The sequence below is a fragment of the Agromyces chromiiresistens genome (assembly GCF_029167465.1).
Taxonomy (GTDB): domain Bacteria; phylum Actinomycetota; class Actinomycetes; order Actinomycetales; family Microbacteriaceae; genus Agromyces; species Agromyces chromiiresistens.
In genome coordinates this window covers 458992-515797 of record NZ_JARFNL010000004.1, presented here as the reverse complement: position 1 = coordinate 515797, position 56806 = coordinate 458992, and the positions used below count along the sequence as shown (strand labels likewise).

The window sequence follows — 56806 nt, the reverse complement described above, 5'->3', positions numbered from 1 at the left end:
ACGGACGGTCCGCTGCCCCCGTCGCACACACCGCAGCCGGTGAATCGACCTTCATCCCCGTCGGCTTGTCCGGCGGCCGGTTGTACTCCACCGAGATCTCCGCATCGAACCCGAACCGCTTCCACGACGTCATCGTCGAGTCATCCCTCGGTTTCAACCCCATCGTCACGTTCGGCGAGTCCCGCTCCGCATACCGACGCAGCGCCTCCGTCGCATCCCACGTCCGATACCCACGGTTCAAACACGTCGCATTGTGCGCCTCAGTGCGGGACGAGATATACGCAGACCAGTCACCGATCGTGGACCAGGTGGTCGCGGTCGTCAGCGAGTTCGTCATCACCAGATCTGTTGTCGTCGCTGTGCAACTCGCCGAATGGATGCCGTTGACCGTGAAACCCGCCTGCACGACGTTGTCCCGATCAAGGTTCCGGATCGTGTCCCACCCGGTGAATTCCCAGGACAACCGCTGCCGGAACACCGTGTTGCACGTGTCCACATCCGTGCAGTACCCGGTACCTTCGCCACCAGACGTGTTCCACTTGTACAACGTGCCCGTGTACCCTCCCGTGCGGACAGCGACCCACTCCGCCGGCCCATGCCCGCTGAACGCCGGGTCCACGTACACCGGCCACACCGTGTCCGGGCTCGACAACATGCCCGCATCCGGCGACACCACCAGATTCGACCCGTCAACCCGGGTCGGCATCGCCGCGATCACGTCACCCATCTGCGGCGACACCGAACGGTCCCCCGCACTGACCTCCGTCACCGTGTCCGGAAGGTCGAGGTCACCACCCGCGGAATCCCACATGATCGGCGGCGCCGACACGAACTGCGGATCCCCCGCCGCATCCACCACCGACACCGCACCCTCGACGTCGCCCGCCGTCAACTCGAGCCCCTCTGACAGACCGGTCCGGAACACCAGATCACCAGCCGCACCCGGTGCATCCACGCCACGCTGCGCGTCGACCAGGTTACGGAACCGGGCCGCGGCCGCCGGATCCGCAAGCTCAACCACCGGTGCGAACCCCGTCCCGTCCGGGGCGACCGACACGACCAGACGGACCCCGTCAGCCAACTCATACACCGCCTGGGAACCGTCAACCGTCGCTTCCGGCAGCTCCGTCGGGAACCACACCTCCAACCGGTTGCCCTCACGGGTGATCGACCCCAACGGCTCCCCCGCGCCCGCCGCGCCGCCCGCATTTAACTCAATCGGGAACACCGGTGCCGCAACCTCAAGCAACCGGTCGCCGCTCGGCTCATCCGACGGACTTGCCGCCGGCGAATCAGCACCATTCGTCGAGCCGGACATCGCCGACACCGGAGCCACCAACGGCGCCAAGCCCGCCACATCTGTACCGAGCTCAGCATCCTGCTCAGCTGCAACGCCTCCGGACACGATCGTCGTGTCCAGCCCCGTCCACTCACCATCGACGAGCACCCGCGACGGCACCGCCGAAATCACCGACCGCAAATGCCCATTCGGCAGTGCAAAGGTCGACTCCCACGGCGACCGCGCCGAAAGCACCTCAACCTCAACGTCACACTCGACCGCCGCTGCGCTAGCGACCTCAGGCGTCTCAGTAACCGGCTTCGAACAATCAAAACCCGACGCCTCAGGCTCGCCGCCACGCACCCCGAGCACCACCGCGACCGTCCCGGCCGCAAGTACACCGACCGCAGCCACCCCTGCGATCAGCACCTTGCTACGACCAGCAGAAAGACGACGCAATACACCCACGAGGAGACCTTCCGAGAAACATCAACGACGGCCGCATGTAGGGACGCCGGCCGGGCATGCAACTCAGAGACCCCGTTGTTCGAGCACGAGCGCGAGCGCTATCGTAAGCATCCCTTCAACACTCGCCTGACCAAAACATCGATACCGAGATGGAAATGAGATAAGACTCTCCGGAACGGCCCGGGCGCCGGGCGCCTTCGATCCAAGCCGGCGCTCATCACCCGCACCGACACCGTCACGACGAGAAGATGCGCGCCCTCGAACTGCAAGAGGCGTGGCGGCCTTAGAGCGTTGGTCGCCCCGACCGTATCTGGGTGCTCAATCTCAAGAACCGACGGGCGGATCAAGCGACCGTCGAGAGACGGAGGACCTTGTAGCAGTCGTGCACGAGCGCATGCAGCGTCGCTCGCCAGCGAGGCCGAACAACAGATGTACATATTCGTGTTCATGGGAGCACCTGCACACCTGGTGCTTATGAAGCGCTTCCAGTCGTCATGCTTGCAGACTTCCAGTCGTCATGCTTGAAGAATGGGACGACAACGCGCGGCGTGGCAGTGGTTCACGATGTACAAATCACTCGATGTCGCCGGTGCCGCACCCGGGTGCGGCACCGTTCATCCACATGGTGCCGCGTCCGACGCGGCACCGTGAGTCCCCATGCAGCCCAGCACGCCCCAGCCAGCCATCATCGGTGCTCACGCTCGGGCGCGAGTCGTTGCAACACCTCGGCCGCCTGCGGCTTCACTGAGCTGTCGGGCTCCGCATAGTGCTTCTTCGTCGTCGACCTCGAGGCATGCCCGAGCATGTCGGCTGCTGCCTGCAGGTCGAGCTCGTTGGCCAGCAGGGTCGCTCCGGTGCGCCGGAAGGCGTGCGGCGAGATATTCATGCCTTCAAGGCCGGCATCCTTGAGGATTTCGCGGAAGGTGCGCCGGACGTTGTGCGGCGCGAGCGGATTTCCGTGTTTCGTGAAGAAGAGCGGGTTCTCGGCGCCCTCACCTGCGATGAGCGCGAGCCTCCGCCTGATCACCTCGGCGGCGAACGCGGGCACAGCAACCGTGCGCACTGATTAGTGCGTCTTGGGGTGCTCCTGCCGGAACGCGCCGACGCCTGTTCGGACGACGATGGTGCCGGTGATGCTCACCCGCGGCGGATCAGCGGTCATGTCGACGTCGCACATACGCAACGCCAGCGTCTCACCGATTCGTGTGGCCGTGCCGAGCATGACCTCGATCAGGTCACGCACCTGGCCGTCGGGCTTGGGCCCCTTGACGTCGTCACCCGTGCGCCAGTCACGTGCGGCGATGCGGATCGCCGCGATCTGCTCGGGCGCGAGGGCCTTCGGCACGTGCTTCGGCGCCTTCATCCGCGAAGCCTCCTTGAGAAATCGATCGACCCGGCCGACCGTGACCTCTCGCACGGTGAAGTCCTTGACCGGGTTCCGCTGGATGATCTCCTGGCGCACGGCGAACGCCAGAGTGCGGGAGTGCTTCGCTCGTGCGAACGACTTGCTCGAAGTACGGAACGATGAGCGTTCGGAGTTCGCGAGCGTCAGTCTCCTTCGTGCCGTCGGAACGATCGACGTCGCGGCGGACGTCTTCGATCCACGCGTCGGCGAGCTTTGTGAACGGCGAATCGGCGGTCAGCGTGTCACCGTCGCCGAGCCGCATCCGCGACGCGAGTCGCTCCTTGAGCGCGGACTTCGCAGCTCCCCGACTCGCCGCCGTCGCCGAGACCTACCGGGTCTCTCCGTCCCAGTCGCGGAAGCGGGCGTACGCGCGGAACCGTCCAGGCCCGACCTGGTTCGTCTTGACGTCGCCGAAGGTTCCGATCGGCAGCCTGGCCGGCCGGCCATCAGCGCTCACCTCCCGCGATCGGATGGCACGGGGTCGTGCAACGCGTCCATCCAGCTGAGCGCCTCTGCCGGCGGCGCGCAGGTCGTAGATCGCCTGCACGTGCACGCCGAGATACTCGGCGAGCTCGCTCGACGTGAGGACCGGCTCGAGGCCGAGTCTGGAGAGTCGTTCGGTGTCCATACCCGTAAGTGCACCAAGTCGTCCCAAGCGACCCGGGACGCTCGAACACCTTCCCCATTGAGACCCGCTGAACGCGGTCGCCGACGGAAAAGCGTTGAATACACGTTGAACTCATCGAGTCCTTGCCCCTCGATGGGACAAGAAACCCCAGATCAACCCCAGATTTCTGGTAGCGAGGGCGGGACTCGAACCCGCGACACCACGATTATGAGCCGTGTGCTCTAACCACCTGAGCTACCCCGCCGCGAGGCTTCCGGCCGAAACGCGAACGCTCGAACCGAGAACCAGAGCCCCGAGTCAGGATTGAACTGACGACCCCTTCCTTACCATGGAAGTGCTCTACCACTGAGCTATCGGGGCGTGTGCCGAGAATCGGCAACCAGACGAGGATATCACCTCTCGAGGGGTGCTTCGTACCACCTGGCGACATGACGCCGGGCATCGTCGCCGAGGCTCGGGCGCGGTGCCCGACCGCCGTCGCGCCGCGGCTCACGAGCCCGGCGCCACCACTCCCGGCAGCGCCCACACGGCGAACGACGGACCGTCGGCCGAGAGCACGACCCCGCCCTCGGATGCCTCGAGCCCCGCCATTCCGTACAGGCGAGCCGCGGCATCCGCACCGGGCACCGCGCCGGCCGCGAACGACAGCGTCGCCGCCGCGCGCGAGGCGAAGACGAGCACGGATGCCTCGGCCGATTCGCGCACGAACGCCACCGCGTCGTCGCCGACCGCGAGCCAGCGGATGCCGCCCGTCGCGAGCACCGGATGCTCGCGGCGCAGTGCGATGAGCTCGCGATAGGCCGCGAGCACCGGCGCGACCTCGGGGTCGCCTTCGCTCCCCCACGGCATCGGCGTGCGCGAGGCCTCGCCGTCGACGCCGGTGAGGCCGAACTCGTCGCCCGCCCAGACCACGGGCACGCCCGGCATCGTCACCGCGAGCCCGAACGCCACCGGCGCGGTGGCGGGCCGCGCGTGCGTCGCGAAGCGCGGGGTGTCGTGCGTGTCGAGGGCGTTCATGGTGCCGAGGCGGGTGCGCCACGGATAGCCGGCGGCGAAGCGCAGGTGCGCCTCGACGAATTGGCCCCCGGTGAACGTCGGCACTCGACCGAGCGCGAAGCCGATGCCGCCGCCGGCCGGGCTGCCCGGCTCCTGCAGCCAGCTCCAGAGGGGGCGGGTGAACGGCGCGTACGTCATCGCCCCGTGCCATGCGTCGCCCTGGAAGTCGTCGGCGCCGTCGTTCGTCGACTCGCCGATGAGCATCGTGTCGGGATCGACCTCGAGCATCGTGCGCCGGATCGCCGCGCGCACCTCGGCATTGAGGTCGACGTCGCCGAGGCGCCCGGTCATGTTCGCGACGTCGATGCGCCAGCCGTCGAGCGAGTACGGCGCCTTCAGGTACTTCGCGACGACGGAGTCGGGGCCCTCGACGAAGCGGCGACGCAGCTCGCCCGACGACCAGTCGAACTTCGGCAGGCTCGGCACCCCGAGCCACGATTCGTAGCCGTGACCGCCCTTGGCCCGGTCGTCGCGGAAGTAGTAGAACTCGCGCTCGGCCGACCCGTGGTCGGCCTGCGCCTCGCGGAACCACTCGTGCGCATCGCCGGAGTGGTTCGACGTGAGGTCGCCGATGACGCGGATGCCTCGGGCATGCGCCGCCTCGACGAGCCGCACGAGCGCGTCGTCGCCGCCGAGCAGGTCGTCGACGCGGTCGAACGTCGACGCGTCGTAGCGGTGGTTCGACCGAGCCGGGAAGACCGGCGTCAGGTACAGGAGGTTCACGCCGAGCCCGGCGAGGTGGTCGAGCTTCTCTCGCACCCCGTCGAGGTCGCCGCCGAACACCTGCTTCGACCGCCCCGGCGGAACCGGGTCGAGCGCGTCGCCCCATTCGGCGGCGATCGCCCACTCGGGCAGCTCGCCCCGCTCGCTGAGCTCGTCGAAGGGCGCCCGCTGCGACTTCGCGAACCGGTCGGGGAACACCTGGTACAGCACGCTCTCGGCGACCCAGTCGGGCGCGGCGGCATGCGCGACGAGCTTGAAGTCGTCGCGGTCGCGCGTCTCGACGCCCGACAGCCCGACCTGGTTCAGCCAGTGCTGCCGCCCGTCGTCGCCGACGAGGAGCCACCGGTAGCCGTGCACCGGGTTCTCGACCTCGACCTCGGCCTCCCACCACGACCAGCCGTCGACGGCGGATGCCTCGGACACGAGCCGCGCCTCGTCGAACCGCGGCTCGCGGTTCGGGTTGGAGCGCGTGCCGACCCACGCGAGCCCGCCGATCGGCGTGCCGTCGGCGGCGACCGCGCCCTCGGGCACGCGCAGCCTGACGCGCACGGTCTCGCCGAGCGCGGGGTTCTGCGTCGAGACGTGCAGCGGCGATCCGTCGTGGTGGGGCGTCAGCATGGAGGCATCCTCTCGTAGGCCACTGTCAGAGCCGCGGAGCGCGACCCCGGCGGGGGTCGGCCGGCGCCGAGGCATCCACGATGATTCGACAGGATGAGCCGGCCGACACCGCCGTATGCGCGGGTACCGACCGGCTCATCCTGTACGTCGTCCTCACTCCCTACTTCACCGCGCCCGCGGTCAGCCCGCCGACGATGTACTTCTGCAGGAAGAGGAAGAGTGCCACGACCGGCAGCGCCGCCATCACGGCGCCGGCCGAGAACGCGCTCCAGTCGGCGTAGCGCGGGTTCGACACGAGCTTCGTGAGGCCCACGGCGAGCGTCTGCTTCTCGGTGTCGACGAGCAGCACGGATGCCACGACGAACTCGTTCACCGAGGCGATGAACGACAGCAGCGCGACGACCGCGAGGATGGGCGCGACGAGCCGCAGGATGATCGTGAAGAAGATGCGCGCATGGCCCGCGCCGTCGAGCTTCGCGGCCTCGTCGATCGACGCCGGCACCGTGTTGAAGAAGCCGTACATGAGGTAGGTGTTCACGCCGAGCGCGCCGCCGAGGTAGACCATGATGAGGCCCACGTGCGTGTTCAGGCCGATCGCCGGGAACAGGTCGCCGATCGACGACATCAGCAGGAAGATCGCGACGACCGCGAGCAGCTGCGGGAACATCTGCACCACGACGATCGAGATGAGCCCGAACCGGCGTCCGGTGAATCGCATGCGCGAGAACGAGTACGCGGCGAGCGCCCCGAGGAACACGGTGCACACGGCCGTGATGCCCGCGATGATGAGCGTGTTGCCGAACCAGGTCGTGAACGGCACCTGCGGGTCGGTGAGGATCCGCACGTAGCTGTCGAGCCCGATCTGCGAGAACAGCGCGTTCGAGCCGGTCAGCGTGCCGTGCGGGTTGAGCGACGACGACACCACGAACATGATCGGGAACAGCGCGAACACGACCATGATGACGCCGACGACGTGCCGCCAGCCGGTCGCCCAGAACCAGCGGCTGAAGTTGAACGGCCGCTTGGGCAGCTCGACGGGCGAACCGCCGCCGGGGCCGCCGACCGACGCGTGGGCGCGGGTCGAGGCATCCATCTCCTCCATCTCGGCGACGGCGAGCCCGACGCCGGTGGGTGCGACGACGCCGGGGCCGGGAACCGACCCGGGCTTGACCTTGCGAGCGGCCATCAGTTCAGCTCCTCGAGGCTCTTGGTGCGGCGGAAGGCGATGATCGAGATCACCGCGACGACGATGAAGATGATGATCGAGTAGGCGCTCGCGAGACCGTAGTCGCGGTTCTCGCCCGTGAACGCGACCTTGTAGACCATCGTGATCAGGATGTCGGTGAAGCCGACGGGTATCGGCGCGTTCGCGTCGCGCGGCCCGCCGTCGGTCAACATGTAGATGGTGTTGAAGTTGTTGAAGTTGAACGCGAACGACGCGATCAGCAGCGGCGCGACCGACACGAGCAGCAGCGGCAGCTTGATGAGCCGGAAGATCGCCCACGGCTTCGCACCGTCGACCGTCGCGGCCTCCTGCAGCTCCTCGGGGATCGACTGCAGCGCGCCCGTGCAGACGAGGAACATGTACGGGAACCCGAGCCACAGGTTCACGATGATGATCGACACCTTCGCGAGCGTCGGGTCGGTCAGCCACGGCACCTCTGCGCCGCCGAGCAGCACCTGGTTGATGAAGCCGAAGCTCTTGTTCATCATGCCCGCCCAGACGAGCGCCGAGAGGAACGACGGGATCGCGTACGGCAGGATCATGAGCACGCGGTAGCCCTTGCGCCCCCGCATGCGCATGTCGTTGAACGTGATCGCGAGGAACAGCCCGAGGAAGAACGTCGACGCGACCGAGATGAGCGCGAACGCGAAGGTCCACAGGGTGACGTAGACGAGCGGACCCGCGAGGCGGGTGTCGGTGACGGCTCGCACGAAGTTGTCGAAGCCGATCGTGATCTGCCAGCCGGGCAGCAGCTCGTCGCCGTTCTCGGCGGTGAACGCGCCGACCCCGGTGTCGCTGTAGACGGTGCCGGTCTCGAGGTCGGTCATGGTGCCGGCCTCGGCGTCGTACTCGAGGGTCGACGTGTAGAGGTATCCCTTCGAGCCGTCGGGCGTGCGGATCGCCCCGTTGTTCGGGTCATCCGAGTACGGCACCGCGAGGGCCGTCACCTCGTCGGTGCGGGCCAGCACGTCGGCGAACTTCAACGAGGTCCAGCCCTCGGCCGAGACGGCGAGGTCGCCGTCGAATTCGGCGCCGGATGCCTCGTGCAGCGGCTCCTCGTTGGTGCCCACCAGGGCTTCGCCCTCGGGGTCGGTGACGAGCAGGCCGAGCTCGCCGGCCCGTTCGACGACCGTGACGCCGTACGTGGGCGAGTCGGGCACCCGCTCGAGCGACGAGGCCATGAGCGACGAGACCGCCTGCTCCTTCGAGCCGTTGTGGCCGGTGCCGTAGTTGGTGAAGGCGATGTACGCCGTGTAGCCGAGCACGAAGACCTGGAACACGACGAGGAAGATGACCCCGGGCGTCAGGTACTTCGCCGGCAGCTTCTTGCGCGAGAAGTAGATCCAGTTGACGATCACGGTGACCGCGGCGACGAGGCCGAGCACGAGCCACTGCTCGTGCATGGCGAGCACGAACACGGCGTAGAGCGCGAGCGCGTCGACGATGCCGAGCCCGACGAGCTTCACGAGCAGCACCTTGATGCCGCCGGATGCCTCGTCGGCGATGTTCGCCGCACGACGCTGCTGCTTCGTTGGCTTCGGTGGGGCGTCTTCGCGGACGTCGTCGGTCGCGGTGCTCATGATTGCCTGGTCTTTCGTGTCGCGTCTGGGATGAACGGAACCGCCGGTCGAGTAGCACCCGACGAAGGAGGACGCGCATCGAGACCACGTGAGGTGGTCTCGATGCGCTCCTTCGTCGCTACTCGACCGACGGAGTCACCGATCAGCCGGCGTCGATCGCCGCCTGCACGTCGGAGGCGAGCTTCTGCCACGTCGCGACCGGGTCGGCCCCGTTGATGATGGCGGCCTCGGCGATGCCCCAGTACTGCCACACCTGGCCCATGGCCGGGATGGCCGGCATCGGCACGGCGTCGGCGCCGACGGTCGCGAAGCCCGCGACGATCGGGTCGCTCGAGGCGGTCTCGGCGGCGGCGGTGAGCGCGGGCAGGACGTTGCCGGCCTTGAACAGCTCGAGCTGCACGTCCTCGGTGCCGATGTAGTTCACGAGGAAGTCGTTCGCGGCGACCTTGTTCTTCGACTCGGCCGAGACGAAGAAGCCCTTGACGCCGGCGAACGGCTGGGCGACCTCGCTGGTCGGGCTGGGGATCGGGTCGATCGCGACGTTGATGCCGGCGTCGACGGCCGCCCCGACGTTCCACGGGCCGGTCAGCCAGAAGGCGGCCTTGCCGGTCGTGAACGCGTCCTTCGCGATGTCACCGTCGATGTCGGTGTTGAACGCGCCGGTGCCGTTCTTGCCCTGCGAGCCGAGCCAGGTGGCGAACTGCTCGCCGCCCGAGTTGCCGAGCTGCAGGTCGTCGGGGTTGTAGCCCTCGGCGTCGCTGCCGAACACGGGGGCGCCGAACGCGGTCTGGAAGGGGTAGAGGTGGTACGGGTTGCCCTCGGCGCCCTGCTCGACGACGAACGGCTGGGTGAGGCCGGCGGCCTTGCCCTTCGCGAGCATGTCGTCGAAGCTCGAGGCGGGCTCGGGCACGAGGTCGGCGTTGCGCAGCATCGCGAGGTTCTCGACGGCGTAGGGCAGCATGTAGACGGTGCCCTCGTAGGTCGAGGCGTCGATCGCCACCTGGAGGTAGTCGGCTGCCGAGTCGCCGAGCTCGAGCGGCGCCACGACGCCGTTCGTCGAGAGCTCGCCGAGCCAGTCGTGTGCGCCCATGACGACGTCGGGGCCCTTGCCGGTCGGAACCTGCTGGATGAAGTCGCTCTTGATGTCGGCGTTGTCCTTGCCGACGAGCTTGACCTCGATGCCGGTCTTGTCCTGGTACGCCTCGGCCGCGCCCTTCAGCGCGTCCACGCGCTCGGCGTCGACCCAGACCGTCAGCGAACCGCTCGCGCTCGACTTGTCGTCCGAACCGCTGCCGCTGCCCGCGCAACCGGCGAGTCCGAGAGCGGCGACGGCTGCGATCGCACCGGCCGCAAGCAGGCTCTTCCTGTTCACCCTCATTGGTGTGTCCTTCTCAGTGTGCGTGAGATCGGCGCCTTCGCCGGTGGCTCTGATGCCGACCGCGCCCGAAAGGCCGTTCTGCAATTGACGCTCGCGATTGCAAGCGATTACAGATATACCTTGCGTTGCGCGCATTACAAAACCGGGATGCCGCGATCGATACCAGTTCGTGATGGTTGTGCGACTCGTGTGAACTGCAAGCGTTTCCATCCGGTATGGAGATGTCGTACAGTTTCGGACATGACTTCCGAATGGTGGCGCACTGCCGCGATCTACCAGATCTACCCCCGCTCCTTCGCCGACGCGAACGGCGACGGCATGGGCGACCTGGCCGGCATCACCTCGCGCCTGGGCGCGCTCGAAGAGCTCGGCATCGACGCCATCTGGCTCTCGCCCTTCTACACCTCGCCCCAGAAGGACGCCGGCTACGACGTCGCCGACTACTGCGACGTCGACCCGCGCTTCGGCACCCTCGCCGACTTCGACGCCATGGTCGAAGCGGCGCACGCGCGAGGCATCCGCGTCATCGTCGACCTCGTGCCGAACCACTCGAGCGACCGCCACGAGTGGTTCCAGGCCGCCCTCGCCGCACCGGCCGGCAGCGCCGAGCGTGCGCGCTACCTGTTCCGCGACGGCCGCGGCCCCGGTGGCGACGAGCCGCCGAACAACTGGGAGTCGGTCTTCGGCGGCCCCGCGTGGACCCGCGTCAGCGAGGCCGACGGCACCCCCGGCCAGTGGTACCTGCACATCTTCGACTCGTCGCAGCCCGACTTCGACTGGACCAACGAAGAGGTGCGCGAGGAGTTCCGGCGCATCCTGCGGTTCTGGCTCGACCGGGGCGTCGACGGCTTCCGGGTCGACGTCGCCCACGGCATGGTCAAGGCCGACGGCCTGCCCGACTACACCCCGCCCGCCGACGGCGGCAGCATGGGCGGCGCGGGTGGCGTCGCGGCCGACGCGCCTGCGGGCGCGGTCGCCATGGCGGCGGCCGGTGCGGGCGCGGCGGGGCTGCACGACGTCGGCACGGCGCACGGCGCCGGCGCCGAGGCATCCGTCGGCGTGCCCCTCGAGCCCGAGATCTCGACCGAAGCCGACGACCTCGCCCCGTACTGGGCGCAGGAGGGCGTGCACGAGATCTTCCGCGACTGGCGCACGCTGCTCGACGAGTACCCGGGCGAGCGCATCCTCGCGGCCGAGGCGTGGGTCGACCCGCTCGCGAAGCTCGCGAACTGGGTGCGGCCCGACGAGATGCACCAGTCGTTCAACTTCGCCTACCTCGAGACGCCGTGGCAGGCCGATGCGCTGCGCCGCGTGATCGACGACTCGCTCGCCGCGTTCGGCAGCGTCGGCGCCCCCTCGACGTGGGTGCTCTCGAACCACGACGTCGTGCGCCACGCGACGCGCCTCTCGGTCACCGAGCCGAACCCGCAGGGCCACGGCCTCGGGCCGCGCTCGCGCGGCATCCCCGCCTACGCCGACGGCCTGCGCCGCGCCCGCGCCGCGACCGCGCTCATGCTCGCGCTGCCCGGCTCGGCCTACCTCTACCAGGGCGAGGAGCTCGGCCTGCCCGAGGTCATCGACCTGCCCGACGACGCCCGGCAGGACCCGACGTGGTTCCGCACCGACCACGAGCGGTACGGCCGCGACGGATGCCGCGTTCCCCTGCCGTGGTCGTCCTCGGCACCGTCGTACGGCTTCGGGCCGACGGATGCCTCGTGGCTGCCGCAGCCCGCCCAATGGGCCGCGCTCGCGCGCGACGTGCAGCAGGGCGACCCCGACTCGACGCTCTCGCTCTACCGTTCGCTGCTCGCGCTGCGTCGGGAGCACGGGCTCGCGGCCGGGTCGCTCGAGTGGGTCTCGGCCGAGGGCGGCGCTGGTGCTGGTGCCGGTGCCGGTGCCGGTGCCGGTGTGCTCTCGTTCCGCAACGGCGACGTCGTCGTGGTCGCGAACACGGGCACGTCGCCCGTGACGCTGCCCGCGGGCGACGTGCTCGTCGCGAGCGGACCCGTCGACGAGGCATCCCGCCTGTTGCCGCCCGACACGACGGTCTGGCTGCGCGCGTAGCGGGCCGCGCCGGGCGGGCGTTCGCGGCACAGTTGCAGGATCAGCCGACCGGCACACCCGAATACGGGCCTCCTGGCCGGCTCATCCTGTAACCGGTAACCGGCCCAAGACTCGCCTTCGAGTGAGGGCACTGGGCGAGGCATCCTGGCCGAGTTGCAGGATCAGCCGACCGGCACACCCGCATGCCGGGCTGCCGACGGGAGAGTCCTGCAACTTCGAACTTCAGCGACCTGCGAACTGCGCGGCGGGCGGGGCGTCGTCGCACCGGTCCAGCCGGCGCAGCGCAACGTCGAGACCGACGGACGGCGCGCTCCGCACGCCCCAGCGGTGCTCGCCGCGTGCGATGAGGGCGAGGATGCCGCGGCTCGTGACCTCCCATTCGTCGACGACCATGCTGTAGCTCAACCGAAGCACGACGTACCCGCGCATCGCCAGCTCGAAGTCACGTCGCCGATCGTTCTCGAACTCCTCGCGGCCGGAGTGATGCCGCGACCCGTCGACCTCGATGACGAGCCGATCGCCGACGAGGAGGTCGACTCGCCCGACGCGCGCAATCGACACCTGCGTGCGATGCGCGATGTTGCGCGCCCGCAGCAACAGTCGCACCTTCGTCTCGGTGCCCGACTCCGACCCGTCGGAACAGCGATCGAGGATGCGACGACGAGACGGGCCCGCCACCGCACGGATCTCTGCGAGCGCCACCTCGCCTCGCGCGAGCGCCGAGTCGACCGTGGCGATCACCGATGCCGTCGGTGTGCAATGCAGCATCTCGGCCAGCGCCACTGCCAGCGGATCACGCCCGCTTCGGATGGGTGGATCGGAGCGGTAGTGCACACAGACGTCGTCACGAGCCGCGTCGAGCGGAGCGGGAGGATTCGCTCGTGCCGTGGCGTTCGCCGCAGGGTCGTGCGACGCGCCGGTGGCCGACGTCGGCGACTTCAGCCGTGAGGCCGAACGATGCACGCGCACGTGCAGCACCTCGTCGGTGCCGACCTCCCAGAGCCCATGGATCTTCGCGACGGACGCGGCGGTCGCCGCGCCGCCGACGCGAACCGCCCGGACGACATCGGTCGGGGCATCCGGCACTGCATACCATCGCTGCCTGACGCGGAACACTGCCCCGTCGGCGACCGCGTCGCTCAGCTGGTCACGCCGGATGCCGGCTGCATCGAGCTCTCGCACCGGGACTGCGCCACCGCTCCGCCGTATCCAGCCGGCCACCGTTCGAGAATCGTTCCGCATCCGTCGAGTCTGCGGGCACGATGACGGGCTCGAGCGGGTGCATCCGAGACTGTGGACAACCCGGGCCGGTCCACGTTGCAGGACGATGCGGCCGACCTCGCCTGCAGAGTCGCTGCCGACCGGCTCATCCTGCAACGGCTACCGGCTGGCAGAGCCCTGTCCACCAGGTTGCAGGACATCGCGGCCGGCACCGCGTGCACAGCCTCAACCGACCGGCTCGTCCTGCAACTGCGCTCACGCAGCCGGCCCCAAGCCGGCCGAGCCTCGCCGCGACTCAGTTCGTGTTCGCGTACAGCCACTCGAGCGGGTCGACCCACTCGCCGTCCATGCCGCCGATGCGGATCTCGAAGTGCAGGTGCGGACCGGTCGACATGCCGGTGTTGCCGGTCTGCCCGATGACCTGGCCGACCTCGACGGTGTCACCCTCTTCGACGAGGCGCGAGCCCGAGATCATGTGCGCGTAGACGCTCGTGACGGTCTGCCCGTCGATCTGGTGGTCGATCATGACGACCGTGCCGAGCGATCCGCCCTCGTCGGTCGAGTTGACGACGACGCCGTCGGCGATCGACTGGATCTCGGCGCCGTAGCCGGGGTTGAAGTCCTGCCCGTGGTGGTCGCTCGAGCAGCCGGCGCAGTCGCGGTAGCCGAAGCGGTCGCCGATGTGCACGCCGATCGCGAAGGGCCACTGGATCGTGCCCGCCGGGTTGTTCGTGAAGGTCGCCTCGGGGCGGATGCCCGCGGCCTCGGCGTACTCCTCGATCGTCTGCGTCTTGTAGCCCTCGCTGTCGACGCCCTCGGCGACCACGCCGTCGGCTATCTCGACGCGCTGCCCGTCGATCGTCGTCGAGTTGGTGCTCTCGAGCGCCATCGCCTGCACCTCGGCGGGCGTCATGAGCGACATCGCCGGAACCGAGGTGGTCACCGCGAGCGCCGCCGCGAAGCCCATCGCGACGACCGGTGCGAGACGACGGCCGACACGGCGCGGTGCGCGCGTCGCGGCGGGTCGCGTCGGCGCGGTGCGTTCACCGGGCGTGGATGCCGCGGGGCCGGCGCCGCTCGCGGCACCGCGCTGCGGCGCACGCTTCGAACGACGGGCGGATGCCGCGGGGTGGACGCCCTCGGGAACCGCGCCCGAGCGATCCCGGCGACGGGAGGCCGTGGCGCCCGACGTCGACGCCGCGAGCTCGGTCGCGGCGTGCGAGTCGGCGGGCAGAAGGTCTGCCCCGGCGATGAGCGCGGCGAGGTCGTCGACGGCCGAGTCGCCGCGAGCGGAAGCCGGAGCGGGCACCGCGGTGGCCGGGATGGGTGCGGCGACCGGGGTCGACACGGCCGGCACGGCGGCGGGCGTCGACGCGGCAGGCGCTGCCGCGGGAGTCGGCGCGGCGGGCGCTGCTACGGGAGCGGACGTGGCAGACACTGCCACGGAAGTCGCCGCAGGCGCCGCTGGTCGCATCGGGGCTTCGGCGGAGACGACGGGGCGAGCGGGGATGACTCGAGTCGGCTGCGCTGCGGGCGCGGCTGGTGCCGGAGCGACAGCCGGAGCGGCGCTCCCGGCCGAACGCGAGGGGGCTTGGGGCTCGGGGCTCGACAAATCGGCGAAGAGGTCGTCGAAGGCCGGACGACGCGGTGCCGCGGCGGGAACGGACAGCGAGGCATCCGCCTTCGGCACGACCGGGGCCGACGCCGGCGCAACAGGGGCCGGTGCAACAGCGGCCGAGGCGGCCGTCGCAACAGGCGCAGCCGGGAACGCAGGCGCAGGCGCAGGCGGGAACGCAGGCGCAGCAGCAGCCGCGGGGAACGCGGCCGGAGCAGGAGCCGCATACGCCCCGCCCTGCGGCGCCATCGAAGCCCGGCCGGCGGGAGCCCCGGCACCGTGCTGCGAAACCGACTCGCCGGCCGGGGCCTCGTACCGATGCGCCGCAGCCGCCTCGCGCTCGCGCAGCTCACGACGGGTCAGGGGTCGCTCGGGCCGCACAGCAGCCTGGGTGCCTGGCGAAGATCCGTCGGGCACGAGGGGGGACTCGAGCACGTTGTGGGGGCTTTCGGCGTCGGGGACGAGCGGTTTGCAGGGGAGGTACTCATCGCGACGCGAGCGCCGAGATAACAACTCGATAAAGGGTACCCGTTATCGATCGTGAACACCATGCGAACGTTCGGTATTCGTTGTAGGCGCCTCCGCTGAACGGTCGTTTCAGCCGACCGGCGCCGGCGACGAAACCGGGAGCCCGCAAGGCCGGGCGCACCCTCACCCGCGCTCGCCCGCTGCCGCGATCGCGGCCGACAGCTCCTCGAACAGCCCGGGCGCGGCGGCGACGACGAGTTCGTCGCTCTCGCTTCCGCCCCGCGGACCTCCGACGAGCGCCCCCGCCTCGCGCGCGATGAGGGCGCCGGCCGCATGGTCCCAGGGGTTGAGCCCGCGCTCGTAGAACGCGTCGAGGCGGCCCGCGGCGAGTGCGCAGAGGTCGACCGCGGCCGACCCCGCCCGCCGGATGTCGCGCACCTGCGGCAGCACGCCGAGCAGCACCTCGGCCTGCTCGCGACGCCGCTCGGCCGAGTACCCGAACCCGGTGCCCACGAGGGCCCGCCCGAGCGGTACCCCTTCGTTGACGTGCAGCGCGCGGTCGCCGAGCCGCGCTCCCCCGCCGGCGAACGCCTCGAACACCTCGCCGGTCGACGGGTTGACGACGACGCCGGCGAGCGCGCGCCAGCTCGACGGCTCGGGCGGGCCGGCCACGACGGCGACGCTCACCGCCCACCCGGGCAGGCCGTAGAGGAAATTGACGGTGCCGTCGATCGGGTCGACGACCCAGGTGAGCCCGCTCGTGCCGATGAGCATGCTGTCTTCTTCGCCGAGGACGCCGTCGTCGGGCCGCGCCGCCGCGATACGAGACCGGATGAGCGCCTCGGTCTCGCGGTCGGTCGCCGTCACCACGTCGGTCGGCGTCGACTTCGTCGCGGCGACCTCGACGCCGGTGCGCCGGGCGGCGGCCGCGAACTCCGCGGCCTGTACGGCGATTTCGCGCACGAGCGCGAGCAGCGCCGGCAGTTCGGTCGGGTCGACGGATGCCTCGCGCTCGGTCATGCCTCCCACGCTAGCCCCGCCCGCCACCGAGCACAGCGGCCGCGGCCGCGCGGCGGCCGACGGAGCAGCCGGGTGGGTGCGACCGAGTTCAGCCCGCCGCCCCCGGCTTCCGCAGGTGGACGAGCTCCACCCCGGGACGCAGTGCTTCGCGCCGGAACTCGCGGTACCCCTCGCGCTCGTACAGCCGGATGTTCGCCGCGCTCAGGTGCCCCGTGAACAGTTCGAACGACTCGGCGCCGCTCGCCGCCTCGGCCGCGCGCAGCAGCGTCGTGCCGAGACCGCGCCCCTGCTGGTCTGGCGCGACCACCAGCCGCCCGATGTGGGCGGTCGGCCCCTCGACCGTCCAGCGCACGGCCGCGACGAGCCGTCGGTCGAGGGTGACCCCCAGCGCGGGATGCCGCAGCTCGCGCCGCACCTCGTCGAGCGTCTGCGTCAGCGCGGGCAGGAACGCGTCGAGGTACAGCTGCGCCTCCGACACGTAGGCTGCGCGCTGCAGCGTGAGGAGCTCACCGGCATGGGCTTCGGTGAGGGGATGCGGTTCGACGGGATCCAGCGTGCGCACGTTCGCGATCCTATTGCCGCGCGTAGGCTCGGGTCATGGCGGTGCAGCGAATGGACCACGTCAGTGTCATCGTCGACGACCTCGAGGCCGCGACGGCGTTCTTCGGCGAGCTCGGCCTCGAACGCGAGGGCGGCGCAGCCGTCGAGGGCGACTGGGTCGACCGGGTCAACGGCATCGACGACGTGCGCGTCGACATCGTGATGATGGTCGCGCCCGACGGCGGCCGGCTCGAACTCACCCGGTTCCGCTCCCCCGAGGTGCTCACGCCCGAGCCGTCGAACGCGACGCCGAACCTGCTCGGACTGCGCAGCGTCATGTTCGAGGTCGACGACATCGATGACACCGTCGAGCGCCTGCGCGCGCACGGCGGCGAGCTCGTCGGCGAGATCGCCGAGTACGAGCGGTACTACCGCCTCTGCTACCTGCGCGGCCCGGCAGGCGTCATCGTCGCGCTCGCCGAATCGCTCGGCTGACGCGGCCCCGGCCCGCCCCCTTCGCGTGCCCGGATACGCGAAAACCCCGGTGGAAACCGGGGTTCTTGCTGGTGGCGAGTGAGGGATTCGAACCCCCGAATGCAATGCAGTCTGATTTACAGTCAGATCCCTTTGGCCGCTTGGGTAACTCGCCATCGCACCCGACCACGTTCTGCACACAACCGGGGGCCTGACAAGGATACCCGTCAGGGCCCGCTCGCGGAAATCGAAGCCCGACCGGCCCGAAGAGCGGCGGAAGCCGGCCGGCGCACGACCGTGCAGCACGGCTCGGCTGGGCCTACTTCGTGTCGGCCTCACCGTTCGCCGGGGCGTCGCCGGAGGGCTTCGCCGGCGCCGTGCGGCGACGGCGGGAGATGAGCAGCGCGATGGCGCCCGCGGCGATCACGGCCGCGGCGATCGCGATGAACGGTGCGACGTTCGCCCCCGACTCGGCGAGCTCGCCCGCGACCGCGGCGGGCGAGGCGGGCGGCGACGCCGGCGGCGAGGCGGGCGGCGAGGCCGGCGGGGTCGACGGCGGGGTGACGACGACCGGCTCGACGACGATCGGCGGCGCGACCACCTCGGCCTCGGTGCCGTCGACGGTCACCGGCGCGGGCGGGGTGAACCCCGCCGGCGGCACGACGATGATGGTGTAGCTGTCGTCCTGCGGCAGGTCGACCGTGTACGTGCCGTCGTCCTCGACGGGCACCTGCAGCTCTTCACCGGTGACGTCGAGCACGGGTTCGCCGGAGGCATCCTCGATCTCGACGACGGTGCCGGCGGGCGGCGGTGCGCCGTCCTCGAGCTCGACGGTGCCGGTGATGGTCGTCTTCGCCGCGGCGGCGGCGATCCAGAGCTGGTACAAGGGCGAGCCGTTGACCGCGCCGTAGAGCAGCTCGACGCGACGCACCGACGAGTCTGGACGGAAGCCGAGGTACGCGCCCGACGTGTCGTCGAAGTTGCCGACGACCGTCCCGGGCACGAAGGCGATGCCGTAGTCGTCGATGTTCGCCGACTCGTCCCAACGGGGAATGTCGGTGAACGGGCCGGGCCCGGCGCAGGTGCTCGGCTTCGGCGACCCGGCGGCGCAGTAGTTGCCGGGCGTCATCGCGCCGAGCGCCGAGACCGGCAGCGGCGCTCCGGTGTCGTCGAACGCGGTCACGAACACCCAGTCGGCGTCGACGTCGCCGAGCACGAAGCCCCAGTCGTCGCCGCGCTCGGCGCCGAGGTCGACGACGGTGCGCGACGGCGGCGGGTTGCCGACCGACGGCGGGGTGGGCGCGAGCGCCCCCGACTTCGGACGGATCGTGAGGTAGGGCTGCAGCCGGCTCGACCCGTACTCGGTGCCGAAGTCGGTCGACGCGTTGAGGAACGCGCTCGCCCCCGACGCCTCGGCCAGCGAGATGCTGTCGCTCGTGAGCGTGATCGGCCCGCCGAACCCCGTCGATGCGGGCAGCGTGCTCGTCGCCGTGAAGGCGTTGGCCGAGCCGCCGACGGTCCAGTCGGCGTAGGCACCGATCTCGGTCGCCGGGTCGACCGCCGCAGCCGGCGCAGTCGCGCTCGCCGCAACGCCTGCCAATGTCAGTGCGATGACCCCGACCGCCCCTGCGAGCGATGTCCCCCGATTCGCCATGCCCGCCATGCTCGCACACGCGCGCGGGCGACGCCAGCGCATCGCGGCCTGCGCCGGCATCGTTCAGACGGTGGATGCCTCGTGGCCGACGCCCCGCCGCGCGCCGATGCCGCTCAGTTCGAGGGCCGCCACCACGGCGCCTCTGCCGTGTCGCCCTGGTCGCGGCGGGTGCCGTCGGCGCGGATGGGCGCCGTGCCGCTCGCGTCGCCGCCACCGCTCGGCGCGGTCGACAACCAGCCCCGGTGCTCGCCGTTCACGACGGGCACGGGCTGTGTGCGCGCCTCGCCGTCGTCGAACGGGCGCGGTTCGCGTTCGTCGACGCGGCCCTGCTCGCCGGAATCGCCCTGCTGCGGCATCCCGGTCATGAGCGCCGACGCCGCGCCGCCGCGCCCGCCGCCCCGGAGGCCGGCCCGCTGGATGACGCGCTGGATCGTGAGCCCGCGCTGGTCCGGCGATCCGACGAAGCGGATCTCGCGCAGCCCCTGGTCCTGCGCGGCCGACTCGAAGATGAAGTGGCCGTAGTTGAGCACGCGACCGATGATCGGCTTGTGCACCGAGATGTCGAGGATTCGGGTGAGCGGCATCGTCGCGATGCGCTGCGAGAGGATGCCGTGCACCCGGAACACGCGCATGTTCGTCACCACGAAGCGGTCCATGCGGCGGCCGAGGATGCGCCGGCCGCCGTCGAGCACGAGGAAGAGCGCTCCGAAGATCGGGATGAAGTACGCCGGCGAGGGCAGCACCGTGAGCAGCAGCAGCACGGGGATCGCCGCCGCCACCTCGAGCGCGGCCGCGACGTTCGCCGCCCAGTGCTTGGTGACCTCGTCGACGATCACCTCGCCCTCATCGGCGATGAGGTGCCGCTCGACGTGCGGATCGAAGAAGCCCATGCGCGCTCCGTGCTAGGAGACGAGCGACATGAAGAACGTGCCGATCGAGCCGACGGCGTTGAACACGGCGTCGACGGCGCCCTGCACCGCGGTGGCCGCGTCCTCGGGGCGCGTGATCAGGTAGAACGCGGCGAAGACCACGACGAGGCCGAGGAGTATGCGCTTGACCAACTTCATGGTTTCTGCGTTTCCCTTCATGTTCGTGCGATGGCATGCCGCCACCCCACGAGCCAGCCCTGACCCGGCATTCTTACCGCATGGATGCCTCGGGCCGGGGGCGGCGCGCCGCACGGCGCCCGGGTCGGGGCCGGTCGCCGACCTCCCTCGCCCGATAGGATTTCTCATGACGACGGGCTCGGCGGGGCCGGAGAATGAGGGGCCATGGCCGGCATCGAAGAGGTCGCGAAGCTCGCGGGAGTGTCGACCGCGACCGTGTCGCGCGCGCTCAGCGGCCGCGGCCACGTGTCGGCCGCGTCGAAGGCGAAGGTGCTCGACGCCGCCGCGCGGCTCGGCTACGTCGTGTCGTCGAACGCCTCGTCGCTCGCGTCGGGCCGGACGCGCAACATCGGCGTCGTCATCCCGTTCTTGAACCGCTGGTTCTTCTCGTCGGTGCTCGAGGGCGCGCAGCAGGCGCTGCTGCGGCACGGCTACGACCTCACGCTCTACAACCTCTCGGGCGACGGGCAGGAGCGCGCGAGCGTGTTCGAGCACTTCCTGCTGCGACAGCGGGTCGACGCGGTCATCGCGGTGTCGCTCGAGCTCACCGAGCCCGAAGTGGCCCGGCTGCACGAGCTCGGCAAGCCGCTCGTCGGCGTCGGCGGGCCGATCCCCGGCGTGCGCACGCTCACGATCGACGACGTCGCGGTCGCCCGCCTCGCGACCGAGCACCTCATCGGCCTCGGCCACCGGCGCATCGCGCACATCGGCGGCGACCTCGAGTTCGACGTCGACTTCCACCTGCCGACGAACCGGCGCCTCGGCTACGAGGGGGCGCTGCGCGACGCGGGCGTCGAGCCCGACGGGCGCCTGTTCGCGCCGGCCGACTTCACCATTCGCGGCGGGTACCACGCGACGAAGCAGTTGCTCGGCGCCCCGCACGACCGGCCGACCGCGATCTTCGCGGCCTCCGACGAGATGGCGATCGGCTCGATTCTCGCCGCGCGCGACCTCGGCCTCGTCGTGCCGCGCGACGTGTCGGTCGTCGGCATCGACGACCACGACCTCGCCGACTTCTTCGGGCTGACGACGGTCGCGCAGTTCCCCCGGCTGCAGGGCGAGCACGCCGCCGAGATCCTCATGGACGAGCTCGAGCCCGCGACCGGCGACGCCCCCGCACCGGCGGCGACGCCGCTGCCGTACGAGCTGCGCGTGCGCTCGTCGACGGCGCGGCCGCCCGAGTAGCGTTCCGCCGGGCCTCGGTCACTCGACCGCGTCGCCCCCGCTCATGACGGCACGTGCGCACGGAGGTAGGCGGCCTGGTCGTCGGGGATCGTGGGAACCGGGACCGTCACGTCGGAGCCGCGCCACGCCGACGGGTTGACGCTGAGCGCCGAGTCGATGAGCGAGCGCGAGACGACCTCGTGGCGCGTGAAGCGGATACCGCCGAATGCGTTGAGCTCGAAGTCGCCGACGAACTCCCAGTCGCCGTTGCCGACCGGGTCGAACGCCCCCTCGTAGTGGTAGCTCAGCGGCCACGATCGAGGGTCGGTGCCGGTCGGGATCCGGTTCACGGCCGTGATGACCATGCTCGCCGAGGAGTGCGACCAGTCGCTCGTCTCCGACAGGTCGCGCGAGACGATCGGCGTCGACATCTCGCCGTAGTCGTTGCCCTCCCACGAGACGGTGAGCGTGGCGTGGGCGGTGCCGACCCTGATCTGCGGGAACCGGAACAGCTCGCGCGTGAACGCGTGCTTCGGTCGCATCGCGCCCGGCATCTGCAGCCGCGCCTCGGGGGTCAGCAGCCGCTGCTGCTTGTCGTAGCTCACCGAGAGCGTGCCGCCGGGGAACGCGTTGACCTGGGTCTGCACGATCGACGCCGCGGCGAGGCCCACCTGGATCGCCTCGGCGGCGGTCAGCAGCGCGGCCGGGTTCTGCTGGTAGGCGTACTCGCGCACCTCGCGCGAGGCCGGCACCGCGAGGGCGACCGCCCCCGTGAACAGCTCGGACTCGGCGCGCCGGCGCTCGGCGAGCGCCGCGCTGTCGACGACGCCCTGGGGGCTGCGCACCCGCACCCACTTGGCGATCTCGACGGGCACCTCGTCGAGACGCCCGTCCTCCAGCAGGCGCAGCACCGCCGAACGGCTGAAGGCGTGCGAGCCGATGCCGCACGCGAAGCTCACGATGGCGTCGACCTGGTGCTGTGCGAGAGGGTGCGCGATCTTCAGCGAGATGAAGTCCTCGGCCGAGGCGATCCGCCGGGCCAGTTCCGCATCGCCTGCGTCGCCGGGCGGCAGCAACGGGCGCTCCCAGCGGGTGACGAACGCCCGGCCGGCCGGCGACACCGCGCGGGCGACCGACAGCGACCCCGACCATCGGCTCCCGGCTCGGGCGGCGGGCCGGCGGCGGTCGCCGGTCGGCGCCGACAGCACCGTGGTCATGAGCATCGACTGAGCCGAAGCCGTCGGCGCGGGAAGCGTGTCGGTCGAGACGGTCAGCGCGCCGGCGCCGACGACCTCGGGTCGGCTGTCGCGAACGAAGTCCCACTCGGCGAAGTCGACCTGGCCGGCCAGCAGCGACGCCGGGAACGGCAGGGCGGCGATCAGGCCGCGCACGATGCCGTTCATGCTGGCGATCGCGCTGCGATAGGCGCCGGTCGCGGCGGCCTCGAAGGTGGCGCCGCCCTTCCACGCCGTCCAGAAGAAGTGCGTCGTCGGCTCGGGCAGGTAGTTGTTCGCGTGCGTGCCGACGCTCGTGCGGGCGCCGACGTGCAGCCAGGCGCCGTTGAGGCTCGAGCCGACGCAGTTCATCATGTAGACGCTGCGCAGGTTGAGCGGTCCGCCGAACTCGGTGCGCAACGAGCGGACCCGATCGGCGTCGACGCGGCCCTCCGCATCGATGTAGCGGCCCTCGTTGCCGTGCGTCAGGATCAGCAGGTCGACGACGCGGCCCGCTCGCGTGGCGTCGAAGAGCGTCGATCGGAGCTCGGCGAACGTCGCCGTGGAGTCGCGCAGCACCGTGACCTCGCCGTAGACGTCGGGCTTGGCCGCGCCGAACTGCTGCACGGCGAGTTCGGCCGACTCGATCAGGGTGTCGGTGGCGCGGCGCAGGCCGTCTTCGACGGCGGCGACGAGCCGGGCCCGCATCGCATCGGAGAGCACGGTGTCGGCGCCGGGCACGGCGCGGATCACGCGGTCGACCAGGTCGGGGATGCCGAGGTCGATGCCGCCGTTCTCGATGAGCACGACGAGCTGGCGGTCGGCGGCGCTCTGGGCGCGCGCCCAGCCGACACCGGGACGCCGTCCCGGTGCGGCGGCGAATGCGGTTGGCATGATCGTTCCTTCCGGCTGCGTCAGGCTCGGCGCAGGTGGCCGCCGCCGACGAGTTCGGCGATGAGCTGGTCGAGTTGCGCGGTGATGAGGTCGGCGGCCGCGTTGCTGAGCACGGTCGAGCCCGGCGTCGTGTACGTCTGCAACGCCGTGCGCAGGACGGTGAGCCCGGCCGAGGTCGGTTCGGGCGTGAAGCGCCAGACCCGGTCGACGAGCGCGCCGAGGTCGGCTCCGGAGGCGAGGATCGCGGGATCGCGCAGGTCGGCGACCGACTGCGCGACGGCCTGCTTCATCACCGCGAGCGTCGACGACTCGAGCGCCTCGTCGCCGTGCAGGCGCCACGGGACCGCCCCGGCGTTGTTGCCGACCATCACACCGGTGCTGTTGAGATGGTCGTGCAGTGCCTTGACCGCGACGTTGGCGATCTTCTCCGGTTCCTGCTCGGCGGCGCGCTGCAGCAGCGTCGCGAACCGCGACGCGCTGTTGATGTTGGCGTGCCAGCCGACACCGCCGATGCCGATGGTCGGGTCGGCCTGCTCGAGCTCGCTGAACCGGCGGGCGACCTCGCCGGTGAATGCGCGGTTCGCGACGCGGGTGAAGAACGCCTGCCCGGCGGCGTTGAGGCTGCTGCCGTGGTAGAACTCGCGCCGGAACGCGTCGATCACGACCTCCTTGTTGACGAGGTGACCCGATGCGAACGCGTCGGTCAGGAAGTGGTCGGCGAACGCATTGACGATGAGGGCGCTCTCGAGGGTCGGCGTACCGCTCGGGTTCGCGAGATGCAGCCGCTGCGACTCACGCAGGGCCTGCTGGTGCAGTTCGGCGTAGCGCGCCCGGTTGTCGCCGTGCGCCTGCGGGAAGCTCACCTCGATGACCGAGGGCGGCGCGAAGTGCGTGTAGTTCGTCGCCGCGAGGCGCAGGTAGCGCCCGCCCGTCGCCGTCGACCAGTCGGTCTCGGTCACTGGGTCGTTCCCGGTGCTCGTGCGGTAGTGCGCCGCGCTGCGTCGGATGTGGCCGCGCAGCGCGGTGAGCTCGCGCTCGGAGGCGCCGAGCAGGTCGGCGGGGTTCTCGAAGAAGTCGGGCATCGCGACGAGGTCGCCGTACGTGAAGTCGACGTTCGCGATGCGCAGCGGCACCGTGCCGACGTCGTCGCCGGAGCGCACGTGCTCCCCCGTGTCGAAGAACGGCCGGCTGAGGTCGGGGCCGGCGAGGCGGCCGACGTCGCCGAGCCGCACCGACGCGCCGCGATCGGTGGCCGCGCCGAGCGCGCCCCACACCGGGGTCGCCTGCGCCGGCGCTGCGGGAGCGGCCGCGCGCGTGTCGTCGATCGCGGAGAGGTCCTCGATGAACTCGCGCTGTCCGGCATGCACGGGCCCGGCCGCGGCCTGCGCGCGTCGTGCGGCGGCGGTGCCGGGCGCGGGCGCACCACGTCGCGACGCCTCCTCGTCGAAGCGGTCGAACCGGCGCTGCAGCTCGACGCTGCCGAGGTCGAAGCTGTTCGCGTAGGCCATGCTCTCGGCGATGCGGTCGAAGATCGCCTGCTCGTTCTTGGCCGGGTCGACGGGTGGCGGGGGCGGGGGCGGCGAGCCGTCGCGGTCGCGCATGCCGCCCATCGACGGGTCGAACACCTTGCGGCCGGTGAGGATGGCCTGCATGTCGGCCGCGAGGTCGTCTTCGGCGACGCTCGGCTTCGAGGGCGCGAACGCGGGTTCGGGTGAGGATGTCTCCGGCAGCGCCGGCGGTGCCGGGAGCGGCTCGGCGGCCGTCGGCGCGGGAGCGGACGCCGACGGGGCGGCGGCGGGCGACGGCGCGACCGACGGCGACGCCCCGCCCGGCGCCGGCGTCTCCACCGACGGCGGAGCGGCGGGCGCAGAGGGCGACGTCGGCGTCGCCGAAGACGGAGTCGGCACGGTCGCCGCGGCGTACGGGTCGGGTGCGACCGGCGCCTCGGGGGTGCGGACGGTGTCGGCGGGTGCGGGCGGCGTCGACGCCGAGGCATCCGGGGTCGCTGGTGCCGCAGCCGGGGCGCCCGGCGCCGCGGGTGGCGTGGCGAGCGGTGCCGGCACGGGCTCTCCGCGCTCGACGACGTACTCCTCGAAGGGCTGCCCGCCCTGTTCCATCACCTCGGTGCCGGGGTCGACGGAGAGCGTCACGGCCCGGCTCCGCCGCGCCGGTGCCGGCGGTCGCCCGCTCGCGTAGCTCGAACGCAACAGCCGCGCGAAGTCGGCGTCCCTGCTCTGCGGTCTCGAATACATGACCCTCACGCCCTCACGTTGACTCGGACGACGGCGAACTGGTCGAACGTCACGACCACCTCGTTGTCGGCGGTGAGCGGATGCTCCTCGTCGAGGAGCAGGCTCAGGTGCGCCGGCCCCCGCGACAGCACCTCGACGAGCTCGCCGTTCAGCACGGCGACCGGCTCGAACGAGGCGTCGACGGCCAAGTTGCGCCCCTCGAGCAGGAGCACCGTTCCGCCCTCGGACTGCGACAGGCTGACCCCGTCGATCGACGGCGCCGACTTGCTGCGCCGAGACTGCTGGATCTTGCGCGCGATCTGGCTGTAGTCGATCTCGGAGTCGGTGACCGCGCCCAGGTCGACCTTGCGCGCCTCGAGCTCCTTGAGGTCGTCGAGCGAGTTGACGCCGATGCGGCGCAGCTTGGTGCGCGTCTGCTCGTCGACCTCGAGCGGGTCGATCGCGTCGACCGGCGCGGTGCCGCGCGCCTTCGTGCTGGCCCGCACCTGCTGGTCGGTGATCGAGTTCAGCTGGATCGTGAGCTTCGACGCGCCCTCCTCGCCGGGCTGCGCGGTGACGAACCGTACGGAGCCGTCGGCGTAGCTCGGGAAGGCGTTCACGTCGAGCGCAACCTCCTTCACCGAGTAGCTCAGGGGCTTGTTGATCGCCTTCACGGCGAGCGTCTCGCGGGTCTTGTCGAGCTCGACGACGAGCGAGTCCACGAAGTCCTCGAGGCGCCACGGCGAGTTCTCAGCCATCGTCCGGCTCCTGCTCGACGACGATGCGGATGGCGTGGAACACCGGGAGGTCGGCGGTCGCGACGTGGTAAAGCGGGGGCACCATGCCGATCTCGATCGAGGAGCCGCGCACCGTGAGGTCGAGCTCGATCGGCGTCTCGACCTCGCAGCCGACGATGGTCGTGCGCACTCCCGCCTCGCGGTCGTCGATCGGCGGCGCGAGCGGCAGCAGCCCGGGCAGCATCTCGTGCAGCGGCACGAACGCCTCGTCCATCATGCGCTCCCGTCGATCACGGCCGACGCGGGCTCGAGCCCGGCCTTCGTCTCGAACACGACCTCGTACCCGTCGAAGGCGTAGCCCGACGCGGTGGGCTCGGCCGATTCCTCGTCGACCGACGCGGCGAGGCCGAGCAGCCGGACGGCCTCGATCACCGGGAACCGCACCTCCTCGTCGGCGGTCGCGAGCACCTGCCCGTAGGGGTCGACCTCGGTCGCCGAAGCGAGGGTGAAGCTCCGCAGCCCGAGCACCGGCACGGCCCACAGCACGCCGCGGGTGTTGCGGCGGCCCTCGAACCGCACGTTCGCGACCGCGTCGCCGCCCTGCGCCGCGAGCCAGGCCGGCGCGGCGAACGCCGCCACGACCTCCGGGGCGAGCGGTTGCCCGCCGTCCCAGAGCGGGAGCAGCGCGTTGAGCTCGTGCACGCTGACCTCGAGGCCGGCCTTGAACCGCCCGGCGGTGAGCCGGCGAACCCCCTCGCCCTGCGGCCTCAGCTCGGAGCGGGTCTGCATGAGCCCGTTGCCCCGGTCGGCGGCGGTGAGGACGACGGAGTACCGGGTCGCGGCGTCGAACCCCCACAGGGGCAGCTCGCCGTCGTCGGCGTCGGTGCTCGCCCATACGCGGTTCCAGAACGACCGGAACCTGGCCATGTCGGTGAGCTCCCTCGGCTCACCCGCGACGCCGCCGCGCGCCCGCACGCTGCGCACGGCCCCGAGCACGATGCGCGTCGCGCTCGACGCCTGGTAGACGCTGCTCCGGCCCGGCCAGCGGAGCGACGCGGTGACCTCGAGGTCGACCTCGTGCGGCAACGCGGCGAGCTCGGCAGGGGTCAGGGCCACGCTGATCGGCGTGCCCGGCGCGAGGCCGGTGAGCCGCTGCGTCCGCTCGACGAGCCTCGTGCTCCCGCCCGGCTCGCCGATCGCGACGTCGAGCACGGCTCGCGGCAGCGGCGTCGTCGGGCCGTCGGTGCCGACGTCGAGCCGGAACCGCAGCGTGACCGCCTGCCCGGCGGCGAACACGGGGCGCGGGCCGCCGAGCCGCGGCAGCGGCGGGGCGAGCACCGGCGCGAGCACGGCCCGGCTCGCGGTGGCGGTGGTCGCCGCCGTGGTCGTGCGCGTGCCGTCGAGGCTCGAGGTGCCGCTCACCGCGCCCGGCGCGGGACCCGTTGAAGCCGCGGGGGGCGCGGCGGCGCTTGCGGCGGGTGCGGCCGCGGCCGCCGGGGTGCCGCTCGGCGCGGCGACCGCCGGGGCGGCACCGAGCAGGCGGCGGAGCTCTTCGATCGCGTCGACCGACTCGCCGCCCGGGCTCCCCGCGGCGCCGGTCGCGGCGCCGTCGCCGCCCGACGCGGCGCCGGTCGCTCCTCCACCGCCCGGCGCCGCCGCTGCGAGCAACTGCAGCAGCCGCATGCGATCGGCCGAGCCGAGCACCTCGGTCACGAGCCGCAGGTGGTCGGTACGACGTTGGGCGCGTTGCGCCGCAGCCGCGTTCACGAGCTGCGGGAGTGCGCTGAGCACCGAGCCCGCGAGCCCCGCGAGGATCGCGTCGTCGATGCCGGCGATCATGGCGCGCGCCGGTGCGACGCCCCAGTCGATGCGCATCGACTCGGGCGTGGCGAACAGGTCGCCGCCGGCCGGAACCGGGTCGTGCGGCGTCGCGAAGAGGTCGGCGCCCGGCGCCGCGGGCGCGGGCGCGGCGTGGGCCGCCGAGGCATCCGCCGTCGCCGGTGCCGTCGCCGACGGAGCCGGCACCGGCGAGACCGGCGCCGCAGCCGCCGCCCCTGTCGCGGGCGACGCGACGGCCCCGAGCACGCTGCGCAGCAGTTGCGCGAGCGTGTCGGGCGAGAGGGCGGATGCGTCGCCGCCGGTGCCCGACGCACCGCCGGCGCCGCCCGGGCCGAGCAGCTGCTGCAGCACGGGCCCCGCGACGCGCACGAGCGTGCCGAGCAGGTCGTCCATCGACGCGGGCCGGCTGTACGTCTCGCGTGCGCTGCAGGTCGCGACCGCGGTGCGGGCGCTGCGCGGCATCGGCGCCGCGCCCGGTGCGCCGACCGGCGCCGGCTCGCTCGACGACGCGCTCATCGCGAACCCCGATTCGGGAGCGCTGCCCCAAGCGTCGACGCGGTCGTCGTCGCCCGGCGCGTCGACGAAAGCGCCCAGCCGCACCGGCCGCGAGAATGCGGGTGCGCGACCGTCGGGCGCCGCGGCGCTCTGCACCTGCACGAGGCTGCGCGGCTCGGTGACCGCCGACTCCTCGAGAAGGTACCGGGTGCGGGTGTCGAGATGACGCCCGGCGCGGGGATTGCGACGCCATTCGCTGCGCCAGTACGGGCCGTCGAGCACGACGACCCCGTCGACGGTGCGCACCTGGGTGCCGAGCAGCACCCGGAAGTACGGGCTCGTGCCCGTGTCGATCTCGAAGACCCGTGCCTGCCCATCACCGTCCTCCTCCCGAAGCAGTGCCAGCGCCATGAGCGGTCGCCCCTATCGGCGGGCGGGGGCCGCCCCTCCCGGTGCGGCGCCGGGGGCGGCGCCCTGCCCGGGCGGCAGCGCCGCGACGCCGCCGTCGGCGTACATGGTCGCGAAGTTGTCGAGCTTGAAGTAGTCGGTCTTGAACTGGATGTTCACCTTGCCGGTGAGCTTGGCCGACAGCGTGTCGGTCGCCTCTTTCTGCGAGGTGTTCACCTGGATGTTCGTGTTCGTCATGCTCATGCTGCCGCTCGGGCCGCCGAAGAGGCCGCCGAGGGGCGGGTCGTACGACGCCTCGACGTTGACGACGTTGACGTTCTGGTCCTGGTGCGACGCCTGCGACTTGCGGTTCGCGGTGATCATGAACTCCACGCCCGCCTCGATGACGCCCTTCTCGACCACGAGCCGGGTGACGCCCATGAGCAGCACCTCGCGCAGTGCGGCGCGGTGCTCCTTGGCCATGTTGATCTTCGCCTCGAGGATGTGCCGCTTCACCTCGGAGTCCTCGGGGTCGACCTTGTCGCCCTCGGGCGTGGTGAGCGCCATCTTCTGCGAGCCGTCGGCGGCGCGCTCGGTCGTGACGCCGTACTGCGCCCCCCGCGTCTCGGCGAGTTTCAGGAACGACTCGTCGTCCTTGATCTTGGTGATGAAGTCGGCGGTCGACTTCGTCGCCTCCTTCATGAGCTTGATGTACGAGTCGGTCTGCTCCTTCATGACCTTCAGGTTCGCGTTGAACACCGCCTTCATCAGGTCGGCGACGAACTGCGGGAAGTCGACGCTGTCGACGAGTTCGTTGAACGCCTCGGTCGAGCCCTCGAATCCCGGGCGGTACCCCTCGAAGCCCATCTCCTCGCCCGAGTCGGTCGCCATCGCCTTGGCGACGTCGCGCGGGGCGAGACCCCGGCGGGCGCGTTCGCGATCGATCTCCTCCTCGACGAGGGAGAGGTAGACGCTCTGCTGGTCGGCCAGCGACATCGCCTGGAAGGGCCCGCTCGGCGCGAGCACCTCGACGGCGGTGGCTCGGGCCAGCTGCAGGATCTCCGCATCGGAGGGCCGCGTGCTCTCGTTCATGCTCTGCTCCGTTTCCGTGCCGGCTCACCCGGAGCTCAGAAGTCCCAGTCGTCGCCGGAGGCCGGTGCGCCCGCCCCGGTGCCCGGTGCGCCGGTCGGCGGCGAACCGAACGACGGCATGCCGGGCATTCCGCCGAGGTCCGGCATGCCGGGAAGGTCGGGAATCGACGGCATCCCGGGCAGCGGGCCCGACCCGCCGCCGGCCTCGGCCTCGTCGTCGCCGTGCTCCGAGGCATCCTCTTGCAGGATGCTCTGCGTCGTGATGAACGCGTCGACGTTCGAGATGAATCGCGAGAACGCCTCGTCCTGCTCGAAGGCCGACGGCGTGTACTCGGCGATCGAGGTGAGCAGTGCGTGCCCCAGCCGCGCCTTGTTGTTGAGCACGCTGGCCCGCGCCCGCTGGCCGCGGGTCGCCGCGAGCTTCTCGATGACCTTGAGCCAGGAGCCTCCGGCCGGCACGAGGTGCGAGCGGATCTCCTCGTGGCCCAGGATGCGGGTGATGACGAAGTCGAGCTCGGCGTTCATCATCGGGGTCATCACCGTCGCGAGGCCGACGCAGCTCGTCGAGAGGTTGTACTGCAGGTCCTCGACGGCCTGCATGACGTTCTGCCTCGACACGAAGTTGTCGGGGTGCGGGCTCACCTGGGCGCGCTCGAGGTAGCGGGCCGACTCGAGGATGAGGATCTTCCAGAGCCGGCCGAACTCCTCGTTCGCGGGGGCGTCGGCCGGCGTCGGCGCCTTGCCGAGGTCGAAGACCTGGCGGTAGTACGCCCGCCGCATCGGCTCGCGGGTCGCGTCGACCTTGTCGGTCGTGCCGCTGCGCGGGTCGAGCACCGGGAACCGGTTCGAGAAGACGTAGTCCTCGAGGTCCTTGCGGAGCACCGGGTCCTCGACGGCGAACCCGTCGTGGAAGAGGTACGTCGAGGTGAAGTACCGCACCGCGTCGAACACGCCGAGCTCGTCACCGAGCGTCATGACGTAGAAGAGCTGCGCCGCGCAGCGCACGGCCGCCGAGTTCACCGACCGGGCTGCGGCGTCGTCGCCGTAGAACGTCACGGCGAACGGGTCGTCGGGGCCGGCGCTCGGCATCGCGCCGCTCGTCGCCGCCTTCGCGAGGTACATGGGCACCATGTACGGCGCGTTCTCCTTCGTCACCGCGATGTGCGAGGTCTTGAGGTACTCGACGAGCGTCGGCACGAGCTCGGGCGGCACGTCCTTCACGCCCGAGGCGGCGATGAGCCCCGCGTACTTGTCGTGCTCGAGGCGGTCGCCGACCACGTCGAGCACGATGGCCTTGAACGAGTCGACCGAGAGCTTCGGCGCCCGCGCCAGGATGGCGGTGACGACCGTGCTGTCGTCGTCGTCGAGCTTCGGCACGCGAAGCTGAGCTTCCTGCACGAGGTCGCGCGCGGCTCCGACGGTGGCGTACGCGACGACGTCGCGCGCGCCGTCGCGGTGCGAGACGACGAAGTTGATGAGGCTCGTGCGCTGCCGGATGCCGTAGACGAGGTAGGCGCGGGCGAAGACCAGGTCGCGGATCCCCTCGTACGCGAGCACGGTGCGCACGTCGAAGTCGAGCGTCGACCACCGGGCGTCGAGCTCGTCGTCGAGCTCGTAGCGCAGGTCGGTGAGGTCGGTCTCGCCGTCGAGCACCTCGCCGATCGTGCGTTCGCCCGCGCCCGGCTTGTTCGCCCGCAGTGCGCTGACGAGGCTGTCCTCGGCCCACCGGCCGACGCCGATCGCCGCCGACCGGCGCGGGGTGAGCGGGCGCTCGACCCACTCGCGCACCGTGTCGAGCGCCTCGTCGCCGGGTTCGACGATCGCCTTCTGGAGGAACCCGTCGAGTTCGGCGAGCTGCGCGGCGACCTTCTGGTCGACTGCGGCCTGGTACCCCTGCACGGTCGCGAGCGTGCGCTTGATGCGGAACCCGCTCGGCGCGGACTTCCCGTCGGCGTTCAGGGAGCTGAGCGTGTACGGCATTGCGGTCTCCTCGGTGCGTGCGACCTGGCGCGGGCGGCGTTCACCGCCGGGCGCGCCCCAGCCACTTGAATGCGTCGGTCAGGTTGATGCGCCCGTAGCCCGCGTGCGGGTTGCGCGGGCGGGCGTCGATGCGGTCGGATGTCTCGCGGAGCACGCGCAGCACGGTGTCGGCGTCGAGGTCGAACCCGTGGTCGCGCGCGTACGACTTCATGAGCGCGACGGCGCCGGCCACGTGAGGTGCGGCCTGCGAGGTGCCGGAGGCGACGGCGTAGCGGCCGCTCGCGAACGAGCTGAGGATCCGCACGCCCGGGGCCGTGACGGTGATGTCGGCGCCGTAGGAGCTGAAGCCGGCGACCGCCCCCGCGTCGTCGCACGCGGCGACGGCGATCACGCCCGGCAGCGCTCCCGGGTAGTACTTGGTCGGAGCCCCGTCGTTGCCGCTCGCTGCGACGACGGTCACCCCGCGGCTCTGCGCGTAGCGCACGACGTCGGCGTGCGGGAGGCCGCCACCGGTGTGCCGGATGCCGACGCTCATGTTGACGACGTCGGCGCCCCGGTCGACGCACCACTTGAGCGCCGGGTTGATGTTGTCGACGATCCCGGCGCCCTGGAACCCCGTCGCGGTGCGCATGGTCGCGAGCACTCGCACGGCCATGAGCCGGCAGTCGGGGGCGACGCCGGGCTCCATCGCCCGACCGGCCCCGGCGATGATGCCCGCGACGTGGGTGCCGTGGCCCACCTCGTCTTCGGGGTCGGCGTCGGCGTCGAGCACGTCGCCGACGAATCCGCTCGTGTCGAGCCCCTCGAGGTTCACGAAGTCGGCTGCGGCGACGATCGTGCCGCGCAGTTCGGGGTGGTCGAGGTCGACGCCGGTGTCGAGCACCGCGACGAGCACGTCGGGTCGCCCGCGGGTGATCGCGTTGGCGAACGGCACGCCGATCTGATCGCCCGCCGACGAGGTCGTGCCGAGCGCGGTCGCGGGCTGGGGCACCGGAAGGTCGGTGCCGGCGACGACGAGCTGGCTGCAGCGTTCGACCGAGCGCAGCGCGGAGAGGCGCGCGAGCACGTCGGCCGACAGCGGGGCGAGGTCGTCGAAGATGATCCGGTACGTGCGATCGAGCCCGTGCTTCGTCTCGGCGGGAGTCCAGACATCCATCGCGGGCACGTACTCGTGCGTCACCCAGTACTCGCGGCGCACCTCGTGGAGGACGGCGTCGACCTCGGCGACGACCGAGGTGACGACGTGCGTCTTGTCGCCGATGAACGTGATCCAGTCGGGAATGACGGGCGGCTCGGGCAGCCGCTCGCGCATCTTCAGGATCAGGTGATGCCTCACGTTCACGATTGAACGACGGCGCCGACCGCCCGACAATACGCAGTTGTGACACTATGCCGATGCGGCCGGCGGTGGTAGCGCGGGCCGTCGCCCTTCCGCCCCCGCGATGGGCGCGCGCCCGACGGCGCCCGCTCCGAGCAGTCCGAGCGACTCGGCTCGCCGCACGGCCAGCAGCCGGTCGTGCACGCCGAGCTTCTCGTAGACGTTGCCGAGGTGCTTGTGCACGGTGCGCTCGGAGACGCCCATGCGCGCCGCGATCGTGCGGGCGAGCAGCCCGTCGCCGAGCATCTGCAGCACCTCGAGCTCGCGGGCGGTCAGCCGGCGGGCGCCCGTTTCGACAGGGTCGACGGGGTCGACGGGGTCGACGGCGGGCCGCGGCGGCTGCGGCCCCGGCGACGACCCGGCGGCGCCGAGCCCGTGGCCGGACGCCACGGCGAGCGCGGCCGACGTGCGTTCGAACACCTCGAGGTGGCGGCGCAGTTCGCCGAGCCGGGTCGCCTCGCGCTCGTCGGGTCGCCCCGCGGTCGCGACGACCACCACGACGAATCCCTCGGCATCGGCGAGCACGGGCAGCTCGGCGAGGTGCGGGGTGGCGAGCCAGTCGAGCATGAAGCGGCGCGCGGTCGAGGCGTACCAGGCGTCGTCGATGCGGGCGCCGCGGAACCGCTCGGGGAAGGCGATCTCGATCGTCGACGCGAGCTTCGACGTCTCGCGCCGCCAGAGGCAGAGCTCCGAGCGGTCGGGCTCGACCGCCCGGCCGCCGTCGCGGGCGTAGCGCACGCGGACGTGCCCGACCGCGCGGGCGTCGAACGCGACGCCGATGCGCGCCGCCAGTCGCGGGCGCGGATCGGCGCCGCCGCCGGCTTCGATCAGCGCGTCGGCGTACAGATCGAGGAGCGATCTGGCGAAGACCGCGTCGTCATCCGCCGCGCGATCCATCGGCGCACGCCCTCGATGCCACGACGCTCCCCCCGAAGCCGTCCACCGCTCGGGGCACGTCGGCGCACCCCGGCCTTCGCCGTCGTGGCAACCTGTGCGTCGGTCATTCGTTCGGGTCGGAGGAGGCGGCGTCGCCGGTCCACATCGGTAGCGCCAGAATATGGGAGTTCCTCAGCTTCCACAGCCGTCGGCGGGCCCCGCTTTCGGGGGTCAGCGTCGGCGGCGACCCCGTGGCATCCGCCCGCCCCCTCGGTAAACTGGCGCGCATGGCAGATGCAACGTTCGACATCGTGAGCAAGGTCGACAAGATGGAGGCCGAGAACGCCGTCAACCAGGCGCGAAAAGAGGTCGAGCAGCGCTACGACTTCAAGAACGTCGGCGCCTCGGTCGAGTGGAGCGGCGAGAAGGTGCTGCTGAAGGCCCAGACCGAAGAGCGCGTCAAGGCCGTGCTCGAGGTCGTCGAGTCGAAGTTCATCAAGCGCGGCATCACCCTGCGTGCGCTCGACACGGGCGAGCCCTACCCGTCGGGCAAGGAGTTCCGCATCGAGATCGCGCTCAAGAACGGCATCGACAGCGAGAACGCGAAGAAGATCTCGAAGATCATCCGCGACGAGGCGCCGAAGAGCGTGAAGAGCCAGATCCAGGGCGACGAGCTGCGCGTCTCGTCGAAGAGCCGCGACGACCTGCAGGCGACGATGGCGCTGCTCAAGGGCAAGGACCTCGACGTCGCGCTGCAGTTCACCAACTTCCGCTGAGTCGGGTGCCCGCGCGGCGCTGAGTCGGGTTCGGCGCGCTGAGTCGGGTTCGAACCTCGTTCCGCGTGCCGAACCCGACTCAGCGGGCGCGGCTGCGCGTGGAGCGCAGGGCCGGCTCGTCGGGGCGACCGATCAGCGCACGACGGCGCCGCGTCCGCGGCACGCCCATCGCCGCCAGCCGTTGTTCGAGCGGGCGCTTGCGCACCATCTCGCCCCAGTCCCACCGGTCGAAGGCGTCGGCCCGTCGGCGCAGGGCGTTCTCGCGGTCCTTCTCCCGGATGACGCGCTGGGCAGCGGCGCCGGGGCCGACCGACTCCCGCCGATCGTCGACGGTCAGGTACTTGCCGCGTCCGTCGGCCTCGCCGATCGCGCGCACCGACGGCCACCAGAAGTCGACGTCGGCCGTCGTGCCGAGTTCGCCGAGCCAGAACCGCTGCTGCAGCACGGGCGGTTCGAAGCCGAACTCCTCGATGACGAGACGGCTGGCCGTCTCGAAGACCGTCTCGGCCCGTGCGGTCGCGCGTTCGAGCACGGCCTCGGTGCGACGGCTGCCCGGATACGGCAGCAGGCGCTCATGCTCGGCCCGCAGTCGCTCGAGGGTCGTTCGCGGACCGCCCGACGACCGACGCGGCACCCACAGCGCGGCATCCACCGCGGCGAGCGCAGCCGCGACCGTCGCGACGCGGCACACCTGGATCAGCGTGTACTCGACCGAGGTGACGACCCGGTCGCCGACCCGAACGAGTGACGGCGCCCGGCTCACCCCCACGCCGACGACCCCGCCACGGCGGAATCCGGTCGGACCCGGCGAGAGCACCGAGACCTCGTGCGGCCAGCGACCGTAGGTCGGGAGCCCGAACAGCGCGAGCGCCGAGAGCCCGGTGAACACCGGAGCATGCATCGCCTCGGCGGCGCCGTGCACGAGGTGCAGGTGGCGCAGTTCGTCGCGCCGCCAGGCGGGCGTCGTCGCGGCGGGCGCTTCGGCGTAGAACCCGCGTCGCACCCGTTCGAGGCGGCCGGCCGACACCTCGGCCGCGAGGCGCCGTTGCAGCCCGGCATCGCGCACGTCGGCGAACCTGATGAGCCCGGAGGGCAGTCGGGGAAGATCCATCGCCCCAGCTTCCGCCGACCCGTGGCCCACGGATGCCGCATCCCTCCGCCATGTGGACACCAGCCGCCGCGCTCCCCCTGTGCAGGACGAGTCGCCGCTCACCTGAGTCGGGTTCGCCCCGCTGAGCATGTTTCGAGCACCGCTCAGCGCGCCGAACCCGCTTCACGCCCGCGCGTAGCCGCCGAGCCACCGGGTGATCGCGGCGTACGCGGCCGCCCGGGCGGGCTCGGCCGAGAGCATGACGTCGTGCAGCGCGCCGTCGATGCGCTCGATCGCGACGGTGGGCCCGAGCTTCGTCGCCCGCTCGGCGATCTCGTCGACGACGAGCACGCTGTCGGTCGACCGCATCGCCTCGTCCCACCGGGTGAGGATGGTCGATCGTGCCGACAGCAAGGTGAGCACGGGCGCGCCGACGTCGATGCCGGCGGCGACGGTCGCGTGCCCGGTGAGCACGGCCGAGAGCCACACCGAGTTCGTCGCGAACCCGCGGTCGGGGCGCCAGTCGTGGTCGTACTCCCACTCGCCGCCCTGCTCGCGGGCGACGGCGCGCGTGTAGAACCCGAGGTCGACGTTCGGCAGCGGCGCGAGCGGATGCACCCGGGCACCGAACTGCATCATGGGTGCGATCGCCTCGCGCCCGATGCGCGACAGCTGGAACTCGAGCCACGGGCTGTTGAGCACGATCGCCGACGCGACGCCCGGGTGCCGCGCGGCCCACAGCGACAGCGTCAATCCCCCGGTCGAGTGCCCCATGACGAGCAGGCGCCGGCCGGAGGCATCCCCGCCGTGCCCCATGGCCGCGAGCGCGGCCGCGATGTCGGCGTCGTAGTCGGAGAGGCTCGTGATGAGTCCGGGCGTCTGGCCGGGGCGCAGGCTGCGCCCGTACTTGCGCAGGTCGAGCGCGAAGAAGCGCGCGCCGAGCCCGGCCCAGTACGCGGCGAGCTCGGGGTTGAAGAAGTAGTCGCTCCAGCCGTGCACGTAGAGCACGTCGATACCGGATGCCGCGGCCCGGCGCCACCGCCACCGCCATGCCGGCCGGTGCCTGACCAGGGTCGCGACCACCTCGCCTTCGGCGTCGTCGCCGAGCGGGAGGGTCAATTGTTCGAAGCCGGGGCCGAGGATGTCGGGGCGCCAGGCGGGCTCGGTGGCCGGCGTCGCGGCGAGCGTCGTGTCGGCGGATGTCGGCTCGGCCACGGCTCCCCCTCCCCTGGGCGGTGTCGGGGTCAGCCTATCGAGGTGGCCTCAGTTGGCGACGCCGCCGATGCCGCTGCCGAACGAACTCATCATGTTGATCGCCGCCGGGGTGAGCAGCACGATGAAGAGCACGGGCAGCAGGCAGAACACGAGCGGGAAGAGGATCTTCACGCTGACCTTCATGGCCTGCTCCTCGGCGCGCTGCTTGCGCTTGAGTCGCATCTCGCTCGACTGCACGCGCAGCACGTCGCCGATCGAGACCCCGTACTGGTCGGCCTGGATGACGGCGCGGATGAATCGGCGGAGGTCCTCGACGTTCGTGCGGCGCTCGAGCTCCATGAACGAGTCGCGGCGGGTGCGGCCGATCGACATGTCCTGCAGCACGCGGATGAGTTCTTCCGCGAGCGGGCCCTTGCCGTTGCGGGCGGCCTTCGCCATCGCGGCGTCGAAGCCGAGACCGGCCTCGACGGCGATCGTCATCTGGTCGAGGACGTCGGGCAGAGCCAGTTGCATCGCCTTCTGCCGATCATGGGCGCGGCTGTTGATCATCACATCGGGCAGGAAGAAGAGCAGGATGGCTGCGGCGATGCCGAGGAGCACCTTCCACGGCTGCATCCCGCCGTTGAGGGCGAACATCGAGCCGAAGACGATTCCGAGGACGCCGAGCACGATCTTCCACACGACGATGCCGTTGAGCGACCACCCGCTCGGGCGTCCGGCGAAGACGAGCTGCCGCTCGAGCCATGCGATGTACCCGCTGGGCGCGGCCGAGATGAGCGAAGCGCTGATCGAGCCCTGCTGCACCGGGCCGAGCGTGGGGTGCTCCTCCACCGCGGGATCGGTTGCTGGGCGTCGTTCCGGAAAGAGCAGGAACACGAAGACGCCGAACGCGATCGCGGTGACGCCGATGAGCACGTAGACGAGTACGGTCGAGATCTCCATCAGAACTTCACCCTTACCGTGAACGCCGTCCAGATCGAACCGACGATGAGCAGGATCACGGCGACGACGAGTCCGATGATGCCGAGCGGGTGCGTGAAGAAGGTGCTGAAGTAGGTCGGCTGCACGATCAGGAGGAAGAGGAAGACGACGATCGGCAGCGCCACGAGGACGATTGCGGAGAGCCGCCCCTCAGCACTCAGTGCGCGCACCTGACGGCGGATCTCGTTGCGGTCTCGGATGGTCTTACCGACCTGGTCGAGCACTTCGGCGAGGTTTCCACCGGTCTCCTGGTTGATCGCGATGGCCTGCGCCACCCACTCGAAGTCGTCGCTCTTCATGCGGTCCGCCGTGGTGTGCAAGGAGTCGGCGAGGTTGCGACCGAGACGCACCTCATTGACGACCCGCGCGAGCTCTTCGCTCGTCGGTGCGTCTGCTTCACTCGCGACCGCGCCGATGCTGCGGTTGAGTCCGTGACCGGCACGGAGGCTTCCGGCGATCAGCTGCACGGTGTCGTCGACCTGGTCGGCGAATCGCCCTCTCCGCTTGGACGTCCGGCTCGAGATGATCAACTTCGCCACGAACGGCGTCAGCATTGCGAACAGGATCGCCCACAGAAACCACGTGCCGTTGGCGAAGCCGAGCAGCACGCCGATGAGCGCCGCGACGCTGGCGCCGGAGGCGACGAGTACGACGAAGCTCGACGGATCGGACTTGATCCCGGCGAGTTCGAGCTCCTCTTGGCCGAACATGCGGGTCTTGCGCTTCGAACCGGCCGCCTCGATGGCGGCCGTCGTCCGCTGGGTGAGTTTGGTGATGCCCGACACATGTTCGACGCCCGGTGCGAGTCGCCGGTCACGTGCGACGCGTGGCGCCGGCGGTGCGATGACGAAGAGGATGAGCACGAGCAGCGCGAGGAGCCCGATGCCGATGCCGAGTCCGAGCACGAGCGGGTTCATCGCAGCTCTCCGAGCATCTCGCTGAGGTCGGGCTGGAACAGCGAGATCGGCAGCGCGATCCCGTAGTCCGCGATACGTTCGGCGAACCGCGGGCGAACCCCGGTCGGCTCGATTCTGCCGAGCAGGCGCCCGTTCTCGTCGAATCCCGCCGAGTAGTCGAACGTGAACGCGTCCTGCAGGGTGATGATGTCGCCCTCCATGCCGTGCACCTCGGTGATGTGGGTGATGCGACGCACGCCGTCCTTGTGGCGGCCGATCTGCACGATGATGTCGATGGCCGAGGCGATCTGCTCGCGAATGGCACGCAGGGGCAGGTCCATGCCCGCCATGAGCACGAGCGTCTCCATGCGAGAGACCGCGTCGCGCGGAGAGTTCGCGTGCAGGGTGGAGATCGATCCCTCGTGGCCGGTGTTCATGGCCTGCAGCATGTCGAGCGATTCGGCGCCGCGCACCTCGCCGACGACGATGCGGTCGGGTCGCATGCGCAGGGAGTTGCGCACGAGGTCGCGGATCGTGATCTCGCCGCGCCCTTCGATGTTCGCCGGCCGCGACTCGAGACGAACGACGTGCTCCTGCTGCAGTTGGAGTTCGACGGCGTCTTCGATGGTGATGATGCGCTCGTCACCCGGGATGAACGCGGAGAGCACATTCAGAAGGGTCGTCTTACCGGTGCCCGTACCGCCCGAGACGAGGATGTTCATCTTCGCGCGCACGGCCGCATCGAGCACGGTCGCGACCTCGCGAGTCATGCTTCCGAAGCCGATGAGGTCGTTGACGGTGTACGGCGTACCTGCGAACTTTCGGATCGTGAGCGAGGCACCGTCGACGGCGAGCGGCGGGATGATCGCGTTCACGCGCGACCCGTCTTCGAGTCGCGCATCGACGAGCGGCGACGACTCGTCGATGCGGCGACCGACCTTCGCGACGATCCGCTCGATGACGCGACGCAGCTGCGGTTCGCCGGTGAAGCGGTGCGGGGTCTCCTGCAGTCGGCCGTTGCGCTCGACGTAGAGCCGGTCGAAGCGGTTGACCATGATCTCGCTGACACTCGGGTCGGCAAGCAGCGGTTCGAGCGGCCCGTAGCCGAGCACGTCCGCGCCGATGTCGTCGATGAGCCGGTTGCGCTCGGCGGTCGACAACGCGAGCTGTTCGCCTGCGACGATGTCGGCGAGCTCGGCCCGCGCGAGCAGGTGCAGCTGCTCCTCGGTCAGCGAGGCGTCGTTCATTCGCGAGCCGATGCGGCCGAAGAGCTCTTCAGCCGCCTTCTCCTTCACCGCGGCGAGCGGGTCGGCCGAAGCGGCGGGTCTCGGCTGCGGCGATCGCGGCTGCGGCGGTCTCGGCGCGGCCGGCGGCTGGAAGAGGGACGGTGCGACGGTCGGCGCCGAGTCGAGCGGTTCGGCGGGTGCCACCGGGTCGAGCGCCGTGGGTGACGTGTTCGCGTCATCCGGCACCGTCGGTTCGCGGGGCACAGCCTGGGCTGCCGGGACGAAGGGCGCCTCGCCCTGCTGAGCGCGAAGCGCGTTCAGCCGATCATTCAGGTTCATTCGATCGCCGCCTTCTCTGGATCTTGCTGCGCTTCGGGAACGCGTCGGGCGCAATGCGAAGCACGATCGATCGGATCGCCTTCGCTGCAGGGTCGCGCACGTCGTCGTGGATGAGGGGAACTCCGCGGTTCGAGGCGAGCAGCACCGCCGACGACTTCGGAACCTCGATGTCGATGGGCGCGCCGATGATGTTCTCGACGTCCTTGATCGTGAGGCCGCTGTTCTTGTCGGTCTGGTTGACGACCACGTGCCGATTGCCCGGCATGAGGCCCAGCTTCGACAGAAGCTCGAACTCGGTGCGCATGGCCCGCAGGCTCGGCACTCCCATGTTCGTGACGAACACCGCATCGGTGACGTGCTCGAGCGTGACGAGCGTGTGCTCGCCGAGACCCGGCGTGGTGTCGATGATCACGTAGCGGAACGTCGAGCGGAGCCGATCGATGAGTTGTGCGAGGGCGGCCGGCGGAACCTGGTCACCGAGTTCGGGCGACGTCGCGCTCGCCACCACGAAGAACCCGTCGTCGTGGTGGGTGAGCGTCGTCTTCAGCACCAACTCGTCGGCCGCGGCGTCGGCGACCGCATCGACGATGGTCCGGTCGGGCGAGAGTGCGAGGGCGGCGGTGATATCGCCGAACTGCAGGTCGGCGTCGACGAGCACGACCGAGTTCGGAGCGACCTCGGCGAGCCCGGTCGCCAGATTGATCGCGATCGTCGTCTTGCCCTGTCCGCCCTTCGGCGCGACGACGGCGATGGCCTCAGTCGGAACGCCCGCCTCGATCGGCGGAAACTCCCATTCGGGCACCTCGGGCTCGGGTTCGGGCTCGGGTTCGCTCGTCGACGAGAGAGCGTCTGTTGCAGCGTCCGTCTCGAAACCTGCGTCGATCCCGCCGAGGATCTCCTCGTCGAGTTCGAGTGCCAACGGCGCATCGAAATCGTGCTCCCCCGCCCGCCCGTTGGCGATGAGCCATCCGGCCAGTCGCTCAAGAAGCCCCACGGTCGTGTCGTCGCTCGCGTCGGGGCTCAGCACCGCATGCAGTTCGAGCTCGTCGACCCAGTCTTCGAGGTCGGAGCGCTGCTCGCGCACGACGATGAGGCCGAGGTCGCGGTGCTTCGCGGTGAGCGCTTCGACGAGTCCCTTCGTCTCCTCGTAGTTGAGCACAGGCCCGAGCAGGGCGATGCGAGGCTGCTCGGGCACCCGGCTGACGACCGCGTCGGGTCCGAACGTCAGGAACTCGCCCGGGATGACGGCGAGCCGCTCGCCGAGAAGAGTCCGAAGACGGGTCTCGTACTCGGCGGAGCGGCTGACCAAGACGTAGGCGGTCACTAGAACGCGTTACTTCCAGTCACGGGCGCGGTGCCGCTGTTGTCAGTCTCGGCATTCTGGAGGGTGAGCCACATGTTGGCGTAGCCGCCGGCCTCGCCCTCCGTGAACCAGACCCATCGTTCGATGTCGTGGGCAGACAGGGCGATCGTGACCATGATCGCATCACCGGCGCCCTGCTCGGTCTGCTGTTCGGTGTCGGTGTTGCTGTCAGCGAGCACCGCTCCTTGCACGTTCGTGACGAGCACATCGTGGAAGGCGAAACTCGTCACCGGGTTGATGACATCGTCTTCATCGCCGACCTCGTCGGGATCGACCGTTCCGACGAGACCGATCTTGTCACCGGCGCGCACCTGCCCGCCGACGACGCGATCGGCCGGCAAGGTGAACGACACCAGCTGCATGCCTTCTGGAATGCTGACGTCACCCCGCGCGGCGAGGTCGGCCGGATCGATGAACCGACCGAGCAGCAACTGCTCGCCGGGCAGGATCTCGGCGTCGGCGACCAGGCCGGCGATCTCCTCGAGGTCCGTCACGCTGTCCTCGGGCACGTTGCGCTTCGGCATGGTGTCGAGCTTGACGTGGTCGGCGACCGACTCACCAGGAGTCCCCTTGGCGATCGTCTCCTGCACGATGTACACGTCGGTGAGCTCAGCACCTTCAGCCGCGCGAGCGTCGGCACCGCGCACGTAACCGACGAGCAGCACTGCGCCGATCGCGGCGAGGAGGAGGGCGACGATCGCGCCGATGATTCGGGTCTTCATAGGGTTCGGGTCCTTGCCGTTCGGTTAGTTGATAAGCCGAGCCACTTTGAGGCCGCCGTTCGGACCACCTTCTCCGAGTTCGAAGTCCTCTCCGATTGCGACAAAACGCTCGAAGTAGCCTTGAACCCCGAATTCGCCACCCTTGAATCCCGGTGAATTTGACTCGCCCGGAAGGTAGCAATCCGACCCTGTCTTCACACCCGGTGCAAGACACTTTCCACTGGCGATGTGGTAACCGGTGACATAGAAGGCCGCGAAGCGGCTGATGTTATACGCCCCACTGCTTCCGGTCCCATCGGGAACCCACGAGTCATAGATCGGGATGAGCACAGTCGTGCCGATCACGTCCGCGAGGTAGTCGTCCGGACATCCGCCAGCCTTGGTATCGGATTTCCCTGGCACGCCCGGCTCGGGCACGCCGATCTCGACGTTGACCTTGCAGTCTGCGTCTCCATCGCCGTCGATGTCCTCGCCTTCGAGCCACCCAAATCCGCCAGGATACCCGGGCCCGCAATCCTCCGGCTTCTTTCCGCCCTTGCCAGGCCCGATAAGTAGCAGGATGAAGGGGTCGCCCTGTTCCTCGGCCTCTGGGTCGAAGTGCTTCGTGAGCTCGCACTGGGCGATGGCGAGAGGGATGGTTGCCCCCGCTTCGGGCGACCCCCATTCAGCCGTTGCCGCCGCACTTACCTTCGTGGTGTCGGTGCCGGTGATAAGAGACGCGAGGAAATGCGGGAAATCTGCTTGCGCGCCGATCGTAACCGTCCGGTTCCCCACGTCGAGGCCGACGTTTGGCGCACCGTCTACAGCGATGCCGGCGTTTCCATCGATGAACCTTTGCGCGTCGGCGCTGGCGGACCCGGTGCAGACGACAGAATCGTGAGCGCATGCCGAAGCGACGCCGAGTGCCGCGGCGTCTGCGCCATGTTGAAGTTGAGCGTGTTCTGCGTGCTGTGCCCCCACGTCGAGGGCGATCGCCCCGAACGCGAGCATCGGTACCGCAAGGAACGCAATCAACACCGCGTTTGCGCCTCGCTCATCGCCAACAAGCCGGCCGCTCTGCCGTTTCACCCGCCGCATGGCATCTCACCAACCGCCGTAAGCTCTATCGGCGAACCGAGAGCCGAACTGAACCATTCTGAAATGGAGCCAGGCGACACCGACACTGTCGCTGTCGCGGACCCCCCATCCTCGCAATCGACCACCACATCGACCGTGGCAGACGACCACTGGAACAAGCCCGGGATCGCCGTCGCCTGATCCTTGGCATCGTCGACCGAGAAATCGTCGTCGCGAGCGTGAATCGCCGCATACCTGGCGGCAACACGGGCACCGTCGGAAATCGTCGCCTGGATGTTCCAGAGTCGCGAGAACTCGATCACGGTGAGGAGCAGCATGATGACAAGCGGGAACACGAGCGCGAACTCGACCGCCGCGGCTCCCCGTTCTCCGTTGCGCCTACGCATCTCCACCCTCAACCGCCAGTGGGGGTTCGGGAACACTGCATGCACCCGAACCCCACGTTGCCTCTGCGACGACTTAGCCGACGCCCTGGGAGTTCATCCAGCTGCCGATCTGGGAGACGTAGCTGTTGAGGATCGGCGTGAGCGCGACGGCCGCGATGACGAGTGCGATGGCGACGAGACCGAGCACGAGCGCGTACTCGGTCGCGGTGGCGCCCTCTTCTTCGGAACGGAGCGAGTTGATCCGCGCCTGCAGCGCGGCGTATGCCTTGAGCATGAGGATTCCTTCGGGTAGGAGGGAGTACGTCACCACCCCGAAGGATGGCTGTCCCGCATGTGGGTTCATGCAGTGGATCGAAGGTATCCATCGCCTCACAGGTGACCTATGCCCCACTTTGGGGGTAGCCCCACGCCTATGGCGCAACGGATGCCGCAAATACGCCTGTCGACGCGCAACATGCGCCCACGCGTCCCCCGGTCTGGGGGTACACCCCCCACAGGAATTGGGGTACAGACGTACCCTGCAATCGGGGTACGTTCGTCCCCCGAAACGATGACGCAGCCCGGGGGCTCAACCCCGCACCCAGAGCGTGAATCCGCGTTCAGAGGCGACCCGATGCCATCCCATGTCTGCGTCGAGTGCTGCGGCGAGCCGTTCACTCATCTCGTTGGACGGCAGGATGACGCACCCCGTCGCGTCGGGGAGCGGATCCTCCGTCCAGAGGATCCGGAGGTACTCGAGGAGGTGCTCTCTCCCGTAGAAGTCGGCGCGGCCATCGATCCACACCTCCGCATCAGGTCGCAGGAGGATGACGGGCCCGGCGATCGGATCGGCGGACCAGACCTTGCACCCCTTGGGGAGCTGTCGGATGACGTCGACCTCGGGCGGGGTCGCTCCCGGTGCGGTGTTCAGGACGACGACGGGAGTCGCCATGACCATCAGGCCGGCGATGATCACCGTCCAGAAGCGGCCTGACGTGTACTCGACGACCTTCGGACGCGAGAGGAACCGGTGGCCTGGATCTCCTTGGAGGCGATGCAGTCGATCGATCAAACCGGTGGCAACGCACCCGGCGACCGGAAGGAGCACGAGGAGGCCCGAGAGCGTGAAGCGCAGCGAGTCGAGGCCGAGCACGACGGCGGGGACGCCGAATGCGACCAAGGGCGCGGCGATTCGCGTTCTCGGGTCGAATCGTCCGTCGCGGCGGACGAGCCGCACCGTCCAGATCAGCGCGCCAGCTGCGACGAGGATGGCGACGATGGCGAACGGAATGAACCGGAATCCCTGCAGCCGGAAGAGGTCGATGATCGAGAACCACTCGCTGACCAGTCCGCGGCACACCTCCGCGACCACGCGCGAGCGCTCGAGCGTGAGGCCGATGCCGTAGGGCGACCCAACGCACCCGAGGAACAGCCCGGCGGCACCGGCGGCGGCGAGGAACACGCGACGCACCGTCGTCATGCCGGGAGTCGCCCACCAGGCGACCGCCCACATCACGGCGATCACGGCGGCCATGAGCATGAACGACAGGTGCAGCCAGTTGCCGACGAGCGAGAGCACGAATCCGAACCCCGCGACGACCCCGACCGCGACCAGGCTGCTTCGCCGCTCGAGCTGCCGGCTCCACCACCAGGCGAACAGGACCGCGACGAACGTCAGCGACTGGACCACGACCGTTGCGCGTGGCGTGAACGCGGAGAATGCGAAAACGAGCACCGGCGTGAACCCGATCAACGTCGGGAATGCTCGCGCTCCTGCGAGTCGTGCCAGCAGCAGGGCCAGGGCGAAGAACACGGAGATCGACACGAACGCGACCCAGAACAATCCCCAGAATCCGCCGACCTGCCATCCGAGGCCGAGCACGATGTTCCAGACCGGAGAGTTCGGCACCCACTCACCGTCGGTCGCCCAGCTCCAGGTGTCGGGTCGGATGAACGGCGATCCCTCGAGACTCTCGATGCCGGCCCGAGCCGACCAATACTGATCGCGCTCCTGCGGCGACGCGGCTCGAACGGCGGCGACCATCGCAAGGACGACGTAGACCATCCACCAGCGGAACCGCTCCGTGGCGATGATCGATCGAAGACGAGCGGCACGCGTGGGGGCCTCGGAGCGGTCGGGCATCGGTAGGGCGTTCCTTCATCGATCGTCGTCCACAACGATCCGGTCAGCGACCGACGCGCAGTCGGACGGTCAATTCAGGTAACCCCGTCGATGGCGGACCAGCCAGTCCCATTTCGGGTGGCGCGTCGACCGCCACAGCGCGCGGGCGATGAACACACGCACGATCACACACTGCATCGAGTCGGCCACGCGTATCCCGTGCGCTCACTGCCATGCTTGTCCGATGGCAAACGGAACCGACCTGCTCGCCGTCCTCATCGACGCCGACAACGTACCCCCGTCGAAGATCGGTGCCGTCCTCGCCGAGGTCGCACGCCTCGGCACCGCCTCGGTGAAGCGGGTCTACGGCGACTGGACCAAGCCCAACTTGAGCAGTTGGAAGCCGGTCGCGAGCGAGCACGTCATCCAGCCGATGCAGCAGTTCGCCAATACGTCCGGGAAGAACGCGACCGACAGCGCGCTGATCATCGACGCGATGGACCTGCTCTACACGCGACGATTCCACGCCTTCTGCATCGTGTCGTCCGACAGCGACTTCACCCGGCTCGCGTCCCGGATTCGCGAAGACGGAGTTGCCGTCTACGGGTTCGGGGAGCGGAAGACGCCCGAGTCGCTCCGCAACGCATGCGATCGGTTCACCTACCTCGACGTGCTCGAGGAACCGGCGGCGGAGAAGGCGTCTGCGACGCTCGCACGCGTTCCGACGACGAAGCTGCGCAGCGACACGAAGCTCGTCTCCGGGCTGCGGTCCAGCGTCGCCTCCGCCTCTGGGGAGGACGGATGGGCGAACCTCTCCGCCGTGGGCAATCTGATGCGCAACCAGCAGCCCGATTTCGACCCGCGGAACTGGGGCTACGCGAAGCTCTCCGACCTCGTGCAAGCGACAGAGCTCTTCGTCATCGAGACAGCGCCAAGCGGTGTTATGCGGCTTCGCGCCAAGGGCAAGAACGGCAGCTGACCGCCCCCACCCCTCGAACGGGGAGTACCCCGGTCGATGCAAATGGGGGACACTCGATGCCAGGGTGCGTGTGGTTCCTTGGCAGGGCGGCGCCACCTCGGAGTTGCTCTCGTGGGTCGATGCCCGACAACGCGATCCCCTCGGGTTCAACTTCCGTTCTTCAGGTACGGCGACCGGCGCGAGGCTTCAGCTCTGCGCGAGCCGGAGGGCCTTCTCGGTGAAGGAGCCCACCTCGCCGTCGGCGCCTCGGCGCCTACGCCGTCGAGCCACCGGTCTGGTCGCGCAGCGCCAGCCACTCCTGAAGCTCGATCAGATTCCCTTCCGGGTCCTCGAGATACGCGACCCGCAACCGATCGCCCATCGGCCCCGGATCCCGGGTGAACACCGCACCTCGCGAGCTCAGTTCGGCGTGCGCGGCGTCGAGGTCCTCCACCCGCAGCACGACCAGCGCGCGATACCCCTCCGGCGCCGACCCCAACCGCCCGAGCACGCCGGCCACCTGCGCCCGGTCCTGCAACGCGATCGCAGCGTGACCGGAGTCGAAGCTGAGCTTCGCGTACGGACCGCTCTCGGCCTCGAACTGCGGCTCGAGCCCGAGCACGTCGCGATAGAAGCGGTAGGCGGCGGGGAAGTCGGACACCAACAGGCGTATCTGAGTGAGTTCCATATCGACCTTCTTAGCGCGGTTCCAGCCTCGATCACTCAGCCCCTCAGCCCGCCGCCAGCCACACCGCGACGAGCGCGCCCGCGAGCATCGACGGCCCGAACGGGATCGAACCCCGCAGCGTCACCCGCTTGAGCGCGAGCGCGATGAGCGAGATCACCCCGCCGATCACGAATGCGGCGAGCAGGGCGACGAGCCAGGCCGACAGGCCGAACCACCCGGCGACGAGGCCGATCACGAGGGCGAGCTTCACGTCGCCCATGCCCATCGCCGACGGCGAGATCAGGGCGAGCACGAAGTAGGCGGCGAACATCGCGGCGGCGCCGGCGAGCGCCCAGACGAGCCGCATCCACTCCCCCGTCGCCCACGTCGCAGGCACGAGCAGCACGCCCACCACGGCGAGCGCGGGGAACACGACCGCGTTCGGCAGCCGCTTCTCGGCGAGGTCGACGATCGCGAGCACCGTCGCGAACGCGGCGAACGCGACGAGCGCCGGCAGCAGCCACTCGAGGCCCACCCGCAGGGCGAGCAACCCGAACGTGACGGCGGCGGTCACGGCCGAGGCGACGCGGATCGTGCGCCGAGGCATCCGCCCGTGTTTCATCGAGTGCTCGGCCCACGCGGCCAGCGGCCACCAGCCCAGCACGAAACCGACGACCGCCAGAACGACCGAGAGGGATGTCTCGAGCAGGGGCATGCAGGCAGCGTAGCGCCCGCCGGGGCGGTGAACGGCGGCCTGTGCACAGCGGCGCTCCGTTCGGAGCACCCCGAACCGGTGCTGCCACGGATGCGGCGGCGAGCGTGCGATCGGACGATCGGCGCAGGGGTGTTCCCATGGCCACCGAAGCAGAGATCCACAGCTGGCTCGCCGACTACGAGCGCGACTGGGGCGGGTTGTGCCAGGCCCTCATGTGGCAGCTCGCGAACCGGTTCGGCACGATCGTCGACACGCCGACGCAGGCGATCGGCGCCTTCCGAACCGAACGCAGCGCCGAGCGCGTGCACGACGGCACGCCGCCGCCCGGTGCGTTCCTCTACTGGGACTGGCGCGAAGACGGCCATGTCGGGTTCATGATGAACGACGGCCGCGTGCTCATGGCGTCGCACTTCCTCACCGAGCAGTGGGTCGACCACCACGCCGGCTGGATCACGCTCGACGACTACAACGACCAGAACACGGAGGCGACGTATCTCGGCTGGTCGTGGCGGAACGGCGGCAACACGTGCCCGTTCCGCGATGAGAGCACCCCTGTGGCCGACGTGACGAAGTTCCGGCGCTTCCAGTCCGACGGCCAGTTCGCGGTTCGCACGGCGTTCCAGCGCTTCCCCTACGTGACGAATCCGCGCCAGGAGAACCTCGCGGCCGGCACCGGCGGCCTCGGTCTCTACAGCCTCACGCTGAACCTCTCGCTCGACGACTTCCCCGCTGACGCCCAGATCGAGGGGATGCTGGTGCTCGAGCCCACGGCGGGCGACACGTCGACCGGCTATCGATTCACCGTCGACGGGTCACCGACGGGCAGCGTCGAGGCCGCGATCCGCGCGAACGTGCTGGTCGAGTCGAACGCCTCGCTCTACCTCGAGCTGCGGCAGTCCGCCGGCCAACGCAACCCGCTGCTGACCTTCTGGGGCGCCGACGTGGCGAACCTGCCCGTCGAGTGAAATCACTGCACGGGGAGGACACTCATGACCTTCGGCATCGACATCTCGGGCAGCCAGAACCCGTTCGACTACGAGGGGGCGCGCGACGAGGGCGTCGAGTTCATCATCGTGAAGGCCTCGGGCTTCAACACCGGCGAGCTGTACGTCGCCGACTGCTACCACCAGCACGTCGACGGCGCTCGCGCCGCGGGCCTCGCCGTCGGCCACTACTACCTCGTCGGCGCAGGCGACCCGGTCAGGCAGGCCGACCACTTCGTCGACCACCTGCACGACTACGACCCCCACCACGACGTGCTCGCGCTCGACAACGAACCCCTCGACTCGAACCCGGTGTTCTGGTCGCAGGACCAGGCCTTCGCGTTCCTCGCGCGCGTGCAGGCCCGCACGGGGATCCCGTGGTCGCGGCTCTGGCTGTACTGCCCGGCGTCGCTCACTCGAGACCGCCGACCGTGGCACCGCATCACCGACAAGGGAATCCGCATCTGGTGGTCGGCGTACGGCGGGTTCCCGACGGGTCATTCACCCGATCACGTGCCAGCCCTCGACGGTTCGGTCGATCGCTGGGACGTGCACCAGTTCTCGAGCAAGTCGCGGGTCGCGGGCCTCGAGATCGACGGCAACAGCTCACCCACCACCGTCGAAACGCTCTTCGGCGGCCAGACCGAGGAGGCCGACGTGGCCAAGTTCACACGATTCCAGGACGACACCCCGATCCGTCTCGACGAGGATTGGCACCGCTGCACGTACAGCGCCAACCCGCGCCGGGACAACCTGGCCGCCGGCACCGGCGGTCTCGGGCTCTACAGCATGGTCGTCAACCTCTACTTCGACGACTTCCCCGCCGACGCCCAGGTCGAGGGCACGCTGCTGCTCGAGTTCACCGAGGGCGGCAGCTCGCCGGGCTACAAGTTCACCGTCGACGGTTCGAAGACCCACAAGGTCGAGGCCGCCATCCCGGCGAACGTCAGGATCGCGACGAACGCCACCCTGCACCTCGAGCTCCGCAAGACCGCCGGTGACGACGGCCCGCTGCTCACCACGTGGGGCGTCGACGTCACGAACCTCACCGTGGAGTGAGGCGTCGGCACCTCACCCGCGCCGGCGCACCGCATTCGCGTAGACCCACACGTAGTTGTCGTGGCGGGTCGCGGGGTCGGGGTACTGCACGAGCACGGCGCCGCGCGTCCACGCGATCGCCGTACCCTCGACCTCGCGGGGCTCCTCGTACGCGACGCGATACCGGATCGTCGCCGTGACCGGCACCGCCTCGCGTGCGTCGTTGCGGCGACCCGTGCGACGCACCTCTGAGGTCGTGAGCGACACCGGTGCGCCACGCTTCGCCTGCGCGAGCAGGAGGTCGTCGGACCGCTCGTCGGCGCGCTCGGGGTAGCGCCGATTGGTGCCCATCTACGCCGCACCCGATCGACTCGTCGCGGGCACCACGTGAACGTCGCCGGTCGCCTGCACGTGGCCGTTCACGTGTAGGTCGCTTCGACGACCCAGCCGGAGGGCGCGAGGCGCAGGTCGAACACGAGCACATCGTCGCCGTCGGAACGGCCGGTGACCCGCCAGCCTGGAGCGAGCAGCACCTCGGCCGGCGGATGGCTGATGCCCGAGGGCCACTCGGGCTGGCGCGTGAGCGGCGTCGGGGTGTCGATGACCCGATACCTCGTGCCGTGATAGACGAGCCGCGCCGGCCGATCGGAGCCGTCGAGCCAGACGGCCACCGGTTCCGCCTCACTGAGCGTGAGCATCATGACCTCCTCACGAGTTCGAACAGATATTCGAAACTGTAAGCGAGATGTCTGCGACACGCCAAGACGTACGTTCGCCTGCGGCGCCTCGGGAACCTCGCGCAGCGAACGACGCCGCCCGCATCTCAGGGGCGATACTCAGGTGCCAGGTGGTGATCTCGGTGCTTGACTCGCATAGTCTGAGCAGACCCGTCACCGATGGAGGAGCCATGAGCGCATACGTCATCGCCCTTGTTTCGACCAGCGCGATCACCGCTGCGGGCGCCCTGGTCGCCCTCACCGCCGTGATGGGCCACCGTCGACGACTCGCCGCCCCGGCACGCGACCCCCGACTGCAGCAGGAGCTCGCCGAGGTCCAGCGGCAGATCGATCAGGGTCGACGCAGCTTCTGACCCATCGACGCGCGCCGGCGTTGCCCGACCGACGATAACGTGCGCGCGCCGCTCCTCGACCGACGGTGCGGCTACGCCACCTCGTCGCGCGACACGTCGACCATCTCGTCACGGGGCACGACCTTGACCCGCACGCGCTCCTCGGCCGCGCCGAGCGCCAGCTCGTGCTCGTCGAGGCGGTGCCAGCCGTCGAGATCGGTCCAGCGGATGCCGCGCGAGTCGAGCATCTCGATCACCGACTCCTCCGACGGCGACTCGGGGTGCCACCAATTTCCGAGGTCGTTGATGACGTGCTTGATGGTCTCCATCGCGTCCGACTTGGTGTGGCCGATGAGGCCGACGGGGCCGCGCTTGATCCAGCCGGTCGCGTACACGCCGTACATCTGGCGCGCCTCGCCCGTCTCCTTGTCGCGAATGAGCACCTGGCCCTCGTGGTTCGGGATGACGCCGAACTTCTTGTCGAACGGCACCCCCGGCAGCGGCGACCCGAAGTAGCCGACGGCGCGGTACACCGCCTGGATCGGCAGCTCGCGGATCTCGCCCGTGCCGACGACCCCGCCCGCGCCATCCGACTTCGTGCGCTCCCAACGGATCGCGCCGACCTTGCCCGTGCCGTCGTCGACGATCTCGAGCGGCTTCGCGAAGAAGTGCAGGTGCAGCCGGCGCGACGCCTGGCCGACCTCTCGCTGACGCCACTGGTTCAGCACCTTGTCGATGACGAAGACCTGCTTGTTGCCCGACACGGCGGCACGCGCGGCGTCGTCGTAGTCGAAGTCCTCGTCGTAGACGATCATGTCGACGTCGCGCAGCTCGCCGAGCTCGCGCAGCTCGAGCGGCGTGAACTTCACCGACGTCGGGCCGCGACGGCCGAACACGTGCACGTCGGTCAGGGGCGAGGCGGCGAGGCCAGCGGCGACGTTCGCGGGGATCTCGGTCACCATGAGGTCTTCGACGTGCTTCGCCAGCATGCGCGACACGTCGAGCGCCACGTTGCCGTTGCCGATCACGGCCACCTCGCGCGCCTCGAGCGGCCACGTGCGCGGCACGTCGGGGTGCCCGTCGAACCAGCTCACGAAGTCGGCCGCACCGTACGAGCCCTCGAGGTCGATGCCCGGAAGGTTCAGGGACGCGTCGCGCACCGCACCGGTCGCGAAGATGACCGCGTTGTAGTGGTGCTTGAGGTCGTCGAGGGTGATGTCCTCGCCGAAGCGCACGTTGCCGAAGATGCGGATGTCGCCACGGTCGAGCACCTCGCGAAGCGCCGTGATGATGCCCTTGATGCGCGGGTGGTCGGGCGCGACGCCATAGCGCACGAGACCGTACGGGGCCGGCAGGTGGTCGAACAGGTCGATCGAGACGTCGAAGTTGCGCTCGGCCTTCAGCAGGATGTCGGCGGCGTAGATGCCGGCGGGGCCGGCACCGACGATCGCCAGTCGCAGCTTGTTCCTCGTCACGTCTCTCCTCGTAGGTCTGTCGATGCCGCTCCAGCCGATCGGCCGCGACGGCATCGGTCTAACTCTGCCGGTCGACGACCGTCTCGGCGAACCTCGTCAGTGCCTTCTTCACGCTGCCGTCGGGCAGCGGGGCCAGCGCCGCGACCGCCTCGTGCGCCCAGCGGTGCGCCTCGGCGAGCGTCGCCTTCGTCGCCTCGTGCTCGCGCAGCTCGGCGACGATCGCGTCGACCGTCGCGCGCGACGGCACGATGCGCGAGGCCATGGTGTTCGTGTCGAGCGCGTCGCCGAGTTCGGCGGGCTTCGCCGGCAGCACGTCGCGCTCGATGCGGGCGTGGAGTTCGGCGGCCGAGGCATCCGTCTTCGCCATCTCCGCCAGCCGCAGCAGCGGCAGGGTGACGACCCCGGCGCGCAGGTCGGTGCCGGGCACCTTGCCCGTCTCTTCGGGCTGGGGCGACAGGTCGATGACGTCGTCGATGAGCTGGAAGGCGACGCCGACCTTCTCGCCGAACTCGATGATGGGCGCTTCGAATGCCGGGTCGGCGCCCGAGAAGACGATGCCCGACTGCGCGGCCGCCGCGATGAGCGAGCCCGTCTTGTCGGCGAGCACCCGGATGTAGTGCTCGATCGGGTCATCGGCGGGCGTCGGGCCGACGGTCTCGTGCAGCTGGCCCAGCACGAGCCGTTCGAACGTGTCGGCCTGCATCTTGATCGCCCGCTCGCCGAGGCTCGCCATGAGCTGGCTGGCACGTGCGAAGAGCAGGTCGCCCGTGAGGATCGCAACCGAGTTGCCCCACACCGAGTGGGCACTGGGTACGCCGCGACGCCGGTCGGAGTCGTCCATGACGTCGTCGTGGTACAGCGAGCCGAGGTGCGTGATCTCGATCGCCTCGGCGGCGGTCACGACGTCGTCGGTCACGCCGGCGCCGAGCTGCGCGGTCAGCAGGGTCAGCATGGGGCGGACCCGCTTGCCGCCCGCCTCGAGCAGGTACCGCGTCGAGACGTCGGCGATGGAGTCGGCGAACAGGACCTCGCGCACGAGACCCGCCTCGACGCGTTCGATGCCCTCGTCGATCGCTCGCGCCATGGCCTTGTCTGCGGCGGACGCGAAGACCCGCTCGCTCAGCCCGAGATTGGCGGCGAGCGCTGAGCCGCGACGTGCGACCGGGTGGCTCGGATTCACGCCTACCAGCCTACCGGTGCCGATATGCGGGCCCGTGTCACCGACGGCGAACGGATGCCTCGGGCTTCGCCGCTCAGGCGAGCGGCTTCGTCGCCCGGTGCAGTGCGACGACCCCCATCGTGAGGTTGCGCCACGCGACCTTGGTGTAGCCGGCCTCGCGGATCCAGCTCGCGAGGGCAGGCTGGTCGGGCCACGCCCTGATCGACTCGTTGAGGTACTCGTAGGCGGTGTCGTTCGAGCTCGAGAGCTTCACGAGCGGGGGCATCACGTAGCGCTGGTAGACGTCGTAGCCGAGTCGCACGAACGCGACCGGCGGGTGCGAGAACTCGCAGATCACGAGGCGGCCGCCGGGCTTCGTCACGCGGAAGAACTCGTCGAGCGCGCGCTTGGGCTCGTTGACGTTGCGCAGGCCGAACGAGATCGTGACGGCGTCGAACGAGGCGTCGTCGAACGGCAGCTTCGTCGCGTCGGCCTCGACGAACACCAGGTTCGGCACGTGCGCCTGACGGCTGCGGCCGACCTCGATCATGCCGGGCGAGAAGTCGGCGGCGACGACCGAGGCGCCCGACTTCGCGAGACTCGCGCTCGAGGTGCCCGTGCCGGCGGCGACGTCGAGGATGCGCTCGCCGGGCCTCGGGTCGACCGCGCGTGTCGTGGCGACCCGCCAGAGCGGGGCGTTGCCGACCGAGAGCACGTTGTTGGTGCGGTCGTACGCGGCGGCGACGCGATCGAACATCGCCGACACCTCGCGAGGGTCCTTGCCGAGGTCTGCGCGCGTCATCCCTCGAGTCTACCGGCGGGGCGTGGAGGGGGCCGGTGCGAGCAGAGGCTCCTCGACACCGAGGCACGGCCGAGGCACGACCGAGGCACGAGCCCCCCCTGCCGAACACGACCGAGCCGCGCCCGGGGCACTGGGCGCGGCTCGGTCTCGTGTTCGCCTACGCCCTGCGGCGTCGGACGACGGCGATCACGATCAGGCCCGCGATGATCGCGAGCGCTCCCCCGACGGCGCCCGCCATCGGGGCGACACCAGTGGCCGCGATGTCGTCCGAGGGCGACGACGGCGGCGACGACGGCGAAGGCGAGGGCGACGGCGACGGCGTGACCGGCACCGCCGTGCCGGTGTAGTTCGCCGGGTCGTCGTCGGTGACGACGAGGTCGGTGCCCGGCACCTGGCCCATGACCGCGCCGATGTTGACGTACGGGCCCTCGATGGCGATGCCCGTGGCCGCGCAGGTGAACGACTCCCCCGGTTGGAGCGGCCCGGCGAACACGTTCGAGCCGGTGCCGTCGCACGAGATCTCCGACGCGTCGACGAGGTCGTCGGTCACCGCGATGTCGATCAGCGGCGTGTTACCCGTGTTGGTGACGACGTACGTCCATTCGACGCCGTCGCCCGCTGTGAGCGGAACGCCGGGCGCTTCGTCGGCGTCCTCACCGTTGGTGGCCTTCTCGATGTCGATCGCGGGCTCAGCGCCGAAGTAGTGCGACGCGTCCTCGTCGGTCACCTCGGCCTGCAGCGGGTCGACACCGGTCACGGTGCCGAGGTTCGCGTACTGCCCCACCGTGGCCGTACCCGTCGCGATACAGGTGAAGGATGCCTCGGGCTCCAGCGGCCCCGCGATCACGTTCGAGCCCGTGGCATCGCAGTCGATCGAGCCGGCGTCGACCTGGTCGTCGGTCACCGTCACGTTCGTCAACGGCACGTTGCCCGTGTTCGTCACCACGTACGTCCACTCGA

Annotated in this window: 52 protein-coding genes and 3 tRNA genes (2 of these 55 running past the window's edge); 9 read left to right on the top strand and 46 right to left on the bottom strand. The window is 70.1% G+C overall.

From position 1 onward, the window contains the following. The 10 genes from PX701_RS09785 to PX701_RS09740 all read right to left on the bottom strand — a co-directional run. Positions 1-1747, bottom strand: partial view of a LamG-like jellyroll fold domain-containing protein gene (locus tag PX701_RS09785; RefSeq protein ID WP_275506176.1) — the 5' portion only. The gene continues 1409 nt to the left of window position 1, outside the view; the window shows 1747 of its 3156 coding nt (coding positions 1-1747); the start codon lies at positions 1745-1747; its stop codon lies off the left edge, out of view. 685 nt (positions 1748-2432) lie between these two features. Continuing rightward, complete coding sequence (locus PX701_RS09780; protein ID WP_275506175.1) at positions 2433-2810, bottom strand: tyrosine-type recombinase/integrase; 378 nt, start codon at positions 2808-2810, stop codon at positions 2433-2435. 3 nt (positions 2811-2813) lie between these two features. After that, the gene (locus PX701_RS09775; RefSeq protein ID WP_275506174.1) at positions 2814-3209 is read right to left on the bottom strand and encodes a site-specific integrase; all 396 of its coding nucleotides are present in this window, start codon (positions 3207-3209) and stop codon (positions 2814-2816) included. A 271-nt stretch (positions 3210-3480) separates the two neighbouring features. Then, a complete protein-coding gene (locus tag PX701_RS09770) occupies positions 3481-3780 on the bottom strand; it encodes a MerR family transcriptional regulator (RefSeq protein ID WP_275506173.1) in 300 nt (99 codons plus the stop codon). 167 nt (positions 3781-3947) lie between these two features. After that, positions 3948-4024, bottom strand: a tRNA-Met gene (locus tag PX701_RS09765). Positions 4025-4068: 44 nt separating this feature from the next. Continuing rightward, a tRNA-Thr gene (locus PX701_RS09760) sits at positions 4069-4140 on the bottom strand. Positions 4141-4269: 129 nt separating this feature from the next. Beyond that, positions 4270-6177 (bottom strand): alpha-amylase family glycosyl hydrolase, encoded by a 1908-nt coding sequence (locus PX701_RS09755; protein ID WP_275506172.1) that lies wholly within the window; start codon positions 6175-6177, stop codon positions 4270-4272. Between the two features lie 160 nt (positions 6178-6337). After that, entirely contained in the window at positions 6338-7270 is a 933-nt protein-coding gene (locus tag PX701_RS09750; protein ID WP_374201154.1) for a sugar ABC transporter permease, read from the bottom strand. A gap of 92 nt (positions 7271-7362) precedes the next feature. Then, the gene (locus PX701_RS09745) at positions 7363-8982 is read right to left on the bottom strand and encodes an ABC transporter permease subunit (RefSeq protein WP_275506171.1); all 1620 of its coding nucleotides are present in this window, start codon (positions 8980-8982) and stop codon (positions 7363-7365) included. A 142-nt stretch (positions 8983-9124) separates the two neighbouring features. Beyond that, positions 9125-10360, bottom strand: a complete 1236-nt coding sequence (locus PX701_RS09740; protein WP_231428774.1) for a sugar ABC transporter substrate-binding protein — start codon at positions 10358-10360, stop codon at positions 9125-9127. A 240-nt stretch (positions 10361-10600) separates the two neighbouring features. On the opposite strand from PX701_RS09740, the gene PX701_RS09735 reads away from it, so the two are divergent. After that, positions 10601-12424, top strand: a complete 1824-nt coding sequence (locus PX701_RS09735) for a glycoside hydrolase family 13 protein (RefSeq protein WP_231428775.1) — start codon at positions 10601-10603, stop codon at positions 12422-12424. Positions 12425-12646: 222 nt separating this feature from the next. Here PX701_RS09735 and PX701_RS09730 read toward each other — a convergent pair whose 3' ends face one another. The 4 genes from PX701_RS09730 to PX701_RS09715 form a co-directional block, all read right to left on the bottom strand. Further along, positions 12647-13606, bottom strand: coding sequence for an endonuclease domain-containing protein (locus PX701_RS09730; protein ID WP_275506170.1), 960 nt, complete (start codon positions 13604-13606; stop codon positions 12647-12649). A gap of 334 nt (positions 13607-13940) precedes the next feature. Then, positions 13941-15089, bottom strand: a complete 1149-nt coding sequence (locus PX701_RS09725; RefSeq protein ID WP_275506169.1) for a M23 family metallopeptidase — start codon at positions 15087-15089, stop codon at positions 13941-13943. An 822-nt stretch (positions 15090-15911) separates the two neighbouring features. After that, positions 15912-16748, bottom strand: a complete 837-nt coding sequence (locus PX701_RS09720; RefSeq protein ID WP_275506168.1) for an inositol monophosphatase family protein — start codon at positions 16746-16748, stop codon at positions 15912-15914. Between the two features lie 88 nt (positions 16749-16836). Beyond that, on the bottom strand, positions 16837-17310 hold the full coding sequence (locus PX701_RS09715) for a GNAT family N-acetyltransferase (RefSeq protein ID WP_275506167.1): 474 nt from the start codon (positions 17308-17310) through the stop codon (positions 16837-16839). 35 nt (positions 17311-17345) lie between these two features. Between PX701_RS09715 and PX701_RS09710 the strand changes: the two genes are divergently transcribed. Continuing rightward, a complete protein-coding gene (locus PX701_RS09710) occupies positions 17346-17783 on the top strand; it encodes a VOC family protein (protein WP_275506166.1) in 438 nt (145 codons plus the stop codon). 69 nt (positions 17784-17852) lie between these two features. Here the strand turns inward: PX701_RS09710 and PX701_RS09705 are convergent. From PX701_RS09705 to PX701_RS09690, 4 genes are all read right to left on the bottom strand, one after another. Next, positions 17853-17937: transfer RNA gene (locus PX701_RS09705), tRNA-Tyr, on the bottom strand. A 144-nt stretch (positions 17938-18081) separates the two neighbouring features. Continuing rightward, positions 18082-19416 (bottom strand): hypothetical protein, encoded by a 1335-nt coding sequence (locus PX701_RS09700; protein ID WP_275506165.1) that lies wholly within the window; start codon positions 19414-19416, stop codon positions 18082-18084. 113 nt (positions 19417-19529) lie between these two features. Next, positions 19530-20306, bottom strand: coding sequence for a PH domain-containing protein (locus tag PX701_RS09695; RefSeq protein WP_231428781.1), 777 nt, complete (start codon positions 20304-20306; stop codon positions 19530-19532). A 12-nt stretch (positions 20307-20318) separates the two neighbouring features. Beyond that, the gene (locus PX701_RS09690) at positions 20319-20483 is read right to left on the bottom strand and encodes a hypothetical protein (RefSeq protein ID WP_231428782.1); all 165 of its coding nucleotides are present in this window, start codon (positions 20481-20483) and stop codon (positions 20319-20321) included. A gap of 204 nt (positions 20484-20687) precedes the next feature. On the opposite strand from PX701_RS09690, the gene PX701_RS09685 reads away from it, so the two are divergent. Further along, positions 20688-21707, top strand: coding sequence for a LacI family DNA-binding transcriptional regulator (locus PX701_RS09685; RefSeq protein ID WP_275506164.1), 1020 nt, complete (start codon positions 20688-20690; stop codon positions 21705-21707). A gap of 41 nt (positions 21708-21748) precedes the next feature. Here PX701_RS09685 and PX701_RS09680 read toward each other — a convergent pair whose 3' ends face one another. Further along, the gene (locus tag PX701_RS09680) at positions 21749-23794 is read right to left on the bottom strand and encodes a glycoside hydrolase family protein (protein ID WP_275506163.1); all 2046 of its coding nucleotides are present in this window, start codon (positions 23792-23794) and stop codon (positions 21749-21751) included. 20 nt (positions 23795-23814) lie between these two features. After that, entirely contained in the window at positions 23815-25446 is a 1632-nt protein-coding gene (locus PX701_RS09675; protein WP_275506162.1) for a hypothetical protein, read from the bottom strand. Here PX701_RS09675 and PX701_RS09670 point away from each other — a divergent pair. Then, the gene (locus PX701_RS09670; protein ID WP_275506161.1) at positions 25445-25990 is read left to right on the top strand and encodes a hypothetical protein; all 546 of its coding nucleotides are present in this window, start codon (positions 25445-25447) and stop codon (positions 25988-25990) included. The two genes, PX701_RS09675 and PX701_RS09670, sit on opposite strands and share 2 nt — an antisense overlap. A 61-nt stretch (positions 25991-26051) precedes the next feature. On the opposite strand, the gene PX701_RS09665 is transcribed toward PX701_RS09670, so the two are convergent. The 7 genes from PX701_RS09665 to PX701_RS09635 are packed head-to-tail and all read right to left on the bottom strand — an operon-like array spanning position 26052 to position 34829. After that, complete coding sequence (locus tag PX701_RS09665) at positions 26052-26783, bottom strand: hypothetical protein (RefSeq protein ID WP_275506160.1); 732 nt, start codon at positions 26781-26783, stop codon at positions 26052-26054. Further along, positions 26776-27036: a hypothetical protein gene (locus PX701_RS09660; RefSeq protein WP_231428788.1), complete on the bottom strand. Its 261-nt coding sequence runs from the start codon at positions 27034-27036 to the stop codon at positions 26776-26778. The genes PX701_RS09665 and PX701_RS09660 overlap by 8 nt, the downstream gene beginning before the upstream one ends. Continuing rightward, a complete protein-coding gene (locus PX701_RS09655) occupies positions 27036-29507 on the bottom strand; it encodes a hypothetical protein (RefSeq protein WP_275506159.1) in 2472 nt (823 codons plus the stop codon). The genes PX701_RS09660 and PX701_RS09655 overlap by 1 nt, the downstream gene beginning before the upstream one ends. 12 nt (positions 29508-29519) lie before the next feature. Beyond that, complete coding sequence (locus PX701_RS09650; RefSeq protein ID WP_231428790.1) at positions 29520-30575, bottom strand: hypothetical protein; 1056 nt, start codon at positions 30573-30575, stop codon at positions 29520-29522. Between the two features lie 35 nt (positions 30576-30610). After that, positions 30611-32554, bottom strand: a complete 1944-nt coding sequence (locus PX701_RS09645) for a hypothetical protein (protein ID WP_275506158.1) — start codon at positions 32552-32554, stop codon at positions 30611-30613. A gap of 40 nt (positions 32555-32594) precedes the next feature. Then, positions 32595-33890, bottom strand: coding sequence for a S8 family peptidase (locus tag PX701_RS09640; RefSeq protein WP_275506157.1), 1296 nt, complete (start codon positions 33888-33890; stop codon positions 32595-32597). Between the two features lie 51 nt (positions 33891-33941). After that, positions 33942-34829, bottom strand: a complete 888-nt coding sequence (locus PX701_RS09635) for a helix-turn-helix transcriptional regulator (RefSeq protein WP_275506156.1) — start codon at positions 34827-34829, stop codon at positions 33942-33944. 266 nt (positions 34830-35095) lie between these two features. On the opposite strand from PX701_RS09635, the gene PX701_RS09630 reads away from it, so the two are divergent. Further along, the gene (locus PX701_RS09630; protein ID WP_231428794.1) at positions 35096-35584 is read left to right on the top strand and encodes a YajQ family cyclic di-GMP-binding protein; all 489 of its coding nucleotides are present in this window, start codon (positions 35096-35098) and stop codon (positions 35582-35584) included. Positions 35585-35663: 79 nt separating this feature from the next. Here the strand turns inward: PX701_RS09630 and PX701_RS09625 are convergent, their stop codons facing one another. From PX701_RS09625 to PX701_RS09575, 11 genes are all read right to left on the bottom strand, one after another. Further along, the gene (locus tag PX701_RS09625; protein ID WP_275506155.1) at positions 35664-36695 is read right to left on the bottom strand and encodes a hypothetical protein; all 1032 of its coding nucleotides are present in this window, start codon (positions 36693-36695) and stop codon (positions 35664-35666) included. Positions 36696-36857: 162 nt separating this feature from the next. Then, the gene (locus PX701_RS09620) at positions 36858-37889 is read right to left on the bottom strand and encodes an alpha/beta hydrolase (RefSeq protein ID WP_231428796.1); all 1032 of its coding nucleotides are present in this window, start codon (positions 37887-37889) and stop codon (positions 36858-36860) included. 48 nt (positions 37890-37937) lie between these two features. Further along, positions 37938-38831 carry a type II secretion system F family protein gene (locus PX701_RS09615; protein ID WP_275506154.1) on the bottom strand — a complete coding sequence of 298 codons (894 nt, stop codon included), beginning with the start codon at positions 38829-38831 and terminating at the stop codon, positions 37938-37940. Beyond that, the gene (locus tag PX701_RS09610; RefSeq protein ID WP_275506153.1) at positions 38831-39787 is read right to left on the bottom strand and encodes a type II secretion system F family protein; all 957 of its coding nucleotides are present in this window, start codon (positions 39785-39787) and stop codon (positions 38831-38833) included. Before PX701_RS09610 ends, PX701_RS09615 begins: the two co-directional genes overlap by 1 nt. Then, positions 39784-41331, bottom strand: coding sequence for a TadA family conjugal transfer-associated ATPase (locus tag PX701_RS09605; protein WP_275506152.1), 1548 nt, complete (start codon positions 41329-41331; stop codon positions 39784-39786). Before PX701_RS09605 ends, PX701_RS09610 begins: the two co-directional genes overlap by 4 nt. Then, entirely contained in the window at positions 41318-42655 is a 1338-nt protein-coding gene (locus PX701_RS09600) for a CpaE/TadZ family protein (protein WP_275506151.1), read from the bottom strand. The genes PX701_RS09605 and PX701_RS09600 overlap by 14 nt, the downstream gene beginning before the upstream one ends. Next, a complete protein-coding gene (gene cpaB / locus PX701_RS09595; RefSeq protein ID WP_275506150.1) occupies positions 42655-43416 on the bottom strand; it encodes a Flp pilus assembly protein CpaB in 762 nt (253 codons plus the stop codon). Before cpaB ends, PX701_RS09600 begins: the two co-directional genes overlap by 1 nt. Positions 43417-43440: 24 nt before the next feature. Next, complete coding sequence (locus PX701_RS09590; RefSeq protein ID WP_275506149.1) at positions 43441-44484, bottom strand: TadE/TadG family type IV pilus assembly protein; 1044 nt, start codon at positions 44482-44484, stop codon at positions 43441-43443. Next, positions 44481-44879 (bottom strand): TadE/TadG family type IV pilus assembly protein, encoded by a 399-nt coding sequence (locus PX701_RS09585; RefSeq protein WP_275506148.1) that lies wholly within the window; start codon positions 44877-44879, stop codon positions 44481-44483. Before PX701_RS09585 ends, PX701_RS09590 begins: the two co-directional genes overlap by 4 nt. Before the next feature lie 73 nt (positions 44880-44952). After that, positions 44953-45153 (bottom strand): Flp family type IVb pilin, encoded by a 201-nt coding sequence (locus PX701_RS09580; protein WP_275506147.1) that lies wholly within the window; start codon positions 45151-45153, stop codon positions 44953-44955. Between the two features lie 294 nt (positions 45154-45447). Further along, the gene (locus PX701_RS09575) at positions 45448-47001 is read right to left on the bottom strand and encodes a hypothetical protein (RefSeq protein ID WP_275506146.1); all 1554 of its coding nucleotides are present in this window, start codon (positions 46999-47001) and stop codon (positions 45448-45450) included. A gap of 148 nt (positions 47002-47149) precedes the next feature. On the opposite strand from PX701_RS09575, the gene PX701_RS09570 reads away from it, so the two are divergent. Beyond that, positions 47150-47959 (top strand): NYN domain-containing protein, encoded by an 810-nt coding sequence (locus PX701_RS09570; RefSeq protein WP_275506145.1) that lies wholly within the window; start codon positions 47150-47152, stop codon positions 47957-47959. Between the two features lie 253 nt (positions 47960-48212). Here PX701_RS09570 and PX701_RS09565 read toward each other — a convergent pair whose 3' ends face one another. Both PX701_RS09565 and PX701_RS09560 read right to left on the bottom strand, forming a co-directional pair. Next, positions 48213-48626, bottom strand: a complete 414-nt coding sequence (locus PX701_RS09565; RefSeq protein ID WP_231428807.1) for a VOC family protein — start codon at positions 48624-48626, stop codon at positions 48213-48215. A gap of 43 nt (positions 48627-48669) precedes the next feature. Next, positions 48670-49320, bottom strand: a complete 651-nt coding sequence (locus PX701_RS09560; RefSeq protein WP_275506144.1) for a prepilin peptidase — start codon at positions 49318-49320, stop codon at positions 48670-48672. 137 nt (positions 49321-49457) lie between these two features. Between PX701_RS09560 and PX701_RS09555 the strand changes: the two genes are divergently transcribed. Further along, a complete protein-coding gene (locus tag PX701_RS09555) occupies positions 49458-50285 on the top strand; it encodes a hypothetical protein (protein ID WP_231428809.1) in 828 nt (275 codons plus the stop codon). A gap of 24 nt (positions 50286-50309) precedes the next feature. Further along, positions 50310-51362, top strand: a complete 1053-nt coding sequence (locus tag PX701_RS09550; RefSeq protein ID WP_231428810.1) for a glycoside hydrolase family 25 protein — start codon at positions 50310-50312, stop codon at positions 51360-51362. A 12-nt stretch (positions 51363-51374) separates the two neighbouring features. Here PX701_RS09550 and PX701_RS09545 read toward each other — a convergent pair whose 3' ends face one another. Then, entirely contained in the window at positions 51375-51692 is a 318-nt protein-coding gene (locus tag PX701_RS09545) for a hypothetical protein (protein WP_231428811.1), read from the bottom strand. A 68-nt stretch (positions 51693-51760) separates the two neighbouring features. Continuing rightward, positions 51761-52039 (bottom strand): hypothetical protein, encoded by a 279-nt coding sequence (locus tag PX701_RS09540; RefSeq protein WP_231428812.1) that lies wholly within the window; start codon positions 52037-52039, stop codon positions 51761-51763. 209 nt (positions 52040-52248) lie between these two features. On the opposite strand from PX701_RS09540, the gene PX701_RS09535 reads away from it, so the two are divergent. Next, the gene (locus tag PX701_RS09535; protein WP_231428813.1) at positions 52249-52431 is read left to right on the top strand and encodes a hypothetical protein; all 183 of its coding nucleotides are present in this window, start codon (positions 52249-52251) and stop codon (positions 52429-52431) included. Between the two features lie 71 nt (positions 52432-52502). On the opposite strand, the gene PX701_RS09530 is transcribed toward PX701_RS09535, so the two are convergent. From PX701_RS09530 to PX701_RS09515, 4 genes are all read right to left on the bottom strand, one after another. After that, positions 52503-53939 (bottom strand): FAD-dependent oxidoreductase, encoded by a 1437-nt coding sequence (locus tag PX701_RS09530; RefSeq protein WP_376930804.1) that lies wholly within the window; start codon positions 53937-53939, stop codon positions 52503-52505. A gap of 4 nt (positions 53940-53943) precedes the next feature. After that, positions 53944-55065, bottom strand: a complete 1122-nt coding sequence (locus PX701_RS09525; protein WP_275506142.1) for a polyprenyl synthetase family protein — start codon at positions 55063-55065, stop codon at positions 53944-53946. 73 nt (positions 55066-55138) lie between these two features. Further along, a complete protein-coding gene (locus PX701_RS09520; RefSeq protein ID WP_231428816.1) occupies positions 55139-55846 on the bottom strand; it encodes a class I SAM-dependent methyltransferase in 708 nt (235 codons plus the stop codon). Positions 55847-56003: 157 nt separating this feature from the next. Further along, positions 56004-56806 carry the final stretch of a DUF7507 domain-containing protein gene (locus PX701_RS09515; RefSeq protein WP_275506141.1) on the bottom strand. 5557 nt of this gene lie beyond the right edge of the window, so only the last 803 of its 6360 coding nucleotides appear in the window; its start codon lies off the right edge, out of view; it ends in the stop codon at positions 56004-56006.

What these genes read in the sequence shown, in the direction of transcription:
- PX701_RS09770 (WP_275506173.1), bottom strand. Translation starts at nt 3,780, where the DNA reads ATGGACACCGAACGACTCTCCAGACTCGGCCTCGAGCCGGTCCTCACG.
- PX701_RS09755 (WP_275506172.1), bottom strand. Translation starts at nt 6,177, where the DNA reads ATGCTGACGCCCCACCACGACGGATCGCCGCTGCACGTCTCGACGCAG.
- PX701_RS09750 (WP_374201154.1), bottom strand. Translation starts at nt 7,270, where the DNA reads ATGGATGCCTCGACCCGCGCCCACGCGTCGGTCGGCGGCCCCGGCGGC.
- PX701_RS09745 (WP_275506171.1), bottom strand. Translation starts at nt 8,982, where the DNA reads ATGAGCACCGCGACCGACGACGTCCGCGAAGACGCCCCACCGAAGCCA.
- PX701_RS09740 (WP_231428774.1), bottom strand. Translation starts at nt 10,360, where the DNA reads ATGAGGGTGAACAGGAAGAGCCTGCTTGCGGCCGGTGCGATCGCAGCC.
- PX701_RS09735 (WP_231428775.1), top strand. Translation starts at nt 10,601, where the DNA reads ATGACTTCCGAATGGTGGCGCACTGCCGCGATCTACCAGATCTACCCC.
- PX701_RS09720 (WP_275506168.1), bottom strand. Translation starts at nt 16,748, where the DNA reads ATGACCGAGCGCGAGGCATCCGTCGACCCGACCGAACTGCCGGCGCTG.
- PX701_RS09710 (WP_275506166.1), top strand. Translation starts at nt 17,346, where the DNA reads ATGGCGGTGCAGCGAATGGACCACGTCAGTGTCATCGTCGACGACCTC.
- PX701_RS09700 (WP_275506165.1), bottom strand. Translation starts at nt 19,416, where the DNA reads ATGGCGAATCGGGGGACATCGCTCGCAGGGGCGGTCGGGGTCATCGCA.
- PX701_RS09695 (WP_231428781.1), bottom strand. Translation starts at nt 20,306, where the DNA reads ATGGGCTTCTTCGATCCGCACGTCGAGCGGCACCTCATCGCCGATGAG.
- PX701_RS09690 (WP_231428782.1), bottom strand. Translation starts at nt 20,483, where the DNA reads ATGAAGTTGGTCAAGCGCATACTCCTCGGCCTCGTCGTGGTCTTCGCC.
- PX701_RS09685 (WP_275506164.1), top strand. Translation starts at nt 20,688, where the DNA reads ATGGCCGGCATCGAAGAGGTCGCGAAGCTCGCGGGAGTGTCGACCGCG.
- PX701_RS09680 (WP_275506163.1), bottom strand. Translation starts at nt 23,794, where the DNA reads ATGCCAACCGCATTCGCCGCCGCACCGGGACGGCGTCCCGGTGTCGGC.
- PX701_RS09670 (WP_275506161.1), top strand. Translation starts at nt 25,445, where the DNA reads ATGTCGGCCGCGAGGTCGTCTTCGGCGACGCTCGGCTTCGAGGGCGCG.
- PX701_RS09675 (WP_275506162.1), bottom strand. Translation starts at nt 25,446, where the DNA reads ATGCAGGCCATCCTCACCGGCCGCAAGGTGTTCGACCCGTCGATGGGC.
- PX701_RS09665 (WP_275506160.1), bottom strand. Translation starts at nt 26,783, where the DNA reads ATGGCTGAGAACTCGCCGTGGCGCCTCGAGGACTTCGTGGACTCGCTC.
- PX701_RS09660 (WP_231428788.1), bottom strand. Translation starts at nt 27,036, where the DNA reads ATGGACGAGGCGTTCGTGCCGCTGCACGAGATGCTGCCCGGGCTGCTG.
- PX701_RS09655 (WP_275506159.1), bottom strand. Translation starts at nt 29,507, where the DNA reads ATGGCGCTGGCACTGCTTCGGGAGGAGGACGGTGATGGGCAGGCACGG.
- PX701_RS09650 (WP_231428790.1), bottom strand. Translation starts at nt 30,575, where the DNA reads ATGAACGAGAGCACGCGGCCCTCCGATGCGGAGATCCTGCAGCTGGCC.
- PX701_RS09645 (WP_275506158.1), bottom strand. Translation starts at nt 32,554, where the DNA reads ATGCCGTACACGCTCAGCTCCCTGAACGCCGACGGGAAGTCCGCGCCG.
- PX701_RS09635 (WP_275506156.1), bottom strand. Translation starts at nt 34,829, where the DNA reads ATGGATCGCGCGGCGGATGACGACGCGGTCTTCGCCAGATCGCTCCTC.
- PX701_RS09630 (WP_231428794.1), top strand. Translation starts at nt 35,096, where the DNA reads ATGGCAGATGCAACGTTCGACATCGTGAGCAAGGTCGACAAGATGGAG.
- PX701_RS09625 (WP_275506155.1), bottom strand. Translation starts at nt 36,695, where the DNA reads ATGGATCTTCCCCGACTGCCCTCCGGGCTCATCAGGTTCGCCGACGTG.
- PX701_RS09615 (WP_275506154.1), bottom strand. Translation starts at nt 38,831, where the DNA reads ATGGAGATCTCGACCGTACTCGTCTACGTGCTCATCGGCGTCACCGCG.
- PX701_RS09610 (WP_275506153.1), bottom strand. Translation starts at nt 39,787, where the DNA reads ATGAACCCGCTCGTGCTCGGACTCGGCATCGGCATCGGGCTCCTCGCG.
- PX701_RS09605 (WP_275506152.1), bottom strand. Translation starts at nt 41,331, where the DNA reads ATGAACCTGAATGATCGGCTGAACGCGCTTCGCGCTCAGCAGGGCGAG.
- cpaB (WP_275506150.1), bottom strand. Translation starts at nt 43,416, where the DNA reads ATGAAGACCCGAATCATCGGCGCGATCGTCGCCCTCCTCCTCGCCGCG.
- PX701_RS09585 (WP_275506148.1), bottom strand. Translation starts at nt 44,879, where the DNA reads ATGCGTAGGCGCAACGGAGAACGGGGAGCCGCGGCGGTCGAGTTCGCG.
- PX701_RS09580 (WP_275506147.1), bottom strand. Translation starts at nt 45,153, where the DNA reads ATGCTCAAGGCATACGCCGCGCTGCAGGCGCGGATCAACTCGCTCCGT.
- PX701_RS09575 (WP_275506146.1), bottom strand. Translation starts at nt 47,001, where the DNA reads ATGCCCGACCGCTCCGAGGCCCCCACGCGTGCCGCTCGTCTTCGATCG.
- PX701_RS09570 (WP_275506145.1), top strand. Translation starts at nt 47,150, where the DNA reads ATGAACACACGCACGATCACACACTGCATCGAGTCGGCCACGCGTATC.
- PX701_RS09565 (WP_231428807.1), bottom strand. Translation starts at nt 48,626, where the DNA reads ATGGAACTCACTCAGATACGCCTGTTGGTGTCCGACTTCCCCGCCGCC.
- PX701_RS09560 (WP_275506144.1), bottom strand. Translation starts at nt 49,320, where the DNA reads ATGCCCCTGCTCGAGACATCCCTCTCGGTCGTTCTGGCGGTCGTCGGT.
- PX701_RS09555 (WP_231428809.1), top strand. Translation starts at nt 49,458, where the DNA reads ATGGCCACCGAAGCAGAGATCCACAGCTGGCTCGCCGACTACGAGCGC.
- PX701_RS09550 (WP_231428810.1), top strand. Translation starts at nt 50,310, where the DNA reads ATGACCTTCGGCATCGACATCTCGGGCAGCCAGAACCCGTTCGACTAC.
- PX701_RS09545 (WP_231428811.1), bottom strand. Translation starts at nt 51,692, where the DNA reads ATGGGCACCAATCGGCGCTACCCCGAGCGCGCCGACGAGCGGTCCGAC.
- PX701_RS09540 (WP_231428812.1), bottom strand. Translation starts at nt 52,039, where the DNA reads ATGCTCACGCTCAGTGAGGCGGAACCGGTGGCCGTCTGGCTCGACGGC.
- PX701_RS09535 (WP_231428813.1), top strand. Translation starts at nt 52,249, where the DNA reads ATGAGCGCATACGTCATCGCCCTTGTTTCGACCAGCGCGATCACCGCT.
- PX701_RS09530 (WP_376930804.1), bottom strand. Translation starts at nt 53,939, where the DNA reads ATGCCGTCGCGGCCGATCGGCTGGAGCGGCATCGACAGACCTACGAGG.
- PX701_RS09520 (WP_231428816.1), bottom strand. Translation starts at nt 55,846, where the DNA reads ATGACGCGCGCAGACCTCGGCAAGGACCCTCGCGAGGTGTCGGCGATG.